This window comes from Streptomyces sp. NPDC029466, from assembly GCF_055574515.1.
The window spans coordinates 1-57671 of record NZ_JBVHZH010000043.1 but is presented as its reverse complement, the minus strand read 5'-3'; the positions used below and the strand labels follow the sequence as shown (position 1 = coordinate 57671).

The 57671-nt window shown below is 70.5% G+C and carries 47 protein-coding genes and 6 pseudogenes (1 of these 53 running past the window's edge); 36 read left to right on the top strand and 17 right to left on the bottom strand.

The genetic code is table 11. The features are described 5' to 3' along the window. On the bottom strand, positions 1–409 hold the beginning of the coding sequence (locus ACZ4XD_RS28515; protein ID WP_468046726.1) for an ADP-ribosylglycohydrolase family protein. It extends 755 nt beyond the left edge of the window; 409 of the gene's 1164 nt are visible here — the first part of the coding sequence; the start codon lies at positions 407–409; its stop codon lies beyond the left edge, outside the window. A 72-nt stretch (positions 410–481) separates the two neighbouring features. Beyond that, complete coding sequence (locus tag ACZ4XD_RS28510) at positions 482–1057, bottom strand: hypothetical protein (protein WP_468046724.1); 576 nt, start codon at positions 1055–1057, stop codon at positions 482–484. Between the two features lie 90 nt (positions 1058–1147). Between ACZ4XD_RS28510 and ACZ4XD_RS28505 the strand changes: the two are divergent. Continuing rightward, positions 1148–1240, top strand: a pseudogene (locus tag ACZ4XD_RS28505) (phosphorothioated DNA-binding restriction endonuclease); the annotation flags it as partial. Positions 1241–1335: 95 nt separating this feature from the next. On the opposite strand, the gene ACZ4XD_RS28500 reads toward ACZ4XD_RS28505, so the two are convergent. Further along, positions 1336–2391: a hypothetical protein gene (locus tag ACZ4XD_RS28500; RefSeq protein WP_468046789.1), complete on the bottom strand. Its 1056-nt coding sequence runs from the start codon at positions 2389–2391 to the stop codon at positions 1336–1338. Beyond that, positions 2388–2621 carry an ADP-ribosyltransferase gene (locus tag ACZ4XD_RS28495; protein WP_468046722.1) on the bottom strand — a complete coding sequence of 78 codons (234 nt, stop codon included), beginning with the start codon at positions 2619–2621 and terminating at the stop codon, positions 2388–2390. Before ACZ4XD_RS28495 ends, ACZ4XD_RS28500 begins: the two co-directional genes overlap by 4 nt. Before the next feature lie 252 nt (positions 2622–2873). On the opposite strand from ACZ4XD_RS28495, the gene ACZ4XD_RS28490 reads away from it, so the two are divergent. After that, positions 2874–3482, top strand: coding sequence for a DUF6924 domain-containing protein (locus tag ACZ4XD_RS28490; protein ID WP_468046720.1), 609 nt, complete (start codon positions 2874–2876; stop codon positions 3480–3482). 472 nt (positions 3483–3954) lie between these two features. On the opposite strand, the gene ACZ4XD_RS28485 is transcribed toward ACZ4XD_RS28490, so the two are convergent. Next, the gene (locus tag ACZ4XD_RS28485) at positions 3955–4332 is read right to left on the bottom strand and encodes a DUF6193 family natural product biosynthesis protein (RefSeq protein ID WP_468046718.1); all 378 of its coding nucleotides are present in this window, start codon (positions 4330–4332) and stop codon (positions 3955–3957) included. Positions 4333–4715: 383 nt separating this feature from the next. After that, the gene (locus ACZ4XD_RS28480) at positions 4716–5180 is read right to left on the bottom strand and encodes a transposase (protein WP_468046783.1); all 465 of its coding nucleotides are present in this window, start codon (positions 5178–5180) and stop codon (positions 4716–4718) included. Positions 5181–5265: 85 nt separating this feature from the next. Here ACZ4XD_RS28480 and ACZ4XD_RS28475 point away from each other — a divergent pair, with 85 nt between their 5' ends. Beyond that, positions 5266–5823 carry a hypothetical protein gene (locus ACZ4XD_RS28475; protein WP_468046716.1) on the top strand — a complete coding sequence of 186 codons (558 nt, stop codon included), beginning with the start codon at positions 5266–5268 and terminating at the stop codon, positions 5821–5823. Here the strand turns inward: ACZ4XD_RS28475 and ACZ4XD_RS28470 are convergent. The 5 genes and pseudogenes from ACZ4XD_RS28470 to ACZ4XD_RS28450 all read right to left on the bottom strand — a co-directional run bounded on the left by ACZ4XD_RS28470 (position 5799) and on the right by ACZ4XD_RS28450 (position 13302). Beyond that, entirely contained in the window at positions 5799–6455 is a 657-nt protein-coding gene (locus ACZ4XD_RS28470) for a hypothetical protein (protein ID WP_468046714.1), read from the bottom strand. The two genes, ACZ4XD_RS28475 and ACZ4XD_RS28470, sit on opposite strands and share 25 nt — an antisense overlap. Next, complete coding sequence (locus ACZ4XD_RS28465; protein WP_468046712.1) at positions 6452–10876, bottom strand: phage tail protein; 4425 nt, start codon at positions 10874–10876, stop codon at positions 6452–6454. Before ACZ4XD_RS28465 ends, ACZ4XD_RS28470 begins: the two co-directional genes overlap by 4 nt. A gap of 594 nt (positions 10877–11470) precedes the next feature. Then, positions 11471–12128, bottom strand: a pseudogene (locus ACZ4XD_RS28460) (IS6 family transposase). Positions 12129–12217: 89 nt separating this feature from the next. Continuing rightward, the gene (locus ACZ4XD_RS28455) at positions 12218–12952 is read right to left on the bottom strand and encodes an AfsR/SARP family transcriptional regulator (protein ID WP_468046710.1); all 735 of its coding nucleotides are present in this window, start codon (positions 12950–12952) and stop codon (positions 12218–12220) included. Between the two features lie 152 nt (positions 12953–13104). Beyond that, a complete protein-coding gene (locus ACZ4XD_RS28450) occupies positions 13105–13302 on the bottom strand; it encodes a hypothetical protein (protein ID WP_468046708.1) in 198 nt (65 codons plus the stop codon). Between the two features lie 184 nt (positions 13303–13486). Between ACZ4XD_RS28450 and ACZ4XD_RS28445 the strand changes: the two genes are divergently transcribed. Genes ACZ4XD_RS28445 through ACZ4XD_RS28350 form a run of 20 tightly spaced genes read left to right on the top strand, consistent with a single transcriptional unit; the run spans position 13487 to position 37592 of the window. After that, on the top strand, positions 13487–14065 hold the full coding sequence (locus ACZ4XD_RS28445; protein ID WP_468046707.1) for a Pvc16 family protein: 579 nt from the start codon (positions 13487–13489) through the stop codon (positions 14063–14065). Beyond that, entirely contained in the window at positions 14062–14784 is a 723-nt protein-coding gene (locus tag ACZ4XD_RS28440; RefSeq protein ID WP_468046705.1) for a carboxypeptidase regulatory-like domain-containing protein, read from the top strand. The genes ACZ4XD_RS28445 and ACZ4XD_RS28440 overlap by 4 nt, the downstream gene beginning before the upstream one ends. Positions 14785–14794: 10 nt before the next feature. Next, positions 14795–17059 carry a phage tail sheath family protein gene (locus ACZ4XD_RS28435; protein WP_468046703.1) on the top strand — a complete coding sequence of 755 codons (2265 nt, stop codon included), beginning with the start codon at positions 14795–14797 and terminating at the stop codon, positions 17057–17059. A gap of 30 nt (positions 17060–17089) precedes the next feature. Further along, positions 17090–17545 carry a phage tail protein gene (locus ACZ4XD_RS28430; protein WP_009720918.1) on the top strand — a complete coding sequence of 152 codons (456 nt, stop codon included), beginning with the start codon at positions 17090–17092 and terminating at the stop codon, positions 17543–17545. A 1-nt stretch (position 17546) separates the two neighbouring features. Continuing rightward, complete coding sequence (locus ACZ4XD_RS28425; RefSeq protein WP_468046701.1) at positions 17547–19040, top strand: phage tail sheath family protein; 1494 nt, start codon at positions 17547–17549, stop codon at positions 19038–19040. Next, entirely contained in the window at positions 19037–19555 is a 519-nt protein-coding gene (locus tag ACZ4XD_RS28420) for a phage tail protein (protein WP_398298326.1), read from the top strand. The genes ACZ4XD_RS28425 and ACZ4XD_RS28420 overlap by 4 nt, the downstream gene beginning before the upstream one ends. A 5-nt stretch (positions 19556–19560) precedes the next feature. After that, complete coding sequence (locus ACZ4XD_RS28415; protein ID WP_468046699.1) at positions 19561–19746, top strand: putative phage tail protein; 186 nt, start codon at positions 19561–19563, stop codon at positions 19744–19746. Then, positions 19743–20414: a CIS tube protein gene (locus ACZ4XD_RS28410; RefSeq protein WP_423671456.1), complete on the top strand. Its 672-nt coding sequence runs from the start codon at positions 19743–19745 to the stop codon at positions 20412–20414. Before ACZ4XD_RS28415 ends, ACZ4XD_RS28410 begins: the two co-directional genes overlap by 4 nt. Positions 20415–20424: 10 nt before the next feature. Further along, positions 20425–21606, top strand: a complete 1182-nt coding sequence (locus ACZ4XD_RS28405) for a phage late control D family protein (protein ID WP_468046696.1) — start codon at positions 20425–20427, stop codon at positions 21604–21606. 2 nt (positions 21607–21608) lie between these two features. Then, positions 21609–22304, top strand: coding sequence for a phage baseplate assembly protein V (locus ACZ4XD_RS28400; protein WP_423671452.1), 696 nt, complete (start codon positions 21609–21611; stop codon positions 22302–22304). After that, the gene (locus tag ACZ4XD_RS28395; RefSeq protein WP_468046694.1) at positions 22301–22723 is read left to right on the top strand and encodes a GPW/gp25 family protein; all 423 of its coding nucleotides are present in this window, start codon (positions 22301–22303) and stop codon (positions 22721–22723) included. Before ACZ4XD_RS28400 ends, ACZ4XD_RS28395 begins: the two co-directional genes overlap by 4 nt. After that, the gene (locus ACZ4XD_RS28390; protein ID WP_468046693.1) at positions 22720–24672 is read left to right on the top strand and encodes a putative baseplate assembly protein; all 1953 of its coding nucleotides are present in this window, start codon (positions 22720–22722) and stop codon (positions 24670–24672) included. Before ACZ4XD_RS28395 ends, ACZ4XD_RS28390 begins: the two co-directional genes overlap by 4 nt. Then, positions 24669–26726: a putative baseplate assembly protein gene (locus ACZ4XD_RS28385; RefSeq protein WP_468046691.1), complete on the top strand. Its 2058-nt coding sequence runs from the start codon at positions 24669–24671 to the stop codon at positions 26724–26726. The genes ACZ4XD_RS28390 and ACZ4XD_RS28385 overlap by 4 nt, the downstream gene beginning before the upstream one ends. Beyond that, positions 26723–28681, top strand: coding sequence for a phage tail protein (locus ACZ4XD_RS28380; RefSeq protein ID WP_468046689.1), 1959 nt, complete (start codon positions 26723–26725; stop codon positions 28679–28681). Before ACZ4XD_RS28385 ends, ACZ4XD_RS28380 begins: the two co-directional genes overlap by 4 nt. 12 nt (positions 28682–28693) lie before the next feature. Next, complete coding sequence (locus ACZ4XD_RS28375; RefSeq protein ID WP_468046687.1) at positions 28694–29959, top strand: hypothetical protein; 1266 nt, start codon at positions 28694–28696, stop codon at positions 29957–29959. A 2-nt stretch (positions 29960–29961) separates the two neighbouring features. Next, positions 29962–31995: a hypothetical protein gene (locus ACZ4XD_RS28370; protein ID WP_468046685.1), complete on the top strand. Its 2034-nt coding sequence runs from the start codon at positions 29962–29964 to the stop codon at positions 31993–31995. After that, a complete protein-coding gene (locus ACZ4XD_RS28365; protein ID WP_468046683.1) occupies positions 31992–33128 on the top strand; it encodes a hypothetical protein in 1137 nt (378 codons plus the stop codon). Before ACZ4XD_RS28370 ends, ACZ4XD_RS28365 begins: the two co-directional genes overlap by 4 nt. A 2-nt stretch (positions 33129–33130) precedes the next feature. Further along, positions 33131–33661: a hypothetical protein gene (locus tag ACZ4XD_RS28360; protein ID WP_468046681.1), complete on the top strand. Its 531-nt coding sequence runs from the start codon at positions 33131–33133 to the stop codon at positions 33659–33661. After that, positions 33658–35469, top strand: coding sequence for a hypothetical protein (locus ACZ4XD_RS28355; protein ID WP_468046679.1), 1812 nt, complete (start codon positions 33658–33660; stop codon positions 35467–35469). Before ACZ4XD_RS28360 ends, ACZ4XD_RS28355 begins: the two co-directional genes overlap by 4 nt. Before the next feature lie 8 nt (positions 35470–35477). After that, entirely contained in the window at positions 35478–37592 is a 2115-nt protein-coding gene (locus ACZ4XD_RS28350; RefSeq protein ID WP_468046677.1) for an ATP-binding protein, read from the top strand. 334 nt (positions 37593–37926) lie between these two features. Here the strand turns inward: ACZ4XD_RS28350 and ACZ4XD_RS28345 are convergent. Both ACZ4XD_RS28345 and ACZ4XD_RS28340 read right to left on the bottom strand, forming a co-directional pair. Continuing rightward, a pseudogene (locus ACZ4XD_RS28345) lies at positions 37927–38124 on the bottom strand (carbamoyltransferase N-terminal domain-containing protein); the annotation flags it as partial. A 161-nt stretch (positions 38125–38285) separates the two neighbouring features. Beyond that, entirely contained in the window at positions 38286–39488 is a 1203-nt protein-coding gene (locus tag ACZ4XD_RS28340; protein WP_468046675.1) for an alpha/beta hydrolase family protein, read from the bottom strand. A gap of 870 nt (positions 39489–40358) precedes the next feature. Between ACZ4XD_RS28340 and ACZ4XD_RS28335 the strand changes: the two genes are divergently transcribed. The 7 genes and pseudogenes from ACZ4XD_RS28335 to ACZ4XD_RS28305 form a co-directional block, all read left to right on the top strand. Continuing rightward, complete coding sequence (locus ACZ4XD_RS28335) at positions 40359–42683, top strand: HAMP domain-containing protein (RefSeq protein WP_468046673.1); 2325 nt, start codon at positions 40359–40361, stop codon at positions 42681–42683. 13 nt (positions 42684–42696) lie between these two features. After that, positions 42697–44034 carry a poly-gamma-glutamate synthase PgsB gene (gene pgsB / locus ACZ4XD_RS28330; RefSeq protein WP_468046671.1) on the top strand — a complete coding sequence of 446 codons (1338 nt, stop codon included), beginning with the start codon at positions 42697–42699 and terminating at the stop codon, positions 44032–44034. Next, positions 44031–44513: a poly-gamma-glutamate biosynthesis protein PgsC/CapC gene (locus ACZ4XD_RS28325; RefSeq protein WP_468046669.1), complete on the top strand. Its 483-nt coding sequence runs from the start codon at positions 44031–44033 to the stop codon at positions 44511–44513. The genes pgsB and ACZ4XD_RS28325 overlap by 4 nt, the downstream gene beginning before the upstream one ends. 50 nt (positions 44514–44563) lie before the next feature. Further along, a complete protein-coding gene (locus ACZ4XD_RS28320) occupies positions 44564–45604 on the top strand; it encodes an NlpC/P60 family protein (protein WP_468046667.1) in 1041 nt (346 codons plus the stop codon). 38 nt (positions 45605–45642) lie between these two features. After that, on the top strand, positions 45643–47556 hold the full coding sequence (locus ACZ4XD_RS28315) for an ArnT family glycosyltransferase (protein WP_468046665.1): 1914 nt from the start codon (positions 45643–45645) through the stop codon (positions 47554–47556). Between the two features lie 404 nt (positions 47557–47960). Beyond that, on the top strand, positions 47961–49481 hold the full coding sequence (gene glpK, locus ACZ4XD_RS28310; protein ID WP_468046663.1) for a glycerol kinase GlpK: 1521 nt from the start codon (positions 47961–47963) through the stop codon (positions 49479–49481). A gap of 7 nt (positions 49482–49488) precedes the next feature. Further along, a pseudogene (locus ACZ4XD_RS28305) lies at positions 49489–49940 on the top strand (FAD-dependent oxidoreductase); the annotation flags it as partial. A gap of 383 nt (positions 49941–50323) precedes the next feature. Here the strand turns inward: ACZ4XD_RS28305 and ACZ4XD_RS28300 are convergent. From ACZ4XD_RS28300 to ACZ4XD_RS28290, 3 genes and pseudogenes are all read right to left on the bottom strand, one after another. Next, positions 50324–50617 (bottom strand): annotated as a pseudogene (locus ACZ4XD_RS28300) (transposase); the annotation flags it as partial. Between the two features lie 826 nt (positions 50618–51443). Beyond that, positions 51444–51743, bottom strand: a complete 300-nt coding sequence (locus tag ACZ4XD_RS28295) for a DUF6342 family protein (RefSeq protein ID WP_468046660.1) — start codon at positions 51741–51743, stop codon at positions 51444–51446. Positions 51744–52251: 508 nt separating this feature from the next. Further along, positions 52252–53169, bottom strand: coding sequence for a LysR family transcriptional regulator (locus tag ACZ4XD_RS28290; protein ID WP_468046658.1), 918 nt, complete (start codon positions 53167–53169; stop codon positions 52252–52254). Positions 53170–53243: 74 nt separating this feature from the next. On the opposite strand from ACZ4XD_RS28290, the gene ACZ4XD_RS28285 reads away from it, so the two are divergent. The 5 genes from ACZ4XD_RS28285 (at position 53244) to ACZ4XD_RS28265 (ending at position 55771) form a co-directional block, all read left to right on the top strand. Then, a complete protein-coding gene (locus tag ACZ4XD_RS28285) occupies positions 53244–54209 on the top strand; it encodes a DMT family transporter (RefSeq protein WP_468046656.1) in 966 nt (321 codons plus the stop codon). 287 nt (positions 54210–54496) lie between these two features. After that, positions 54497–54808, top strand: coding sequence for a TetR/AcrR family transcriptional regulator (locus ACZ4XD_RS28280; protein ID WP_468046782.1), 312 nt, complete (start codon positions 54497–54499; stop codon positions 54806–54808). Then, a complete protein-coding gene (locus tag ACZ4XD_RS28275; protein WP_468046780.1) occupies positions 54778–54954 on the top strand; it encodes a TetR-like C-terminal domain-containing protein in 177 nt (58 codons plus the stop codon). Before ACZ4XD_RS28280 ends, ACZ4XD_RS28275 begins: the two co-directional genes overlap by 31 nt. Next, the gene (locus ACZ4XD_RS28270; RefSeq protein ID WP_468046654.1) at positions 54954–55253 is read left to right on the top strand and encodes a carotenoid oxygenase family protein; all 300 of its coding nucleotides are present in this window, start codon (positions 54954–54956) and stop codon (positions 55251–55253) included. Before ACZ4XD_RS28275 ends, ACZ4XD_RS28270 begins: the two co-directional genes overlap by 1 nt. Before the next feature lie 386 nt (positions 55254–55639). After that, a complete protein-coding gene (locus ACZ4XD_RS28265) occupies positions 55640–55771 on the top strand; it encodes a hypothetical protein (RefSeq protein WP_468046652.1) in 132 nt (43 codons plus the stop codon). 167 nt (positions 55772–55938) lie between these two features. Here the strand turns inward: ACZ4XD_RS28265 and ACZ4XD_RS28260 are convergent, their stop codons facing one another. Then, complete coding sequence (locus ACZ4XD_RS28260; RefSeq protein WP_468046650.1) at positions 55939–57099, bottom strand: hypothetical protein; 1161 nt, start codon at positions 57097–57099, stop codon at positions 55939–55941. A gap of 261 nt (positions 57100–57360) precedes the next feature. Between ACZ4XD_RS28260 and ACZ4XD_RS28255 the strand changes: the two are divergent. Beyond that, positions 57361–57583, top strand: a pseudogene (locus ACZ4XD_RS28255) (IS5/IS1182 family transposase); the annotation flags it as partial. Positions 57584–57671 lie beyond the last annotated feature (88 nt).

The following is a 57671-nucleotide window of genomic DNA, read 5'->3' as shown; positions in this document are numbered from 1 at the left end:
GCCAGGTCTGCTGGCGCAGCCAGCCGGTGCGGTTGTGGGCGAGTTCGGCCGGCGGCGGGGGCGCGGGGTGGTTCTGAGTGTCGAGCCAGCGCAGATAGGCGTTCCGCACGAGGACGGGCCCGGCGGAGCTGATGCCGTCGTCGGTGGCGGGGCCGTAGCGGGCGTAGGCGCGGATGAGGCCTTCCGCGGTGAAGAGGGTCATCTGGGTGTCATCGGAGACCTGGCCGAGAACGACGCCGCCGACCGGCAGGAAGCCGGTGACCCCGGACGGCCCGTAGCCGTTGCGGATCGAGGCCAGCGACTGGAACTCGATCGGGTATCCCAGGGCGTCGCCTATCGCCCCGCCCAGAAGACAGCCACGGACACGGGCACGGCGGGCGACGATGTCGCCCCACGACTGACTGTTCAAGCCGGTTCCCTCACTTGATGGTTGTGCTCATGGTCATTGCGTCGATCGGTCGCGTGGTCGGAGCCTTCCGGCTCAGAAGATCCAGGCCAGGTAGAGGCTGAGCGCCGCACCACCGGCGCCGCCCAGGACCAGCCGCTTCATCCAGGCACTCGCGCGGGTTCCGGCGATCAACCGGCCCACGGCCACGGCCTGTCCCCTGCTCGGCATGATGCCGGTCGCGGCGAACGGCATCCCCAGCGCGGCGACGATCCAGCCGAGGAAGAACAGCGCGCACCAGCGCCAGATCTCGCCGAAGCCGGTGGCGAGGTAGCCGCTCACGGTCTGCTGGACGGGGATGCGGTCGCCCCGTTCGCGGTCTGCCGTGATGGTCGCCTCGTGATCGACGGTCGTTCCGTCGTCTGCGCGGAAGGTGCCGGCGCACGCCGTCTTGTCGCTGTGGTGACGGCTTCCGTGGTCGATCCAGCAGCGCTCGACCGTGAGCGTGCCGTGACGACCGACGAGGCCCGCTGCGTGCGTCGAGTTGTACAGCGAGAAGCCGGCGCAGAGCAGCGCCAGAAAGAAGAAGAGGCCGCCGAAGAGACGCCCTTTCACACTCGGCGCGGGCATCGAGACGAACGGATCCGGCGTCCCCAGTCCTGGCTCCAGCATGGCGCTACCACCCCCCTCCACTCCGGCTGCTCCCGTGATCGCTCACCTTACTCAGCCGGTGCGTCGGCCCCACTGTCAGTGCCATGCCCTAGGTCAGGATTCGCCGAAGAAGTACTGCGCGCCTATGCCTTCGCGTGTGCGATGTGCGGGTGCGACGGGACACCGGGACGGAACCCGGTCGGGACGAACCGCCCTATCTCCCCCGCCGCCAGCCGGAGTTCATGCCCGCCCAAGCCGAATCGAATGATCACGTTCGATAAGCGGATAGCGTCTCAGGGTCAGCCGAAAGGGCTCACCACCACCTTGGAAGCCGCAATGTCGAGGCATGCCGCGCTCCCCTCGTCGATCTCGATGTCGAGATTGATCATGCGACCCGCCACCTCCGCGGCGTTCATCCAGCGGCAATGCTCCCCGCCCCGCGGTGCGTGGCGCGCTCCGGTGTACATCAGCAAGAATGGGCGCTCTCCGGGGCCGCGCTCCCAAAGGCGCGGCGTACTGCCGTCGTCCTCCACGGGGACCAGGACCTGAGCGGAGCGCAGCTCCTTCAGAAGTTCGTCCTCCGTAATGCGGCCGAGCAGCCTGAGCTGGACGGCCCGCTCCACCGTGTTCTCTGCCCGAAGCATTCCGACCGCCGTCGGGGTGGGGCGGTAGTGCCGGTTACGGACGAAGTCGCCGAACCCGCCGTCCTGGTCGATCTGCCAGTCCCCGACGATCCCTTCGCGGGGGACGGGGACGCCACTGAAGAGTGGGTACTCCGGATCGACGGCGATCATCCGCTTGCCCGGAGCGAGCACGGTCGACTTCCGCATGTCGTCGGTGATCTTCGGTACGAGTAGCCTTTGCCGTCCGTCCGATTCGACAATCCGCCTCGAATAGGCGTAAGTGCATAGATACGGCGGCTCCTTGGCCTCCGGCAGCGCCTTGATCTGGGCACGGAGTGTATCCAGGCTCTCCACCTCTCCGCCCGACCTGGGGAGCACTCGGCCCGGGAAAGGCATACCTCCCACCTGGGAGTCCAACAGCCAGTTCAGTGCCTGCTCTGGCGTCAAACCGCGCGCCTTCGCCTCCCGCATCCGCTCGATCCAGAAGACAAGCGCGTTGATGGCGCGATACCCCTGCTCGCGGCTCGGAATACAACCGGCGTTGTCAGAGCCGTCCGCCGCCATCCACAAGTAACCGATGGCGCCCGCGGGATTGCAGTACGCGATGTACCGAACGGGTCCGGCTGGACTCCTGCCGTATTCCTCGGGGCCGCCCACAAGCGTGAGGTGCACGTCCTCCGACAATGGGCCTTGGGGAGTCCCACCGTCTTTCGACGGGCGATCGCCACTCATGATATCTCTCCGTAGATGTGGCACTTACCCTTTTCATCCATAAACAATTGTTTGAAATGAATGTTGCGACCACGTCCGAGCACGATCTCGTTCTCGGTTCCGCCGAAGTAACTGACATCTTCGACGTATGCCGCCGGCGTCCCGTCGGGCGCACGCAGATGAAGCATTGCGGGCTGTTGGTCGAATGTCGCCTTCCCTACTGCGGTCGACATGAAGCCCTTCTCTTGCACTGACTTACCTGACCGGATTCGAACGCGGCTACCTCCGCGTCACCGTCGAAACCCATACCGAACCGCCTGCGCTGGACACGGCTCAATGGGACGCCGTCCTCGACACCTCAGCCGACTTCACCCGCGGACAAGCCTTCGCCTCCTGCTACGACAAGGCCCTCACCACCAACCTCGCCTTCGACGGGCCCGGGACCTACCGGATCCGCGTTCACGCCCGAGGCCGCTGCAACGTCGAGAACGCCGCCCTGCCCCGTGAGCCCCGCCCCACCAAGACCAGCCCTCCCCCTGAGACCTACCTCGTCCAGGTATGGAGGGCCCCCACCGCCCCCGAGCAAACCCACAAGAGCACCAACCACCCCTCCCTGCCCGCAGCCGACTACACCGGCCCCCACCGTCGCTCCCTACCAGTCGGCCGTCAACGCCCCCAAGATCCCTTCCCAGGGCGGCGGGATCATCGTCATCCGGACGTGCTTCACCAACCCCGGCGCCTGGCAAAGCCTCCAGGGCTTCCTCGACAAAGGCGCCGAAGACGGCGGAGGCATCAACGTCACCTCAATCGGCAACAGCGCCTACGGCGGCCTCACCGCGGATCAGCTACGCACCCTGGTAGACCGTGACGACGAGGGCTGGCCCCACCACCGCCTCTTGCTCATCGCGGACGACCAAGCCCTCGCCACGCCCGACTCCCCCCTGCTCGCCGTCGACAACCCGCCAGGAGAACCCGCACCATCCTTCCGCATCCACCGGGCGCATCTGGAGAGCTTCGTGGTCAACATGGACCTGGGAAACACCTTCTTCTCCGACTGGTCACGCGACGCAGACGAAGACGGCATCTACCGCGGGACCCCCGACGGCACGTAGCAACCGGCGGGCACCGGGACGGGATACAGGCGGCTTCGTCCTCCCTCTGACCCCGGGCTGCCACGCCACCGGCCGCCGACCCCATCCACCGACCCCTGGAGCAGCCCGCCGCCGTCCTGCCAGAAACCCCGCCCGAGCCGGCCCTTCTTGAGCGGCGCTGCTCGCCGTTCCCGGCCTCGCACGTCGTGCAGGGCGTTTGCGGGACTTCCACGGCGCCCACCGAGTCCCGCTCCCGGCACCTGCGAGCGGAGGGCCGCCGCCCTCGGCAACCAACGGGGACCGGACTCTCATCGTCCATCCCACGCTGTACGAGGTCACCGGACTTCAGGCTGCTCTGACAGTGGCCACCGACGCCCTCCACCTCACCGACCACCTGGCCGCTTCCTGACGCCATCCACCCCAACCGTTGAGGACTGCCCACGTCGGGGCAGCCCTCAGCTGGCTTATGAGGTCTTTGGAGTATCGGCCCTGACTACCCTGACTGTTCTTTTTCGGCCAGTTCCTCGGGCGTGCCGACGAAGGCGCGACCGCAGTCTGGCGGGAGTCGTTCGACCACCATCCCGATGGCCGCCTCCGCGGTCGGGGCGGGGCCCACGCTCTGGGACCGTGAGGGGCCGCCGACGAAGAAGCCGCCGCCCATCATCGGGGCGATGAACGGGATGTCCCAGGTCCAACGCGGCTCTGTGCACCGGCTGAAGTGCAGCTCGGCCATGCCGACCCAGGGGAACAGTTGCCGTAGTCGGGGCTCGGCGTAGGCGGCGCGTAGCAACTGGCCGTCCACGCGTTGGGTGGTAAGCAGCTTCTGCCATGCGGCTTCGATGATGTCTTCCTCTGTCGTGCCCTCCGTCATGCTCCGCATTCTGCTCGACGTCGAAAGATTTCGGCCAGCTCGCGGTGATAACTCTTGGCCCCGTGTCCCGGGCACTCCTCGCCTTCAGAGGGCGAACGTTTCGTGTCGCCCCGTGTGGGCCAGGCAAGCCGCCGACTACGAGACGGCCAGGCGGGTGTAGTACCGCTGGGCCCCACGGGAGGGGGCGGGCCCAGGCGTCAGCCGACTGGAGCGCTCTCTCCTGCACCAGCGGCGGCACGGGAACACACATTCCCCGCCCACGCCCCCGACACCTGGAACCAGCGGCAACAGACCGCCGGCCATCACCTCGCCGCCACCGACCTCCCAATCCGCCTCAACCCCCGGCCACCGCATCAGCCTGATCCTCCCCGCGGAGCCGGGATTTAAGGGGCAACGCCCATCGCCTGCTCCCCTCCACTGCCCGTGGAGCACGCGGATCGCAGCACCCCTTTGCGCTGCCTGGTCGGCGTGTGGGGCAAGCCGGCGAGAGCGCCATGCGACCACTGGCGCGGCGGATTTCCCAAACACTGGTCCCGATGCGGACGGTCAGCCGGCTTGAGCCACTTCGCGGGGCCCGATGCCATACCGGACCAGGTTGAACACTTTCCGGGCGGCGTAGCGTTTGAGGCAGCGGATGATCTCGCGCCGGGTTTTGCCCTCCGCGAGGCGCCGCTCGTAGTAGGTGCGGGTACGCGCATCGAACCGGAGCCGTGACTGCACATCCCATACAGGGCGGCATTGGCTCCTCGATCGCCGCCGCGGTTGAGGCGGTGGTGATGCTGGCGACCGGAGGAGTGCTCGACGGGGCTGACACCGCAAAGGGCCGCGAAAGACGCTTCGCTCCGCAGGCCGGTCTGGGTTGTCCCCCATTGTGATCAGTAAGGTGGCGGCACTATCCGGGCCGATCCCCACCGGGACAAGCAGCTACGGAAAGTGACGCTCCACCAACCCGGTCAGGTGCCGCTCCAGGTCACGAACCTGCCCAGTCAGCTGATCGATCCGCTGGACCAGCAGGCTCAGGGCGTTGCGGGTGGCTCGCCGGACGGCATCCTTCGCGTCAACGTCAGCCTCACGATCGCGGAATTGCGCGCATGTCCGGACCAAGGCCAGAGTCTTCAGCTGCCGGTCGGTCAGGTTCTCGGCGAACTGCAAAACCGTGACCAGGGACGGTACCGCCGGTGCTATCCCCGGGGCACCACGGACCCCGAAAGCGCCGGCGGCTCGTCGACGAAGACCTCCGCCAGACGGTCCCGCACCCGAATCGGCAGGCTCCCCTTGGGGAAAGCCGCCCGGGCCACCGCCGCGGTCTGCTCCGGGACCTCCGGCAGAACCTTCGGCCGCAACGACATCCGCATCATCTCCCCTGCGGCCGCACGGCAGGAAAGCGACCACGGGAACGATCATCTCGTCAATCCGCCACTCCCCGCAGCGAATTGCGCAGCAGAGTCACCCTGGCCCAAAGTCACTCAGGTGGTCCCGGCGTCTCCTTGACGCTCGGCCGCCTGCCGTTGCAGCTCTCGGACCCGCTCCAGAGCCTCGTATGCTTCTTCCACCTCCTCGTCGTCCACCGAACCGGCGCCCCAGTTAGAGGGATCGTTCTGCTCCTCCTTCAAACGGCGCACCGCCCTGAAGTGTTCGCCGTGCAGGACTTCCAGCATCGTCTCCCCACAGCGCTGCGCTTTCCTGGCAGGAGCCGACTGGGGGAGCCAGAAGGCTGTCGAGCGACCCTCTCGCAGCGCACTGAGCCGGTAGCACACGACCTGGTCGGGTGTGTCGAAAGCGACGGCAGGCATGCGGAAGAGCGGCATCAGGTCGGGGTCCTCGGAGAAGAGCCGCAGTTCGGTGTCGATCATGCTGGTGGGTACGGCCGCGGGACCGCCCCGGTCGGGGGGGATGGCCAGTTGCCAGGGCTGGTTGGTGAAACGGGCCCACAGTCGGAGCCGTCCCATCCCGCCGTCGACGATGACGAAGAGCTCATGGGGCAACACGACGCCGTAGCATTCGCGCAACACCTCGCGCGGGCCGAGGCCAGCCTCGTGCAGTGCCCGCGCCAGCCTGGTCATCGACGCATAGTCGTCGCGTGACGCCTCCGTCCGCAGTCGGTCGAGGGCCTCGGGGGTCATCGCCGCCCTCCTCGTCTCCGCGGCTTCGTGACATCGTCCAATGCCCTTTGGATACGGTGCCAGAGAGCGGTGAGCTCGGGAGCGGTCATCGCCGAGATGATCTCATTCGTCGTCTCGTGCGCCAGTTGGACGGCCCGCTGGTATCGCTCGCCCTGATCGGCGCCTTCATTGATCAGGGTTGCGACGTCCTTCTCGAGTTTCTTCAGGCGCGCTTGGATGACCGGGCTGTCGGCGGTCAGCCTAGGGTTGTCGGACATCAGCATGGCGACGTCCTCGACATGGACAAAGATCTTGTTCTGCAGTTCGACCCTGACGTCCTCACCCACGCGAATGGCCCGGGAGAACTCCCTGGCCAGGGTGTGAGCACTGGCATTCGACTGTGACTGGATGATGAGCGCGTACATCCGGTGGCTGACGCGAATGGCTTCCAACCACTTCTTACCGCGCATCCGCCCCTTAGCAGCCATGAGGACATCCCATGGCCTGACGGTGAGGCCCCGAGTCCGGTCTTTGGGCAGTGGACTCGTGCTGGTGCTCGCGTCTGGGGCGTACACCACGGAGAAGTCCGTACCGAAGGTCTTCATGAGCTTGTTCCGGAAGTTGCGTCCCTCGGCGCTGCCGACGTCGAAGAGCTTGCCTTGGCTGCGCGCGTTGTTCCCGGCTTCCAACAGGGCCTTGGTTCGCGCATTCTGGAAGATCCCATCCCCGTGGACCTTGTCCCATGCCTTGACGAGCATGTTCGGCTCGGTCGGATAAAGCATCTGCGGATACTGCTTGGCGATGGCCTCCCGGATGGCTCGGTCCAACTCGTTGGCGAGCAGGGTGAGCTGCTTCGCACGGTTGTCGGCGTGTCTGCCCCAGTCGAAGTGTTTGAAGTGGTAGCCGCCAATGGTGAGAAGGGGGTGGCGCTCCATCTCGGAGAGCACCTTCTCGTAAGCCCTCAGGACCCCCAGCCCGCTGATGGTGGCGACACCCGTGTCTGCGTCCTGGCTCACGATGTGGACCTGGTTGTTCACCTCTCTGAGGATCTCCATCGCCGTCCGCGTGTACTCGGAGCGGATCACCTCCTCACGGAAGAGGCCGTAGGGCAGCGCTTCCTTGTCGCGTAGGCCCTTCTCATTGGCCTCGGCACGCTTCTTGTGACGGCTGTTCAGCTTTTGGTACGCCGCACGCACCACCGCGATGTCGACCGCGTCGTTGCCCTTGACCCATCTCGGTGTCCAGACGAAGCCGAACACCGCCACGCGGAGCTCCGGCCGCCGGTCGACGCTGCCGATGGCGTCACGGACGGGGTCGCCTCCCTGCGGGTTGAGCCGTTCGAACGTGTTGATGCCGATGACGACTGCGGTTCTCGCCTCCGCCAGGTCCTGGGCATGTGTGGCTCCCGTGCCCGCCCAGGCGTGGTCGAGGTACCGGAGCGCCACCTTCGGGTTCTTCCGAATCTCGTCGGGGATGGCCGCCATATTGACGACGAAGCCGATCCAGCGGTCGTTGCCCTTGATGGGCTGCGTGATCGGGTGCAGTTGCACAGCCGCGTACGGGTGCCTCCTGATGTCGATGGACTTCTTCGCCCTGCCGATCTTGTAGGGGAAGAGATCCCGGTACGATGTGCGCTTCTTGGGGTTGATCGCCACCGTGACGAAGTACGTTCCGGGGGCCGCCTGCTCCAGCTGGATCTGAGTGAGACGGTGCCGCTGCTTGATGGCCGGCAGCCCCTTCCGCACGCTCTCCTCCGTCGCCCCTTCCGCATCGAGCAGACGCGTCGCCTCACGGACAGCGGCGTCGAGGGCGCGCAGCATGTCATTCTTGGGTCGCTTGTCGGGACGCTTCTTCTTCGGGTCGCGCCTCCGCTTCGGCCTGCCCAGGTCGGGACGGCGGCGCTGAGTCGGACGGCGCCTGCGCTGTTTGGCTGGTCGCTTCCGGTCCGGCCGGTGCTTCGGCTTCGGCTGGGGCTTCTTCTTCTCGAACTTGGACTTGATCTTGGCCCACAGCTTCTTCACCAGGCCGACGATCTTGTCGATCACCCAGTCGATCGCCCGATTCACCGGCTTGGACATCGCGTGGACGATCTGCTTGACCTTGGCAGCGATGCCGCCGACCCCCAGAATCGCGGCCAGGACGCCCAGCAGGACCGGGATGGAGCGGGCCAGGGCGCGTTCGATGAGGCCCGGGACGCCGCCGCTGCCGCCCCTGGCGATCGCGATGACCGCGTCGAGCACGGCGTTCACGAACTCGAAGATCTGGCGCGCCTGGGTGACGATGAAGCGCACGATGTCGATGATCAGCTTCACCGCACGCACGAAGGCGGATGCCGGGTTGAGCAGTGAGAGCACCCACATGATCCCGGCCTGGATGATCGTGGGCGTCACATACGCGATGACCTTGTCGAGAAGGTCTTTCTTCAGGTCGCCCACGCGCGTCTTGAGGTCGTCCCACATGCCCGCGACGCCCCGCTTGCGGACCTCCGAGACCAGCGGGATCGCGGTTTCGGCCGCCGCGACGGCTGGTTCCATCTTGGGGACCTTGCGGACGATCCGGGAGCGGATGTTCTGCCAGGTCAGCCCGAGCAGGGAGGCGAGCATCTTCAGGACGCCCTGGGCGTCGAACTTCGACGGCAGCTCGATGCCCGCCTCAGCCGTCTTGCCGAGCAGCCAGGACATGATGCCCTGTTGCAGGTGGCGGCCGATGTTCGCCAGGAACTGCTTGAGACCGGCGCCGACAGCCGAGACCAGGTTGCGGAGGAAGCCGATCGGGTCCTTGAGGATCAGCATGATTGCCGACGCGGCCTTGGCCAGGACCGACAGCAGCAGCCGCTTCAGCTCCATGATGGTGTTGATGACGGACTTGACCGCGTCCACGGCCTTGGCCACGAGGCCCTTGTTCTTCACCTTCTCCGCGGCGATCTCGTCGTCGACGGACTTGAGCGCGTCGGTGTACTTAGTGGCCAGCGTGTCGACGAGCTGGGTGCCCTTGTCGTCTACGGACTGGGTGAGTTCGTCGAACTTGTCGGTGAACTCGGCAGCCGCCTGCTGTCCGATGGACCGCAGGTCGGCCGGGAGTTTGCGTACCGCGGCCTGCAATTCGGTCCGGCCCTGGGCGATGCGGCGCTTCGCCCGGTTCAGCTCGCCGCCGATGGTGTCGGCGACGTCGGAGATCACTTGCCGCATCCGGCGGACGTAGTTGTCGCGGGCCTCCTCGAAGATCTTGTCGGCTTCGGCGGGCAGCCCGGCGAACAGGTCCCGGACCCAGCGCGCCTTGCCTGTCCAGCCCGAGTACCGCCGGTCCTTGTACTCGTCCATCTTCCGCTTGTGCTCGGCGGTGAACGCGTCCCGCGCCGCCTTCTCTTCCTTGCCGAACTGGTCGTCGACCAGCTTGTCGAGGCCGTCGAGGATCGTCTCGACGTCCTTCTTCATCGTGTCGAAGACGCCCTGCAGGATGGCCGTGACCTGGGCCCGCTTCTCCTCGTCCCGCCCCTTGGCGCCGGTCTTGCCCGCGCCGACCTGCTGCCCGGTCCGCACCCGCTGGGCGCCGATCGCGCTCATGGCAGCGGCGCCGAGCCGCTGGGCCTGTGCGGTGGCGGCACGCAGTTCCTTCTTCTCGTGCCCGCGCATCCGGCCGGGGGCCACTTCGGAGTGCCGTTCGGCAGCCTTCTTCTCGCCCAGGGCGTTCTTGAACGTGGGCTCGTTGGACTTCTTCAACTGCGTCTCGGTGACCTGCGCGTCCGCCATCTGCCGGTCGACCCGTGCGGGACCGGCGGACAAGTCGGTGGCCGACGCCGGCAGCTTGTCCGGTACGGCGTTCGCCGGATTCGGCGTGCCCGGGGTACCGGGCGGCCGGTCCGGGGTCATGGGGACGACCTTCTTGGGCACGGCCGCCGAAGTGTCGGGGGGAGCGGCGGTCGTCGTGGCGATCTGCTCGGCCGAGTCCGTCTTTCCCTCGCCGACCTTGCCGTGCACCTCGGCACGCACCTCGTCGGCCTTGCCGGAGTCGGCGAACTTGTCCGCCTCGTCGAGGTTCTTCGGTGCCTTCTCGGCGATCGCCTTCTCGACCGCCCTGATGAACGCGTCCTTGTCGAAGTCCTTCGGCTTGGCCTCGTTCATCTTCTCGGCGTTGGCGGTCTTGCCCTGCGCCTCTTCGTCGTCCTTGGGCGGCCGGGCCGCGTCCTGCGCCGCCGCCGATTCGGTCCTCGGAGGCGGGTGCGAAGCTGCCACCGAGCGCTTCTTGTGCCGCACGTCCTTCTTCAGCGTCGCGAACTTCGGATCCGCGTCCGGGCCGGGACGTGCCGTCACCTCCGGCGCGCCACCGGACGCCGCGGCAGCGTCCGCCGGTACAGGTTCGGCCGGTGCCGGTTCGGCAGCGGGCGGCTGCGGAGGGCCCGGCTGCGTACGGCTGGCCGCCGCGACCGCACCATTGCCGAGCATGTCCTGCCCCGCAGGCGGCAACCGGGCTGATAAGGGTGGAAGCGGCGCCGGTCCGCGTCCGCCGGCCAAAGCGGCCGTTACCGCCGCGTTGGACGCGGGGAACTCGGGTCGTGCGGGGTGACGTGCCTCTGGCCGTTCGTGTGTCGGCACAGGTCCCGTCTTCGACACCCCGGGCCGCAGCGCGAGAGCTTTCGGCGGTGGCATCGGACGGAATCCCTCCCACGGCACGTCGGTGCCGACAGGAACGCGGTGTCCTGCTGACACTCCCTGTCAAAAGGTGGCAGCACGGGCGTGACCAGGGCGTCACCCCTCTGTTTCCGAAGCGTCTACCAGCACTCCGGGGCCGGCCGGGAGCCCGAACATGGTGGCTTCACGTAGAAGAACGATCCGTGCCCATACGGCTTTCCGGAGTTGTCGGTCTCGCAGTAGCCCCATTGGTTTGTGAGGGCGTCCACGATGTGTAGCGCCCACCCGTTCTCCGCGAGAGGGTCCGGAGGGCCTTTGATCATCCTCAGATGGCGCTGTTAAGTTGCCTGCGAGAGAGGCGAGTTGAGGCACGCTGATGTTGGTCGGGTGTCGTGAGTGGCACGGCGTTCAGCCGTGCGCGGGCGCCCCGGTGACGGTCTTCCAGATGCGGAATCGTTCGGCCATTTCGGTGCGGTAGTCACTTGCTGTGATCAGATGTCGTCGTGGGCGGAAGTGCGAGGAGATCCTGGAGAAGGCGGCGAGGAATCTCTGGGCCGCGCCGGTCGAACGGAAGTTCTTCATAGCCCTCTCGCGTTGCCGTGTCGGCTGGTGGCTATTCTCGGCCCGGTTGTTCAGGTACTTCGAACTGCGGTGCTCGACCGAGGGCATGACCTCGCGGTGAGCGGCGCCGTAGCTGCGGAGCTTGTCGGTGACGATCACGCGGGGCACGTACTCGAGGTCCTTGAGCAGCTTGCGGAAGAACCGCTTCGCGGCCCGGGCATCGCGCTTGGTCTGCACCAGGATGTCCAGGACGCGGCCGTCCTGGTCCACGGCCCGCCAGAGGTAGCGCATCTGCCCGTTGACCTTGATGAACACCTCGTCCAAGTACCACTTGTCGCCCGGCCGGGGCTGCCGCCGGCGCAGCTGCCTGGCGTAGGCGGGGCCGAAGGTCGCGCACCAGGCCCGGATCGACTCGTACGTCACGGTGATGCCCCGCTCGAAGCCCCTCGACCTCGCGGTAGGAGAGCGGGAAACGGTGGTACAGCCACACAGCGTGACTGATCACCTCAGCCGGGAATCGCTACCCCTTGTACGACACCAACGCCTCAGCCTGCACCGCGAGCCCCTCACATGGCGACCTACATCAAGATCATCTCACGCCTTACCCAGACAACTTGATAGCGACGGCACGAGGTTTCTCAGCGTCTGGGAGGGCTCAAGGCCCAGTTCCTCGAGGAGGATGCGGCGGCATTGTTCGTATTGCCGCAGTGCCGCGCCTCTGTTGCCGGCGGCGAGATGGGCCTTCACAAGGACACGATGGGCGCTTTCCCGCAAGGGCTCCGCGCGTACGGCGGCGAGCCCGGCGGCGACGGCCTCACCGTGGCGGCCCGCCGCGGTCAGCCGTTCGGTCATCGCCTCCAGGGCATACAGCCGGAGTTCATGGTATTGCTCCTGCTCGATCAGCACCCACTCGTTCTCCGACCACTCGGGCAACAGGTCGGCCGAGAGCTCCGCCCGCGTCTGCGCGGTGAGGATGTCGTCGCACGAGCGGGACATGTCGAGCAGCTGGTGAGCGCGCGTCGCCGCCTCGCGTATGTCCACGCCGATGTGCTTGGAGATCGCCAGTTCCCGCGTGGACGCGTCGATCACCTGATGCCCCGTTCGCGTGGCGCGCCATAAGGACGACCTGAGGTTGGCGTTGGCACGGGGTGTCGTGACATCCGGCCACAGCGTTCCGGCCACATAGGTTCGGGTTCGCGGCATATCTTGCAGGGCGAGGAACGCGAGGAGGCGTTGGGCGCTCGAAGAAAGGGGAACGCGTTTGTGATCGACCGATAGCGCGAAGCTTTTGAGCAGCCTCAACGTGATGACATGGCCTTCTGCGCTCATCGGCCCCCCGGGCGATATTGGCTTCGGTGAAAGATCCCATACCGGTAATCGGGATGCTGCCCAGCCATGTTACGAGCAATTCATGATCGTGCGCCCTGTCTTCGGATGCAGAACGCTATATGGCAGGGCATCACCGGGACGTCGCGGAAACGTCACCCATCGGGTTCGAGTAACTGATCGAGCCAGGCGCGCACACTGGCGAGCACGTCGTCGACCGCACTCACCGCGGTCGGCGGCGCCTGGTGCCGGCCGCCCGTCCGCACAATGCGCGCCCGGAAGCCGTCCGGGCTTTCCTCTTCCACCCACACTCGGAGGATCAGGACGCCGGCCTGCTCTGAGTGGATTTCCATGGACGGAAAATATGCCTTATCCGTGTCACCCCGGCGTTGTCGGCGCGTGACCGCCGACGTCATCGTCGTGCGGCGGAGACGGGTTGGTGACGCTCGTGTGATGGGTGAATCGCGATGGGGTCACGCGGGGCCCGGCATCCTCATCGCGGCACGCTTTCGGGTGCGGAGCGCGGGGAGGATTCGCATGGGTGACTTCGGCGTCATCGCCGACGTCTCGACGGTCATCGTGGAGGCCCTGACCCAGTCCTTGCGCGGGCTCAGCCAGGTGGAACCGCCGATCGCGGAACTCAACGATCTTTCCGAGACGGTGCAGACACCGCCGCCGAAACTCACCGTGTTCCTTTACGAAATCGCCGAGGACCCGACGTCGCGCAACCGGCCACCGGTGCGCTCCCAGCCACCCGACCCGCCGGTCACCCGCAAGCCGCCGATGGCTCTGCTGCTGCGCTATCTGGTCACCCCATGGGGCGGTGACCAGGAGACCCAGCACCGGATGCTCGGCCGGGCGATGCAGACGTTCTACGACGACGCGATCCTGGACGGCACGCAGCTGTCCGGCAGCCTGGCGGCGAGCACCGACTCGCTGCACCTCAGCCTCACCCCGCTCACCCTCGACCAGAAGTCCTGGGTCTGGTACGCGATCCAGAAGCCGTACCGGCTTTCGCTGAACTACGAGGTCCGCGTGGTCAACCTGGACTCCGCCACCGAGACGGCGGTCCGCCCGGTGCACAGCCGGGTCATCAGCGGGGCGGCGACGCCATGAGCCGTTTCCTGCCGCTGGCACGCTCGACCCTCCACAGCCCCGCCTGGTTCATCCCGTTCGACGACTATGCCCGGCGGGTGCGCAGTGCCGGGGTGACGGTCCAGCTGGACCGGTTCGAGGACGGCGCCTGGCTGCCGCTGGACGACGCGGCGGTGCGCACGCCCAGCGCCGCCTTCGCCTATCCGGGTCTTGGCCGGTGCGCCGAGCCGTGGGCGGCGCCGCCGCGGCGCCACCGGGCCCGGTTCGCGGCCGCCGGCTACCAGCCGCTGTACCCGGCCGACGGGCAGCCGTTCTCGGCCGGTCTGGTGGGCGTCGAGTTCCTGGTGCACCCGTACGACGACACCCACCCGCCGGCGGCGGCGGAACCGCGGCTGGTCCGGCTACTGCCGGGTGTCTCCTTCCCCTATCCGCCGGGTGTGCGCACGGTGCACGGCGCCGTGGTCGACGCGGCCACCGCCCAGCCGATCGCCAATGTGCTGGTGGAGGCCGAGGGACGGACCAGCCGGGACCTGACGCCATGGCACGAGCGCACCCTGTCCGACGCCACAGGCGCCTTCCGGCTGGCCCTGCGGTGGGAGGGCGAGAAGACCGGTGAGCACGCCGTCGAGGAGACCTTCCACCTGCGGGCCACCGAGCGGCCGTGCAGATCCGGATCGCTGGTCGTGCGGCTGCCGCAGGACATCGAGCGCCGGCACGTCATAGAGATCCGCGAGAGTTAAGGAGCCGTCCATGGCGGAGTATCTGAGCCCCGGGGTCTACATCGAGGAGGTCGATGCGGGCCCACGGCCGATCGCGGGGGTGAGCACCAGTACGGCCGGCATGGCCGGGGTCACCGTACGCGGCCCGTACACCGGCAAGCCCAAGCTCGTCACCAACTTCCTCGAGTTCCAGAGCACGTTCGGCGGGTTCGTCCCCGAGCCGGACGCCCTGATCCGGGACACCTGGGCGGGCGATCCGGCCGAAGGCGGCCGCTGGTGGCTCTTCCCGCTGGCGGTCAAGGGCTTCTTCGACAACGGCGGCCAGCACCTGTACATCAAGCGGGTCGCCGCCAAGCAGGCGACACCGGCCTCGGGCGTCCTGGGCCACGGCCTGGTGAGCCCGATCGCCGGTGACGCCGCCAAGGGCGCCACCCGCCTGGAACTCGGCCACCTGATCGGGTTCACCGGCGTGGGGCAGCAGATCCAGATCTTCCGCGGCGACGACCAGCAGTCGATCCACACCGCCGGTGTCGCCGCCTACGACGCGACCGCCCACCGGATCGAACTGGACGCCGAGCTGCCCGCGGAGGTCAGGACGGCCCGCGGCGACTACGTGCAGATCGGCACCCGCAGCACGGAGGAAACACTGGAGTTCACCGCCGTCAGCCCCGGCTCGTGGGGCGGCGGCGTCCAGGTGCGGATCCAGCCGATGGCCGGGGCCGCGCTGCCGGTGCTGCCGGATCCGCAGGAGGGCGCGCTGTTCATCACGCAGCTGGCCGCGGACGCCGCCGGGGACAGCGAGACGGTCGAGGTCGCCGCGAGGACCGGACTCGACCCCGACGACCTGCCCGCCGACGTCTGGGTGCAGATCGGCGCCGGCCGGTTCAAGGTTCAGCTCAGCCAGCCCGCGGACGGGAAGGTGACGCTGACCCTGCCTTCGGGTACGTCCCATGAGGCATGGCGCAAGGGGCTGCTGGTGCGCCGCGTGCGCCGGGGCAACACCTCAGCGGGACCCGCGCTGCGGGTCGGCGGGGCGAGCCGGCTGTACGACGGCGCCGTCGTCCAGCTCGACGACGGCACCAGCCTGACCATCCGCACCGTCCAGTCGGTCGCCGCGGACGTCGTCACCTTCGACGGAAACGTGCCCGGAACGCTCTTCGAAACCGACCGGCTGCACCTGGTCGAGGCGCAGGTCGACGCCCGGTTCACCGACCCTTCGGGGACGGTGGTGACGGAGTCGTACCGCAACCTGCGGCTCACCGGCGACGCGCCGTCGAACCTGGCGACCACCCTGGCCGGCCGCTCGCAGCTGGTGCGGGCGACCGCGCTGGCCGGCCTGTCCACCGACCCGGCGAAGTTCCCCGTGCCCGCGGTCGGCTCCTGGCTGACCCTGGCGGACGGGGACGACGCCTACGGAAGCCTGAGCGTCGCGGACTTCGTCGGCGAGGACGGCGGCAGCGGCAAGCGCACCGGCATCGCCGCGCTGGAGGACATCGACGAGGTGGCCGTCTGCGCGGTGCCGGGGGTGTGGTCCGGGACCGTCGAATCGGCCCTGATCACCCACTGCGAACTGCTCCGCGACCGGTTCGCGATCCTCGATCCGCAGGACGGTCTGGGCATCGAGGGCATCCAGGCGTTCCGTGAGCCGTTCGACACCAAGTACGCGGCGCTCTACCACCCGTGGCTGGTCACCCGCGACCCGTCGACGGGCCGCGACACCGAGGTGCCGCCGTCGGGCCACATGGCCGGGATCTACGCCCGTACGGACGTGGAGCGCGGGGTGCACAAGGCACCGGCGAACGCGGTCATCCGCGGCATCCGGCTGACCGACGGCATCGCCCAGGACGTCACCAAGCGCCATCAGGACCTGCTCAACCCCAAGGGCATCAACGCGCTGCGGTTCTTCCCCGGGATGGGCCACCGGGTGTGGGGCGCGCGCACGCTCTCCTCGGACAGCTCATGGAAGTACATCAACGTCCGGCGGCTGTTCCTCTACCTGGAGGAGTCGATCGACGAGGGCACCCAGTGGGTGGTGTTCGAGCCGAACGACGAGGCGCTGTGGGCCCTGGTCCGCCAGACGGTCACCAACTTCCTCACCACCGTCTGGCGCAGTGGCGCGCTCGCCGGGACGACCGCCGACGAGGCGTTCTTCGTCGCCTGCGACCGCACCACGATGACGGAGGACGACCTGGCCAACGGCCGCCTCATTTGCGTCATCGGCGTCGCGCCGGTCTTCCCGGCGGAGTTCGTGATCTTCCGGATCCAGCAGAAGACCCGCGAGAGCCAGCTCGCCTGAGTGCCCGACGAGGACTGAAGAGAGGCCACCATGCCGCCCGTTACCAGGGACGATCCGTACGCGTCCTACAACTTCCAGATCATCGTCACCAACGTCAGCGACGACGGGGTCGCGGTGAGCGGGTCCTTCACCGAGGTGAGCGGGCTGGAGCTGGAGGTTCCGCCGATCGAGTACCGCACCGGGAGCGAGGACATCACCGTCCGCAAGATCCCGGGGCTGAAGAAGTTCACCAACCTCACCTTCAAGCGCGGCATCACCGGCCACGTCGGCTTCTGGAACTGGGTCGTCGAAGCCCTCAACGGCAAGGTGCGGCGCACCTCCGGGTCGATCGTGCTGCTGGACGAGAACCGCCAGGAGGCCATGCGCTGGAACTTCGACCGCGGCTGGCCGACCAAGTACACCGGCCCGACGCTCAGCGCCACCAAGAACGAGATCGCCATGGAGACCCTCGTCCTGGCGGTCGAGAAGCTGGAGATCGACGCCTGACATGGCCGGCGAAGCGCTTCCCGGCGTATCCCTGACGTCCGCGACCCGTGACCCCGACACGGAGCCGCTGCGCACCGACGTGGCGGCGTTCCTGGGCCGGCTCCGCCGCGGCCCGGTCGGCACTCCCGTGCGCGTGGAGAGCTGGAACGACGTCGTGGCCGCCTTCGGACCGCCGAACGGCGCCTTCGCCACCCCGTACGCACTGCGCGGCTTCTTCGAGAACGGTGGCCGCACCGCCTGGGTGCTCCGCGTGTCCGGGCCGGCCACCACGGCCCGGACCCGGTGGCCGGCCGGTCCTCTGAGCGGGCTGGCCGCCACGGGCTTCCGGGTGGTCGCCGCCAGCCCCGGCGCCTGGGCCAACGGCGCCCGCGTCGCCATCCGCTACCAGTCCAGCACGGTCGCCGGCCCCCCCACCGTGGGCGTACGGGTCCTGCTGCCCGGCGAGCCGCCCGAGACCTTCCCCGGGCTGCCGCTCACCGACGTGGCTGACCGGCTGACCGCGTCCCGCTACATCCGGCTGATCCCGGACGGGCCGCCACCACCGCCGGGACCACCCGGCCCCATCACGATGTCCTGGGACCTCGCCCTCGCGGGCGGCACCGACGCGGCGCCCACCCGCGACGCGTACGCGGACGCCGTCACCACCCAGGCCGAACTGCCGGAACCGGCGCTGGTGGCGCTGCCGGACCTCGGCACGGATCTGTCCGGCACCACCCACACCGACCTGGTGCTGGAACTGCTGCGCAGCATCGAGCCGTCGCACGACCGGCTCGCCGTCCTGGACGTACCGCCCCGGCTGTCCTCCGTGGACGAGGCGGCCGGCTGGGCGGAGTCCCTGGCGGCCACCGGCGATGCCGGGCTGCTCGGCTGCGCCGCCGTCTACCACCCGCCGCTGTGCGTCCCCGACGGGCACGACCTGCGCGTCGTCCCGGCGTCCGGGCACGTCCTGGGCGTCATCGCCCGCCTCGACGGCGAGCGCGGCGCCCACCACACGCCCGCGAACGCCGTGATCCTGGAGGCGGTCGACCTCGCTGCCGAGTACCCCGAACCGCAGCAGGTCCGGCTGTTCGACGCAGGCGTCAACCTGCTCCGGTGCACCCGCGGGCAGGGGCTGATGGTGTGGGGCGGGCGCACCCTGTCCGCCGACCCGCGCACCCGCTACATCGCGCATCGCAGGCTGGTGCACCTGCTGGTGCGGGCCATCCGGCGGGCGGCGAGCCCGCTGGTGTTCGACGTCAACTCGCCCGAACTGCGGCTGACCCTGGTGCGGGCGCTGACCTCCGTACTCCTGTCGGCCTTCCGCGCCGGGGCGCTCGCCGGTGACCGGCCCGAGCAGGCGTTCCGGGTGGTGTGCGACGACACCAACAACCCGCCCGAGCAGGACCCGGGGCAGCTGGTCTGCGAGTTCGAGGTCGCCCCGGCCGTCCCCATGGAGTTCATCCGGCTCCGTCTCGTACTCGGCCAGGACCGAGACCTGGAGGTAATCGAGGCATGACCCTGGATCCCCTGCCCAAATACCGCTTCCTGGTCACCCTCGACCCCGGCGACGCCTATCTGCCGCCCGCGCAGGCACTGTTGCTGCCCCTGGCCGCGTCCGGCGCGTTCCAGGAGGTCACCGGGCTCGGCGCGCAGCTGGAGGTGACGAGCTACCCGGAGGGCGGCCGCAACGACTCGGTCCACCAGCTGCCGCTGCGCCACTCCTGGAACCGGATCACGCTCAAGCGCGGCGTGGTGCGCGACCCGGGGCTGTGGTCCTGGTACCAGGCCGGGCTCGCCGACTCACTGGGCGCCCGCCGCGACGGCGCCGTGATCGTGCTCGGCCCGGACGGGGTGCCCGGCGCGGCGTGGGCCTTCCACGGCGGACTGGCCGCCAAGTGGAGCGGCCCGGACCTGCACGCGGAGCAGAACGCGATCGCCATCGAGTCGCTGGAGATCGCGCACGAGGGGTTGACGAAGGTCCTGCAGGACGCCGCGGCGGACGCTCTGTCGCGCCTGGGCCGAGGGAGGTGACCGGTGTGTCGAAGGTGACCATTCACCAGCTGGAGGTCCGGTTCCAGGTGGACGGCGACGACGGCGCCGTGTTCACGGAGCTGTTCAACAAGCACATCCAGGCCTGGGCGAAGCTGTACGAGGACCAGTGCGCCCGAGCCCAACGCACCCAGACGGAACGCAGCTTCGGGGACGGGGAGGGCCAACAATGAGCGTGACCCCCGTGTCCTTCGCCCGCCAGGGCGCCGCCCGGGCCCGCCTGGAGATCGTCCGCCCGGTGATCGCCGACGAACGGCAGCGGCGGATCCCGCTGCGGTTCAACCCCACCGACTACAAGCTGAGCAAGAGCAACACGTTCGCCGAGATCACCATCCCCGGCCTGGAAACCCCGCCCCTGCAGTACATCCGCGGCGGCACGGAAACCCTCACGGTCCAGGCGCTGGTGGACACCTCCGACACCCTGGAGAACGTACGGACCGCCTACGTCAACGCACTGCGCAACCTGCTGCGGCCCGACAGCCGCGAACACGCGCCACCGGTCGTCCGCTTCGTCTGGGACGAGGAGGTCTTCACCGGCGTCGTGGAGAAGCTGGACGTCAACTACCAGCTGTTCCGGCCGGACGGGGTGCCGCTGCGCGCCATGCTGGACCTCTCGCTCAAGGAGTTCCGTACGGCCGCCGTGCAGGTCGCCGAGACACCGCGCTCCTCGCCCACGGTGGAGAAGAGCTATGTCGTGCGCCGCGGCGACACGCTCAGCTCCATCTCCGCCGCGCTGTACCGGCGGCCCGACGCCTGGCGGGAGCTGGCGCGCGCCAACGGCATCAGCGATCCGCGCGACCTGCGGCCGGGCCGGGTGCTGACCGTGCCCCGGCTGCCGTGAGGAGGGCGCGATGAGCACCCCCGCACCCGAGGTGGCCCCGCCCGACCGGTACGCGCCGGAGTTCGAGGTGCGCATCGAGGGCCTGGAGATGGACCCGTCCACCAAGAACGACATCATCGACATCAAGGTGAACCGGGACATCGACGAGATGTCCGGCTTCGATCTCACCCTGAACAACTGGGACGACGCGCACCTGCGGTTCAAGCACAGCGATTCGGCGAACTTCCGGCTCGGCGGCCGGGTCACGGTGCGGCTCGGCTACGCCGACAAGCTGCTCACTGTCGCCACCGGGACCATCTCCACGCTCAGCCCGAAGTTCACCGACGGCGCCTCGCCCACCGTCCAGGTCAGCGGCGTGGACGGGCTGCTGCGGCTCAAGGACCGCAAACCCACCGAGAACGAGACCAAGATCTACCGCAATGTGCCCGACTGGCGCATCGCCGAGCAGATCGCCCAGCGCAACCACCTGCGCATCGAGGTCACCAGGGAAGGGCCCACCCACGATGTGGTGGTGCAGAAAAACCAGGACGACGCCACGTTCCTGCTGGAGCGGGCCAAGCGGCTGGACTTCGACTGCTACATCCTGCCGGACGCGAAGACCGGCGAGGACACGCTGTACTTCATCAAGCCGACCGACGGCCGCGACGGCCGCCCGATCCGCGTGTACCGGCTGGCGTACGCGCCGGGGCTGACCACCGGCCCCACCGGCCAGCCCGCGGGGCTGATCCCCAACCTGATCGAGTTCACCCCGACGCTGACGGTGTCCCAGCAGGTCAGCAAGGTCACCGTGCGCGGCTGGGACTCGCGTACGAAACAGCCCATCGCATTCACCGCGACCGCCGAGAACCTTCCCGCCGGGCAGAACACGGCCGACGGGCAGAGCGGGCCGCAGGCCGCCGAGTCCACGCTGCAGGGCCGCCAGGAGGTCATGGTCGACGCGCCGGTCGGCAGTGACCAGGAGGCCCGCGAACTGGCGATCAGCCTGCTGCGCGAGCGGGCGTACGAGTTCATCACCGCCACCGGCAAGGTGGCGGGCCTGCCCGAGTTGCGGCCCGGCGACAACCTCGAGATCTACGGGCTCGGCCGCCGCTTCTCCGGCACCTACTTCGTCAAACGGGTCGAGCACACCCTCAACACCAGCGGTTTCTTCACCCAGTTCACCGCACGGCGGATCCATCAGGGGGACCAGTGACCATGAGGGGCACGCCACGCGCCCGTTCCACCGACAAGCGCTACTACGGCGTGGTCGAAGCGCTCGTCGTGGAGAACGAGGGCAACGACGAGGGCCAGGTCAAGCTGAAGTTCCCCTGGTTCGACGACACCACCGTCACCGACTGGATCCGGGTCGGCCAGCTGTACGCGGGAAACGGCTACGGCTCGGTGTTCGTGCCCGAGAAGGGCGACGAGGTGCTCGTCGCCTTCGTGCACGGCGACATGCGGTACCCGATCGTCCTGGGCGGCCTCTACAACGGCGAGGACAAACCGCCGACCGCCCGCACCGACGGCCGCGACCAGAAGATGATCCGGACCAAGCACGGCCATGAAGTGCTCCTGGACGACACCGAGTCCAAGGCCGCGGTACGGATCACCTCCGCCGCCGGACACGTGGTGGAGCTGGACGACCAGGGCAAGGCGATCCGGATCACCGCGGCCGAGGGCGGCAGCGTCACCGTGACCGCCCAGGGCGACATCACCCTCAGGGCGCCGAAGGTGACCCTCGATTCGCCCTCCATCGACCTCGGCGGCGGCGCCACCGAACCCCTCGTCCTCGGCAACGCGCTGCTCCAGGCTTTCAACACCCACACCCACCCCTCCGCCACCGGGCCGACCGGCCCGCCGGCCCCGCCGCTCACCCCGGCCGTGCTGGCCAAGAAGGCGAGGACGGCATGAGCGAGGAGTTCCTCGGGACCGGCTGGCGGTTTCCGATCCTGCCCGACGCGTCCGGGCGGCTCGGCTACGCCGTCGGCGAGGAGAGCATCGAGCACTGTCTGCGGGCGCTGCTGCTCACCGGCACCGGCGAGCGCGTCATGCAACCCGAACTGGGCACCCGCGCCCATGAGTTGCTGTTCGCTCCCGGCAGCGTGCAGAACCTGCGCGACCTGGAGCACTCGATCGCCGCCGCCGTCCGCGACCACGAGCCGCGCGTGGAACTGGAGGAGGTCCGCGCGGAGGCCGACCCGGCCGACGAGTCGCGGATCACCGTCTCGATCGTCTACCGCATCCGGCGCAGCAACACCAAGGCGAACCTGGTGTTCCCCTTCTACACCGGGCTCACGGGCCTCACGGGATCCGTTGGGGGGACGCCATGACGTTGCCCGCGCCCAAGCTGGACGACCTCACCTGGTCCGACATGATGGCGGCCATCCGCCGCCGCATCCCCGCCGAGTCGGACGGCACCTGGACACTGCACGCGCCCGTCGACCCCGGTGTCACCCTCCTCGAACTCTTCGCCTACCTCCTCGAACAGCGGCTGTACTGGCTCGACCAGGTGCCGGACGCGCTCGTGGTCGCCATACTGCGGCTGCTCGACATCGACCCGCCGCGCCCCGCCCACCCTGCCGCCACCGTGCTGCGCCTTGCCGCACAGCAGGAGGACACCGCCGTACCCCTCGTCCCCGCGGGGACGGCGCTGACCCGGGACCCCACGGGCCGGATCGTGTTCACCCTCGACGACGACGTGGCCGTCCTCCCGCTCGCCGAGGGCGGTGAGATCACCGTGTGGACCGACCGCGACCGCACGGCGGACCTGCGGGCCCGCCGTGGCATCGCCCTGCTGGCGAGCGACGGCGACCCGGCCGAGGCCCGCTTCACCTTGCCACTCACCGGAGAGCACCCGGCGCCCGGCCCGATCTGCCTGCTCGTGGAACTGGACGCGCCCGCCGTGTGCGTACCGTCGTGGCTGCCCGGGGCGATCGAGGATGTGCCGCCGCCCGCCGAGCTGACCTGGTCCTGGTTCCGCCCGGGCACGGGCATCTCCGGCGAGTTCGAAAAGATCGAGGACGGCACGGCCGGCCTCCGCCGGTCCGGAATCGTCCGGCTCCACCCTCCCGCCGACTGGACCACCCAGGACACCGGGCTCCTGGTGTCGACCCCGGCCGCCACCTACGCGGCCCCGCCCCGCCTCCTCCAGCTCGCCGTCAACGTGTCCGCCGCACACCACCGCACGTACCGCACGGTGGACGGCGCCGACCTCCAGGAGCAGATCGAGGCCTGGCTCAGGCTGCCCGGACAGCACCTCGTCCTGCCGGACGCCGCCGACCGCCTCCTGGAGGTCATCACCGTGCGCCTGGCGGGCGATGAGTGGACGCGTGTGCCGGACTTCACCTTCGGCGCACCGGCGGACCGCATCTTCGTACTCGACCGGGCCGAGGGCGCGCTGGTGTTCGGCGACGGACTCACCGGACGCATCCCCCACTCGGACCCGGACGTGCACGTGGCCTACGTGACCGGCGGCGGCAGGGACGGCAACGGCGGCATGACCGCCAACTGGCTCCCGGCCACCGACGATCCGGCCGGGATCGGCGCGGTCTCGGCCGCCAACCTCGTACGGGCCGAAGGCGGCGCGGACCCGGAGACGGTTCCCGAGGCGCGGCAGCGCGCGGCCGCGTCGCTCGGCGAGGTGACCCGCGCGGTCACCGCCGACGACTTCGTCACCCTGGCCCGTACGACCCCGGGCGTCGCCGTGGCCCGCGCCTACCCGGCCCTCGGCGAGCACCCCGGCTTCCCGTGCGCCACGGTGCCCGGCGCGGTGACCGTGCACATCGTCCCCGCCGCACCCCGGGACGACCTCACCCGCGAGGACTTCGTCGCCGCGCCGCTGCCCGACCCGGGCATGCTGCGCGAGGTCGCCGCCCGCCTCGAAAAGGCGCGGCTGCTCACCTCCGAGGTCTTCGTCCGCGGGCCCCGCTACCGCGATGTCGCCCTGCGCATCGACCTCTCCGGTGACCCGGCCGACCGCACCCGCGTGGCCACCGCGGTGACCGCGGCGCTGCGCCGCTTCCTCGACCCGCTGGTGGGCGGCGACGACCAGGACGGCTGGCCGTTCGGGCAGCCGCTGCGGCCCTCGGCCCTGCTGCGGGCCGCGCAACGGGCGCTGGGGGACCTCGCGGACATCGCCGCCATCGGCGTCGGCCTCGACGGAGCCGACGCGGACGAGACGTGCGACGAGGTGCCGCTCGCGGCCGGGGAGCTTCCCGTGCTGCGCACGGTCCGCACCCGGATCGTGCCCGCTGTCGAACCGGGGGAAGGGCTGACATGACCGGCGACGTGTGGTGGGAGCGGGACGCCCGGGAACAGGAGCGGGCGGACGGCCGGACCGTGCCAGGACCGGGGCCCAGCGGCGTCCAGCCCGAACTCGTCGACGCCACCCGCGAGGCGGTCCGCACCGCCGTCCGCGGTCGCATCGCGGGCTACGCCCCGGACTGGACCGACCCCGACCGCCAGGATGCCGGTGTCGCGCTCGTCCGCCTCTTCGGCACCCTCGCCGAACCCGTGCTCGGCCGTGTCAACCGGCTCCCGGAGAAGGCGCTCGCCGAACACCTGGCGACGGCGGGCGTGCGGCGGCGCCCGGCCGGAGCGGCGGCCGCGCTCCTCGAGTTCACCGTCAATCCGCCCGACGGCTCCTCCGTCCTCGTCCCCGCCGGGTTCCAGAGCGCGGCCTCCACCCCGGCGGGGCAGGTCGTCTACGAGACGGACCAGGACCTGTACGCCACACCGGCCACCCTCGGCGCCCTCGCCGTCCAGGAGGCCGGACGGCTGGAGTCCCTGCCGCTGGGGCCGTCCGGGCCCAGCCGCCCCTTCACGCCCTTCGGCCGCGACCCGCAGCCCGGCAACGGGCTGTGGATCGGACTCGCCGGACCGGCCGGCCCCTACCCGCGGCTGTCGCTGGGCTTCGTGGTCGTCGCCGCGCCCCCCGCGCCCGCGGCCTCCGGCGGACTGACGCCCCTGCCGCTGCCGCCCGCGCCGCTGCTGCGCTGGGACGTGCTGGACGGCACCCGGCTCGTCCCCGCCGAGGTGCTGCGGGACTCCACGGCCGGGCTCAGCGCCAACGGGACCGTCGAGCTGCGGGTGCCGCGCTCGTGGCAGCCGGGCAGCCCGCCCGGCGCCCGGCCCCGGCCGCTGCTGCGCTGGCTGCGCCTGCGGATCGCGCACGGCGCCTTCCCCGGCCCGGCGCCGATCCTGTCCGGACTGCGGCTGAACGTGGTCACCGCCACCGCCGCCCGCACCATCCGCGACGAGCCGCTCCAGCCCGTCCAGGACGGTACGGCGACCGCGCGGCGGCGCATGAAGCTCAGCCAGGTGCCCATCCTCGCCGGATCGGTGGTCATCGAGGTCGACGACGACACGGGCGGCGACGTGTTCGGCACCACCGCCGGAGCCTCCACCCGGTGGCGCGAGGTGGAGAGCCTGGCCGGGTACGGCGCCGACGACCGCGTGTTCACCGTGGACCACGAGAGCGGGGAAGTGACCTTCGGGGACGGCGTCAACGGCATGGCCGTCCCGCCCGGCTTCCGCAACGTCCGCGCCGTGCGCTACCGCGTGGGCGGCGGCAGCGCCGGCGCCGTACGGGCGGGGGCCGTGAGCGGAGTGGTGACCGCGCTGCCGTTCGTCACCGGCGTGGGCAACCCCTTCCCGGCCTCCGGCGGTTCGGACGCTGAGCCCGACGCCGACGCCATGCGCCGCGGCGTCGGCGAACTGCGGGCCCGCGGCCGGGCCGTGGCCCCCGCCGACTACGGTCAGCTCGCCCTCCGCGCACCCGGCGCCTCGGTGGCCCGCGCCCGGGGCGTGCCCGGCCTGCACCCCGACTTCGCCGGAAAGCCGATCCCCGGCGTCGTGGGCGTCCTCGTCGTACCCTCCGTACCGCCGGGCGACGACGCCGCCGAACCGCCCGTCCCCACCGCCGCCACCCTGCGGGCCGTCGCCGACTTCCTGTCGCGCGACGCCGCACCCGCCGGGGTCACGGTGGTCGCCGCCCCCGCCCCCTACCGCCGCGTCGGCGTGGAGTCCTGGGTCACGCTCGACCCGGACCTCGACCGGGCCGCGGTCCTGGCCCGGGCGGGCGACACGGTGCGCACCTACCTGGATCCGCTGCGCGGCGGGGAGGACGGCGCGGGCTGGCCGTTCGGCGGCGCGCTGCGGCACACCGCGCTGGTCCGGCGGCTCCTGGCGGTCGACGGGGTGCTGGCCGTCACCCGGCTCTCGCTCACCGTCGACGGCATGCGCCTGCCGCCCTGCACCGACCACGCCCTCCCGCCCCACACCCTCGTCTGGCCGGAGCGCCCGCTGCTGATCCCGGTAGGAGACCAGCCATGACGTGCACCCCGCACCCCGCGACCTTCCGTCTGCTCGACGCCTACGTCGGCTGGGACGAGCAGGAGGCCCAGGACATCGTCGGTTTCGGCGATCCGTCCGGCCTCCGCCTCGCCCACCCCGGCAGCGCACCCGAAGGCCCCACCAGGGGACAGCTGCTGCCGTGGTTCCCCGACCCCCGCCTCGCGCCCGGGTGCGGGCCGTGCGCCTGGTACCTGCTCATCCCCGGAGAGCGGCGGCTGCTGCGCCGCGACTCCTGCGGCGCCTTCACTCCGGTCTGGCCGCCCGGCTGCGACCCCGGCCTGCTGCGCGAGCCGGTCTCGGTCGCCGCGCGCGGACACCGGCTGGCCGTCGTGGACTCCGGCCGTGTCCTGGTGTGGCACCGCGAGGGCGCGCAACTCGCCGGGGTGATCCGGGCCGAGCGGCCCCGCTGGGCCGTCCCCGCCCCCGGCGACGAGATCCTGGTGGCCTGCCAGGGCAGCACGGACGTGAGGCGGTATGACCAGACGGGCCGCTTGCGGGGCGTGCTCCGCACCGGCGCCCGCGGCGAGGTCATCGGCCTGCGCACCGGACGGGAGCGGACCGTGTGGCTGCTCACCGACGACGGCGGACGGCTCACGATCCACCGGGGCGGCCACCGCCGCCCCTTCGACACCGTCGCCATGGACGAGCTGGCCGCCGCCCTTCCGCCATCCGCCCTCACCTCGGCCGACGACGACGGGTTCTGCCTGAACGAGAAGGGCCCCGACGGCCCCCAGACCACCTGTTACACCTGGCAGGGCCGGCCCAAGGACCCCGCACCGCCCGCCACTGACGCGTACGTGACCAGCGGGTCGTACGTCACCACCCTGATCGACAGCGGCATTTCGCGCTGCCGCTGGCACCGCGTCCGCGTGGACGCCGACGTGCCCGACGGGACGGCCGTCACCGTACAGATCGTGGTGACCGAGGACAGCCACTACGACGACAGCGACTGGCAGGTGTCGGCCCCGGGAACCACGGACTTCCTCGTGGACCAGCCGCCCGGCCGCTTCCTGCGGCTGCGACTGGGGCTCTCCGGCGACGGCGCCGCGACCCCGGTCGTCCGCCGGATCCGGCTGGACTTCCCCCGGGTCACCAGCGCCGATCTGCTGCCGCCCGCCTTCCGCGAGGACCCCGCGGCCGACGACTTCACCGAACGCTTCCTGTCGCTGTTCGACGCCACGCTCGCCCAGCTCGACCGGGTCATCGAGCGGTATCCGGCACTCCTGGACCCGGCCGGCGTCCCCGACCTGGTGCTGCCGTGGCTCGCCGGGCTGCTGGGCCTGTCGTACGAGGCGGGCTGGGACGCCCGCACCCGGCGCAGGTTGCTGGCCGCCGCCCCGGAGCTGTACCGGCGCCGGGGTACGCCGTGGGCGCTGCGGGAGGCGGTGCGCATCGTGTTCGGGGTGACCCCGGTCGTCGACGAACTGGCGACGGACCGCCGCTGGGCACACCTGCACGCGTCCGTCGGCGGCTCCGGCGTGGAGCCGGGACGGGACCAAGGGCTGGGCGCCATAAGGCTGTTCGGCCGGTCGGCGAGCCGGTTCCGGGTCGGCGGCTCGGCGCTGGGTGCGGCGCCGCTGCGGGCGTTCGGCGCCCCCGACAGCGACCCGTTCACCGCGCACGCGCACCGGTTCCGGCTGGCCTTGCCCGCCGGGTCGGCGGACGGGACGGCGCTCGCGCGGCTGGTGGAGCGGCAGGCGCCCGCGCACACGGTGGGGTCGGTACGGACCGGTGGTGCGGGTTTCGTGGTCGGTTCGCGGTCCACGGTCGGCGTGGACACCGCGTTCGTCCCGCTTCCGCGGCCCGTACTGGACGGCGCGCAACCCCTGCGGCTGAACCGCGACGGGGTGCTGAGGCCGGGGCCAAGAGGATTGCGCCGAGGGGTGGGCGTGGGAGTCGTCTCCGCCGTCGGTGTGCACACACAGGTGTCGTGAGAGGACGTGGCGATGACGGAGACAGAGACATCGAGGTCATGCACGGAGGAGTTCGACGCGCCACCGCTGCGCCGGCTGCGGTACTTCCACGGCCAGATGCTGGGCGCGCGGGACTTCCAGCGTGAACAGGACTACCACCGCGAGAAGCTGAAGCTGCGCATGCGCTGTCTGCTCGGCTACGGCGTGGTGTGCGGCCTGTACGTGGAACCGGCACCGGGTGACGAGGACGACTGCCCGCCGGACACCGGCGAGGAAACGCCATCCGCCGAACAGAGCGAGGGCGACGCCGAACAGCGGCACACCCGGCGCAGGGCCAACGTGACGATCAGCCCCGGCCTGGCCGTGGACTGCGACGGCAACGAGGTCGTGGTGCGCGGCGGCTGCGCGATCGACCTGTGGAAGGCGCTGCCACCGCACGAACGGGACACCGACACCGTCTGGATCGGCATCGAGTACGCCGAACGGCCCGTCGAGCCCACCCGCGCCGTCTACAACGACGCCTGCGCGGACACTGCCGACTGCGAGTTCGGCTGGACGGAGGAGTGCTACACGGTACGGGTCACCGGGTGCGAGCCGCCCGCGGACGAGCGCTGCGACACCTGCTGCTCGGCATGCGAGCACAAGGTGCTGTGGCTGGCCAGGATCGACTGCGTGGACTGGTACGAGCCGGTGCGCCGCCACCAGATCCACATGAACGTACGCCGCCCCTTCGGCCGCCACGTGCCCACCGTGATCACCGGCATCAACTGGATCCACGGACACACCTACACCATCGACGAGGCCAAGGCCCTCCTCGGCACCCAGGACGAGGACGGCGGCCTCGTGGTGCGGTTCTCCTCCGGCGTACGGACCGACACGCTGCGGCCCGGTGTGGTGGAACTCCAGGTGATCGAGGGCGGCAGCGGACGCAACGCCTCCACGTGGTACATGGGCGGCAGGTTCGCCGCACCCGACACCGAACCGGATCCCGAAACAGACGGCGAATGCGACGAGTTCACCGAGCAGTTCCGCTACCGCCAGACCACCCGCGAGACGCTGCAGGACGGCGACCGCCTCCTGATCACCGTCCGCGCCGCGTTCCTCCTCGACCGCTGCTGCCGCCCGGTCGACGGCACCCACGTCGGCGGACGCGTACCGACCATCGACGACCACAACACCCGGTCCGACGCCGCGCACGGCGGCTGCGGCCTCCCGCCCTCGGGCATCGGCCCCTGGACGTCCGGCACCGGTGCGGGCGGGGACGTCTTCGAGAGCTGGTTCTTTGTGAAGGAGCGCTGATCATGCGAACAGACTGCGGATGCGGCTGCGGTGGCGACGCCACCCGGACCTCCGCCTTCGTACGTCCTCGCTTCTTCGCAGGGCAACTGCTGACCGAGGACGACCTCAGCCTGCTGGTCGAGTACACGACGGCGAAGCGCAGACTCCACAACCGCTCCCTGTACGGGCCCGGCGTCATCTGCGGCCTCGGCGTCACCTGTGACCCGTGCGGCGGCGGAACCGTGGCCGTCCACCCCGGGCACGCCCTCGACTGCGCCGGGAACGACATCGTCGTCGCCTGCACCGAACGCGTCGACGTCACCGCACTGGTGCAGGAGCGGCGCGTGCAAGCCCTCGGCGTGGAATGTGGGGAAAACTGCGGCAGCGACGCCGACGAGGGCGGCCGCCGCTACGGGCTCTACGTGCAGTACCAGGAGCTTCCCGTCGAACCGGTGGCACCGTACGCCACGGAAGAGCCCTGCCCCTCACCGGGATGCGTGCCGTCCAGGGTCCAGGAGGGGTACCGCTTCGTCGTCAAGTGCGACGACTTCGAGGACCACCGCCACAACCCCGGCACCCGGCTCCTCGCGAGCATCGGCGGCCTCCCACGGGCCGACCAGGCCCGCACCCGCGACCGGCGGCTCGCGTTCTACGCCGACGCCCTGACCGCCGCGTCGACCGGCACCGGCCGGACCTTCCGCTTCGACGCCGCCGACGCGCAGCGGTACGCCACCGCGCTGAAGTGGCTGCGCGACAACGCGGGGGGAGAGGGGACGCCGTCCCCGCCGACGGTCCGCGAGATGACCGAGCACGTACGCGGGCTCGCCGCCGCCGTCGCCCGGTTCGACACCTACGACGCGGCCGGTCAGGACCAGCTCCGGCAGAACTACCCGGACCTCGCCACCGTGCGGGAGGCCCGCGGCGCCCTGGGCACGGCGTGCGAACGGCTCCGCGGCGCGGACATGGAAGCCGCGTGGCCCGACCCGCTGCGCCGTACGATCGCCCGCGCCGTCGTCACCGAGACCGCCGCCCGGGTCGTACCGGAGCGGGGCGACCCGGACGCGCCACTGGAAGTGCGCATGCTCGCCCAGGGCCTCCCGCTCGGCCACGCCCTGCGGGTGGAGTTCCGCGCGGACCTCGGCCTGATCCGCGAATGGCTGCTGTGCCGCCTTGACCTGTCCGCCGACGTCGTCGACTGCACGCTGCGCCACGACATCGCCACCGCCGACGTCCCGCCGCTGCTCCCGGCCCCGCCGCCGGACAGCACCGAGAAGGCCACTGTCGCCGAGGTGCAGCAGATCGCGGAAGCGGCCACGATGCTGGCCACCGCGCTGCGCCGGTTCCTGACCGACGCGGCGTGCGCCACGCTGAACCCGCCGTGCGGCGACTGCACCGACACCGACGTCCTGCTCGCCCATGTGGAGCTGGAGGGCTGCGATGTCGTACGGGTCTGCTCCGCCACCCGGGAACAGGTGCTGCCGGGCGGTTCGGCCTACGGCGAATGGCTGCCCAAGCTCTACCGGCTGCGCGAACTCGCCGAGCGCGTGTGCTGCCGGCCCCTGCCCGTGTACCGGACGCTGCCGCTCCCGACCGAGGGCCCAGTCGCTCGCCCATACGCCGACGGTCTGCTCGGCGACTGGCCGCGCACCGGGGACCTGGAGGAGATGCTGTCCCTGCTGCTGACCCCCGCACCCGGCGAGACACCGCCCAAGGCGCTGCACGAACAGGTCTACACGACCCCCAGCGAAGTCACCGACAGCATGCAGGAACTCGCCAGGCTCAGGACACAGGTCGCCGATCTCACCGCCGCCGTGGAGGGCCTGCGCGCCCACATGGGCAGCGCGCAGACGCAGGTCACGCACCTACAGGAACGCCTCGCCGATCGCGAGGGCACACCGGACCCCGCACCGGACTCCTCACCGGACCAGCCCCCGGACGCAGGCGCGGGCGCGGGAGCGGACCAGGCGGTCGACGGCGCCGCCGAGCCGCCCAAGCCCCCGGTCAAACGCACCCGGTCGCCCCGCTCCCGTAACCCGAAGTCCGGTGAGACGCCATGACGGGCCCGCTGCGCCCCGCCTTCCACGAGGGGCAGGTACTGGCCGCCGCCGACCTGTCGGCCACGGTCGAGTACGCGCGCGGACCGGCCGCCCGGCACGCCCGGCACCTGCACGAATGGGGCATCGCCGAAGGGCTCGGCCTCGTCACCCAGCCCCGTACCGACCCGGCCACGGGCGTCCGTTACGTCGAGGTGAGCGTGTCGCCGGGGGTCGCCGTCGACGGGACCGGCCGCGAGGTGGTCGTCACCGATCCTGTGGTGCTGCGCGAGAGCGACTTCGACGAGGTCAACGGCGCGGATCAGCTCACGATCGAGCCCTACCCGGTCTTCCTCACCGCCGCCGACCGCGAACCGGGCGGGTCCGCCGCTCCGGTCTCCTGCTCCGGCGGCGCCACGAAGACCCGGGTGGAGGAGTCGTACCAGCTCCTCTTCGGCCGCCTCGGCGACGAGCGGCTGGTCGCGGAGCAGCAGCCGCCCGCGATCGGCACCCCGCTGGCCGATCCGCCCGTCCGCTGGCTCATCCTGCTGGGCTACGTCCAGTGGACGGACGGCCACTTCAGCGGCGTCGTGACCGAGGCGCGCGGCGTCGCGGCGCGGTTCGTGGGCGTGCGCGCGGACAGCGTCTCGGCCGCGTCAGGCGAACTGACCCTGCGCACGGCCCCGGCGGCCCAGGAGGGCAAACCGGCGCTCGTCCTGTCCGGCGGCGACACGCCGAACCTGGTCTTCGGCCTGTACCAGGGCGGCGGCACCGTCGCCCCGCTGATGACCGTGGCGGCCAACGGCAACCTCACGATCGAGGGCAGCTTCAGCGGCGGGCCGCAGGCCGGCAGCACGCTGGTCGTGTCCGGGACCGCCACCGACGGGATGCTGCTGCCGCTGCCGTCCGGCGTCACCCCGGACCAGGTCGCCGACGGACGGGTCGTGCTCCACGTCCATCTGACCCCGCGCACACCGCCCCTGGCCGACACGGCGCTGTACAGCCCGGTGGAGACCGCCGTGGACGGCGATCGGCGGGTCCGGTGCCGGGTGCGCGTGTACGACCCCGTCGCCGCGCCGGGGGAGGTCGTCGACCAGCCCGGGGCGGCCGACTTCCTGGTGGTGGCGACGGTCGCGGCAACGAACGGCGGTGGCTGACGATGACTCTTCACGTGGTGTACGCGCTCGGCACCGGTCACGTCCTGGGCTCCCTGGCCCAGACTGGCGCCGACGACCCGGCCGACGCGGCCGCACTCGTCGGGCGCGCGCTGCCGTTGCGCGTCTCCCTGAGCGACGGCAGCGTCACGACCCTGCCGCTCAGCGCCGGAAAGCTCGGCGTGGCGGCCGTGGACGACGAACCCGGAGCCCTCACCGATCCGTTGGCCTTCGGCGTCGAGCTGGCGTCCGAGGACAAACCCAAACCTGAGCTGGTGCGCCTGGCTGCGTGGGACGACGATGTCGCGCTGGCCAAGGACGGGATAACGATCAAGGTGCAGGTCCCGGCCAACCGCATCACTCCCGTGGTGGCCCTGATCTCCGACGAGCAGGACACCCATGTGCTGACCGGGGAGATCCCGGCCCAGCAGACCCAGGTGAAGCTGCCGGTGACCCTCACCGCGGGCAGCGAGCACGGTGTTCTGGTGCTCGCGGCGGGCTGGTCGGGTCACTTGGGAAGGGAGAAGGTGACATGAGCGCCCCCACCGCGCCGGCCATCGGCGGGACTGGCGAGACCGGCGACATCACGGTGCACCGCTGCACCGTGACGGTCGTCCGGCGCGGTGGGTGGAGCTGGGGCCCCGATCCACGCGGCTTGGTCCGCCGCGTGGTGGATTCCCTCCCGGAGCTGCTGGCGGACCACTTCGCCGAGCGGCTGGCGGCCGACGGGCCGGATGTGGAGATCACCGAACCGCTGATCGTCACCGTCAGGCCGGGCCGTAACGGAACGCTTCACCAGGCCACGAACGGTGGGCCACCCGTCGAGGTCCACTTCGCACCGGTGCCGATGGTGGAGATACCCGCCGACGCCGACGCCAGGGCCGACACCGACGCCCTATCGCTCGAGGACTCCTTCGCGGCGCCGCCCGAACCGTGGACCGCCCCCGGCGCCGCCGCGCTCTTCGCCGAACTCGCCGAGCGCGGCGAACTGGACGCGCTGCTCGCGCTGCTGCCGGACGAGTCCGTACGGGCGTATCTGCCCGCCCTGCTCGGCGCCGACGACACGACGGCTGCCCGGCTGCTCTCCGAACTCGTCGGGCGAGCACTGGCCACCGGGCCCGCCGAGGCGCTGCCCGAGCCGTTGCGTACCGCGGTCGCGGGCACCGACGCCGCCGACCTGCCCCGGGCACTCGCCGCTTACGTAGCGTCCGCGGACCCCGAGGAGACTGTCCGACTCGCCCGGACCCTGACCGACCCGCCCGGCCCGTCCGCCCAGGAACCGCCCGCCATCGCCACGGCGCCGCCGCCTCTGGCCCCGGGCGCCACCGCGATGGCGCCTCGCACCACCGGCGAGGTACGGGTGTGGTCCGCGCTGCCCTTCCTCCTCGCCGGGCCCCTGGCACGCATCGGCTACCTCGACACCATCGGGCCCGCCCTGGCAGGTCTCGAGCTCGCCGAGGACGCACCGCTGTTCGCGGTGGCCCTCGCGTACAAGGTGCTGGGCTCCACCGCGCGGGGCTGGCGCCGCACCGAAAGGGACACCGAGGCCGCGGCCGCCTTCGCGGGCCTCCACCCACCCGTCGCCGAGGAGCAGCTGACCGCCTTCGCCCGCCAGGTGCGCCCGGCGCTCCCGGTCCTCGACGGCGTCCTCGCGCTCTCGGTGTGCCGCGGCCACGACCCCGCCGACCCGCTCCTGATCACCGGCGCGGACGACGCGCTGCTCCTCGTCGACGCCCAGGGCATGTTCCCCATCGCCTGGGCCGCGGACGCCGCCGGGCTGCTGCCGTACTGGCAGGCGTGCGGGCGGCCGACCGTACTGCTCTGTGACGGCCCCCTGCCGCCCGGCACGCTGCGCGACCTCGCCTCGGCTGGGGTTCCGTTCCTCACCGGCGTACGCCCTCTGCGCGGCGACCCGGCGACGCGGCTGCCCTGGCGCACACCCCTGTGGGCCGCCACGGGGACAACCCCGGACCCGCGCTCGGCCGCCGAACTCCCCACCCACGCCGAACAATTCGCGGCCATGGTCACAGCCCTGGTCGCCGAGCGCCGGGCGGTACCGCTCGCGCCGGACGGCGGCCTGGAGCACACCGTCACCCTGGCCGCGGCGCTCGGCCTGTCCACGGTCGCCTGGACGCTCTGGCGCGACCGCGAGACACCGGATCCGCTCCTGGCCCTGCACCGGTTCGCCGACCTGGAGGCCACGGTGCGGTTCGAGCCCGCGGCCGTCCGGGTCCGCGTACCGATGGGACGGCGCCACGCGGACCTCCTGCGCGGCGGCCTGCTCGCCGACGTGCCCGACGTGGTCTGGCTGGGCGGCCGGACCCTGACCTTCTCGGCCGGGTGAGGAGACACATGGGCGAACCAGCGGTGGAGCACCTGCGGATCCGGCTGGCCGACACCCACCGGGCCCTGCGCGCCGCCGTCGAACGGCAGGCACGGCTCGCGGCCCGGCTCACCAGGCCGGACCTCACCCCGTACTGCGTCACCGACGAACAGGTCGACGTACTCCTCGGAGAGGTGCACGCCTTCACCGACACCATGGCCGAACCGTACGTCCCCCGGCAGCCGGAGCCGAACGCCGAACGCGACCTGCGGCGCCGCGCGTCCGCCGAGGGCACGACCCTGCCCCTGGACGCCCTCGCCACCCGGTTCGGCCTGACCCGCGCGGAACAGGACGCGCTGCTGCTGGTCGCCGCGCCCGAACTGGACCGCGGCTACGAGCGGATCTACGCCTACATCGTGGACAACCTGAACCGCCGCCTCCCCAGCGTCGAACTGCTCGTGACCGTGGGCGCGGGCCCCGGCGTGGACAGCGCACCGGCCCGCCTCACCCTCCGCCGCGCTCTCGGCCCGGCCGCGCCGCTGCGCCGCTACGGCCTGCTGCACGCGCACGGCGAGTGTGCGGTCGAACTGGCCCAGGAACTGATCCTCGGCCCCGGGGTGCTGGACTTCCTGCTGGGCTGGGGCGGCGACGTCGGACTGCTCGGCCACGACCCCGGCGAGGTCGCCCCGCCGGAACCGCGCGTGCTCTCCCCGTACCTCTCGTCGGACGAACTCACCCGGCTCGGCCGCGCCCTCGCCGCGGGCGACATCGACCTGGCCGGACTGTGGGGCTGCCCGCCCGACGGCCAGCTCGACGCCGTTCAGGCGCTGGCCCAAGCCGCGGGAGCACCGCTGCGGACCCTCACCGCCGACCCCGAGGCCGACCTGCGCACGGCCGCCGCGCTGGGCGCGGTGCTGTGGATCCCCACCGACGACCTGCACGGCGAGCAGCGGCGGCCACACGCCGACGCGATCTCCACCGCGCTGCTGCGCTCCCGCGTACCGGTGTGCCTGACCGGCCTGAAACCCTGGCGCCCGGCCGGCCTGCTCGCGGCCCGCGCCTACGCCGAACTCACCGTCCCCGTACCAGGCTTCACCGACCGCCGCGCCATGTGGTCGGCCGCCCTCCCGGAGCTGAACGGCACCCTCCTCGAAGACCTCGCCGTCCGCTACCGGATGAGCGCGGGCGAACTGCGCGCCGTGGCCTCGGTCGCGGACGCCGGGGCCCGCCTGGCCGGCAACGGACGCCCGGAGCCGGTCGCCGACCACGTCGAACCCGCCATCGCCACCGTCACCCGCGGCCGCAGCGGCAGCGCCGTCCACTCCATCGCGCCCCGCCGCACCGTCGACGACCTGGTCCTGCCCGACGTCCAGTTCCGCCAGATCCTCGAAATCGCCTCGGCCTTCCGCGCCTGGCCCCGGATCGCCGAGAGCTGGGGCTTCGCCCGCCGCTCCGGGCACGGCGGGGTCAAGGCCCTCTTCACCGGAGAGCCCGGAACCGGCAAGACCATGTCCGCCGAGATCGTCACCGGCATGCTGGGCCTGGAACTGCTCAAGGTGGACCTCGCCCAGGTCGTCTCCAAATGGGTGGGGGAGACGGAGAAGAACATGGAGACCGCGTTCCGGCAGGCCGAGGAGAGCCACGCGGTCCTCCTCTTCGACGAGGCCGACGCCCTGTTCGGCAAGCGCGGCGAGGTGAAACACGGCACCGACCGGTACGCCAACCTCGAAGTCGGCTACCTCCTCCAACGCCTGGAAGCCAGCGACGGCCTGGTGATCCTCACCAGCAACCTCAAGGACAACATCGACCCCGCCTTCACCCGCCGCTTCCACTTCGTCGTCCACTTCCCCCGCCCGTCCGCCCCCGAACGCCGCCGACTGTGGCGCGTAGCCTTCCCCGAAGAGGCCCCCCTCGCCCCCGACGTGGACCTGGACGCCCTGGCCCGCCTCGACATGACCGGCGCGGGCATCACCGCGGCGGCCCGCACGGCCGCCCTCTCCGCCGCGGACGCCGACAGCGCTACGATCGGTATGCGCCACATCGTCCGCGGCGTGGCCCGCCAGTTCCAGCGCGAGGCCCGCCTCCTCCGCCCGACCGAACTCGGCCCGCACGCCCACCTGCTCGACGACGGAACCTCGGGGTGACCCAGATGCTGCCCACCGAACCCCCGCTCTCCCTGCACCGCCTGATAGCTCCGGTCCCCCCGGCCCGAACCCCGGAGACCGCGACGGCCACCCGCCAGGTGCCGGCTCCCGCCCCCGCGAAGCCGCATACCCCCTTCGAACGCCTCCTCGTGGCGGGGCAGGAGCAGGTGGGCAACGCGGCGGTGGCGGGCGCGGTGGCTCAGGCGAGGCCTATCGTGCCTCCGGTACCCGACTCCGTTGCTCAATTGCCTGCGGGTGGAGTTTCGTTGAGGGCATGGACTCTGCTGCGCAATTCGCTGCGAGGGTAGGGCGGGTCCGCGAGGATCGTTCCTGAGGTCGCTTCTCTGTCGTACTGAAACGTGAAGTGACGCAAGTCCAGTCGGAACGAGCCGTCCGGCTTGAGGTCGATCAGCCGCTCCCGGATGAGTGGCGCGTAGCGCGGCGTGCCGTAGGGCGCCAGGCCCATCAGCTTGTACTCGCCCGAGTCGACCTTGAAGCCGCAGAAGTACGTGAACGCCGAGTACTCGGCGCCGGAGGGGGCCCTGAGCACCGTGTGCAGGGTGTCGGCAAGGGCTGCCTCGGCCAGCGCAGCCGCCTCCCGAGGCGTGTAGGGCGGGGTGAGCGTGCGGTGCGGGTGTACGGCCGGGACATACTGTCGCGCCGGGCAGCGGCCGACGGTGACGTCCGATCGGTTCAGCGAATGAAGTCGACCTCTGGGTAGTGGCGCGAGGGGCCGTCGAGCAGGTGGCTGTTCCGATGGCGCAGGTGCTTGTCGAAGAAGGCGGCGACATAGGTGCGTTGGACCTCGATGGAGCGGTTGGGGTCGATCGTGCCGAGCGCCTGCTGCATTACTTCCGGGGTCATCCCGAATGCGACCGGCGCCTGGGGGAACAGGACCTGGTTGTCGACGAAGGAGTTGTGCCCGGAGCCGTGCAGCTTCAGGTCGAGCCGCTCTCCGTGCAGGTTTTCCCAGAGCCGCGCCCAGCTCCCGTCGGTGTTGCGGTTGTGGTGCTCGGAACTGAACAGCATGTAGGGGCGGTCGAGCCGCTGGTGTTCCGACGAGCCGAAGAGCTGGCCGTCCAGGTTTGCGCCGGCGTCGATCCTGGAGTCCGCGTGCATGGCAGCGGCCACCGATCCTCCGCCGAGGGAAGCGCCGAACATCCCGACGTGTTTCGTGCTCGCGGCCTGGGTCAGCCCGTGGGGAAGCGGCTTGTGTTCCACATCCGGGTTGTGGCCGCGGGCGATCTCGGCCAGCTGGTCGATGACGAAGTGGGTGTCCGCAGCCCGGACGTCGATCAAGTCGCGCGATTTGGTGCCTGGCGGCAGCATGCTCGCCTCATGTCGCCCGCCAGGGAACACCACATCGCCGGTGTCGTGGGTGTGGTCGATGGTGACGACCAAGTAGCCGCGACTGGCCAGGTCCTGAACCAGTGTCGTGCCCGTCGCACGGTTCCCACGGCCGCCGGGCGAGTACAGCAGCACCGGCAGCTTGCCGGCCTTGCGGTCGACCGGGGCGCCGGTGTGCCCGGCAGTGGTGGGCAGGGTCACCCCGCCCGGCAGCACCTGCTGGCTGTTGGGGAGAAGTGCGGCGGGATAACGGGAGGTGTGTGTGGCCGGGTACCACAGCGAGACCATCAACTCGCGCTGCTGCCCGGGCACCCACGGATCCATGCGTTTTGCATCGCGCAGGTGGAGGTCGACAGTTCCGACGCCATGGCGCCCGGTCGGGGCGGGGAGAGTCAGCTGCCCCGGGGCCGGTGTCGCGTCCAAGGCTGCGGCCTGGCCCGGGGGTTGTGCCGCGTCCAAGGCCGCCGCCCGGTCCGGGGCCGGCGCCGCGTCCAAGGCCGCCTGGCCCGGGGCTTGCGCCGGGTCATCCAAGGCAGCTGGCGCAGTCATGGGTGTACCAGCGCTCTTCCCGGCGGCGACAGCCGGCGCGACTCCGGCGCCCAGGATGACGGCCAGCGCCCCAGTGGTGCCGGCGACCCGGGCTCGTAACGGGCTGTGACGCCTTCGTGCGTGTTTCATGGGCAGTCCTTCTCCATGAGGGCGAACACCGTGTGACCGGCGGTCGGTTGGCGCTCATCGTAATAGGTGATTTGCCATTGCCAAGCCAAGATCCCTTGTTTATGCGGAGAGTTCTTATTACCGCACAGTTGGTGATGCGGCGCCGTCGGTGCTTTTTGAAGTTACGCGGCGTCGCTCTCGTGCCCTGCGCCGTCGTCGGCCGTACGGCCGGCCTTTCCCGTGGATCCGTATGCACGTGGACCGACCTTCGACACGCGGAATGTGTCGCGGAGTTGAGCATGCCGAGTGCCAATGCGGGATACGTGCGGGAACCCGCCCTGGCGTGCGGATGCTAGTGGTCAGCGCCCTGCGCTCGGCATCCTCGTGACAGTTACAGCGGCACGGAATGCGACGTCGGAGCGAGCATCAGGAACCGGCGATTAGCTCTGGAGGAACGTCTCGACGCGGCGAGCGCGCCGGCATTCGGGCTCGCCGAGTTTCGACCCGGGCGTCGGCTAATTCGCCGCCACCGGGATGACGCGGAGGTCTAGAAGTGGCCATTTCCTCGGTCGATTTGAGTGCAGAGGTTCCGTATGTTCCGTGTACAGGGAAGCGCCGCGAGCAAACTTGTGATTATCGTGTGAACGCAGTTCGATACCGGTCGAGTTGCCACCCGTTCATCCCCCCACGTGCCGAGAGGAGGCTGCCCTGCACCCGGTTGCCCACGCGCCGCGTCGACACCGTGCGCGACGCCGCGCCGACATGCCTCTGCTCGGAGGTGTCCGCCCGCCGATCGCCGCACTGCTCTGCGCGCTGCTGACAGTTGCCGTCTTTCCCACACTCGGCGTCGGCGCCATTCATGAGCAGGAGGTCCCCCAGGCGGTACGCGACGCGGAACGCCGGATCGCCGAGGATGCCGCGGACTCGTTCAAAACGTCCGTCGATGTCAGGGCCAGGGCAGTGCGTCGTTCCGCCGCGTCGGTCAGAGCCCCCGCGAGCGGTACTCCGAAGGCGACGCTGCGGTCCCTCCTTCCGGCCGGTCCTCAGGTCCGGGGCGGTGTGCTGCTCGCCCCGCACACCGGCAAGCCGCTCGCGGGCGGCGGTGAAGCGGTGCCGCTGACCGGGGTGGACACGGCCTCCCTGACGCGGTCCCGTGCCGTCAACATCTCGCCCCAGCTGATCACTTCGCGCCGCACCGGACCGCGACTCTTGTTCTTCGCCCGGGTGGCTGTCCCTGCTCCGGACCCGAACCAGGACGACAAGCCGGGCCAAGCACGGGACCTCGCGGGGGAACAGGGCGACGGTGCACGCGAATTCCTGCTGGTCGTCTCGGAAAAGGTCCCGGCCCTCGCGGTCCACGGAGACGGGCGCACCGCTCAACTGGTGGGGCGGAACGGAAAGGTGCTTGCCACCACCGCCGCCACTGGTAAGCCCCTGACACTCGACGCCAAGGACCGCGCCCTTCCCTCCGCTGCCACGGACGCCGGTCTGCACACCGGTGACGCCTCCGGCAGCATGCTCGGCCGCGGTCACGACGGGCTGCGCAGGGTCGCGGGTTGGTCATCGGTCGCCGCGGTGGACGGCAAGGACGACACCTTCGGGGCGGGACTGACGATTCTCACGCTCAGGGATGTGACTCCGGCGAAGGGCGGAGCCGACCACACAGGGTTCGCCATCGTGGCCGCGGGCGCGTTGGTGGTGATCGCCGTGCTGGTCACTCTGGTGCTGTGGGTCACCGTGCAGCGTCCGCTGCTGCGGCTGCACCTGTCCGCTGCCCGCCTGGCCAAGGGCGCCGGAGAAATGCCCGGAGTACGCGCGGAGTTGGCGCGGCCGGTGGCAGCCGGCGCGTTCGCCGAGCCCGGCAGGGTCGGCCGGGCGCTGGAGTCGATACGCCGCCAACTGCTCGGCCAGACGGGACCGGAGCCTGTGCGACCGGTGCGGCGCCGCCCCGGAGTCCGGGCTCTGGTCCTCATCTGCACACTCGTGATCGCCGCGTGGGGAGTGCCGCTGCTGTTCCTGCTCAATCGCGTACCGGCCGCCCAGGCCGTACCGGCAGCCGCCGTCGCCGACCAGCAGGCCCGCACCGAAGCCACCGCTGAGCGGGTGCGGCAGTCCCTCGGCCGGAGCCACGCCGACCTCACGGCGACGGCATCAGCCATCGCCGGTGCGCCACGGGAGCGGGCGGCGCAGGTTCTGCGACGTGAACACGCCGACCATCCCACGTACCGATCGCTGTACATGCTGGACCACACCGGTGCCGTCGTGCTGCGAGCGGGCAAGGAGCCGCTGCGCACCTTCGTCCCTCCCCCCGGCGACGGAATCACCCAGGTCAATACGTCAGGCAAGATCCCCGCGATCGCCGCCTACGTCCCGATCCCGACGGCCAAGAACGCCAAGAATGCCGGCAGAGGCGGGGACGCCGCCTCGGCCGTAGTCGTCGCAGAGATCGGCGTTAACGCGCTGAACGACCTGGTTGCCCGGCCGGGGCTCGGCAGAGTGTGGCTGACCGACGAGCACCACAAAGTGCTCGCGGCAAGCGTCGGCTTTCAAGCCTTCCAACCGCTTCCCAGCCGCGCCCTCACCCGTCTGGTGGCCAAGACCGACGCGGCACCCGGCGGCGCGGGCAGCCCGGCATCGGCCGTCCTCCACGCGGGGACCGCGCCGGGTGCGGGCCCCTCGGTCGCGGCCGCCGCGCCACTGGCACAGACGGGACCGGCCGCCGGCCTCGGCTGGCGGGTGGTCTCCGCCGAACCCGCCGCAGCGCTCAAACTGGCGGCATATCAGGTCCAGTCACGCACCATGCTGGCCGGGCTGCTCGCCCTGGCCGCGGGAGGCGCCTGCCTGAGCTGGCTGCACATCGTGGTGGTCAGACCGCTGCGCACCCTCACCAGATGCGCGGAGCGGCTGGCCGACGGTGACCGCCGCACCGTGCTGTACCCGGTCCACCACGACGAGTGCGGTTCGGTCACTCGCAGTCTGGAACTGCTCCGGCAGGCGCTGGTGGAGCGGGACCGCGATGGCGGGCGAGCTTACGTTGCCTCTGTCCCCGCCCCATCGTTCCAGCGCGGCAGCGCACCATTGCAGTGAAGGATCAACCGACGTGCTTTTCCTCTATGTTGTCCTGCTGCTGAGCTGTGCCGTGCTGCTGATCGCCGGCGTGCTGGAGCAGCGGCGCCACTACGCCGCGCTGACGCAGATCCCCACTCGGGTGCTGGTCAACGGCATTCGCGGCAAGAGCTCGATCACCCGGCTGTGCGCGGGGGCGCTGCGCGGCGGCGGCCTGGTCACCGTGGCCAAGACCACCGGCACCGCCGCCCGGTTCATCCACCCGGATGCCACAGAGGAGCCGGTGTACCGGAAGTTCGGCATCGCAAACGTCGTCGAGCAGATCGGCATCGTCCGTCGCTCGGCGGCCTACCGGCCGGACGCTCTGGTGATCGAGTGCATGGCGGTGATGCCCGCACTTCAAGAGGTCAACCAGGAGAAGCTGATCCGCTCCACCATCGGTGTGCTGTGCAACGTCCGCGAGGACCACCTCGCCGAAATGGGCCCGACGCTGGACGATGTGGCCCGCTCGCTGTCCCGGTCGATGCCGGTCGGCGGGGTCTGTGTCACCGCCGAGCAGGAGCGGCTGCACCTCCTCAAGGAGGAGGCGGACAAGCGGAGGTGCCGCCTGATCGCGGTCGATCCGGAATCGGTCTCCGACGAGGAGCTGCGCGAGTTCAGCTGGTTCACCTTCAAGGAGAACGTCGCCATCGCGCTGGCCGTGGCCGAACTGCTCGGCGTGGAGCGGGCCACCGCCCTGCGCGGGATGTGGGACGCGCCACCGGACCCCGGCGTGCTCTCCGTCGAGCGCTACCGCACACCGGACGGCAAACGGCTGCGCTTCGCCAATGTCTTCGCCGCGAACGACCCCGATTCGACGTTGATGAACGTCCGTCAGCTGGAGGAGCTCGGTGCGATCCGCCGCCCGCTGAACGTGGTCATCAACTGCCGCCCGGACCGGGTCGAACGCAATGGGCAGATGGGAGCGATCGTCCCCGACCTGGCCCCGGACACGGTCTTTCTCATCGGTCATCCGACCAAGAGCGCCCGCGACGGTATTCCGTCGGGCTGGTCGTCGGCCCGGGTGGTGGACCTGGGCGGCGACCGGCGCGACGCGCAGGAGCTGACCCGCGCCGTTCTCGCCGAACTGGCCCCGGATTCCTCGCTGGTGGCCGTCGGCAACATCCACGGCCAGGGCGAACTGTTCCTGGAGCACCTCAGCAGGCTGCCCTCTGACGACGCCGACGAGCCGCTTCCGGTCGCGCACCCGCCCGAGCCGGAGCCGTACAGCTGGGTCGCCTCGCTGAACGACCCGACGTCCGGGCCGCCTCTCCCTGGCCCCTCCGCTGCCCATGCCGACGCGCTGCACCAGCCGACAAGGAACCCGCTGTGATCCCCGTCAACGTCACCCCGCAGACCATCGCGCTGGGGATAGCCCTCGGCCTGGTCTTCTCGCTGGTCTGCTATCTGACCACCAATCTCTCTCCCGGCGGCATGATCACCCCCGGCTGGCTCGCGCTGACCCTCGTCACCGATGTGGTCCGGGCCGCGATGGTGATCGGCGTCACGGCGCTCACCTTCGTCGCGACCAAGATCCTTCAGCGTCATGCAATCCTTTACGGGAAGCGGCTCTTCGCCGCCGTGGTGCTGTCCGCAGTGCTGCTCCAGACCACGGTGCTGCTCGCGCTCCAGCACGAGTTCCCGCTCCTTTACACCGCCCAGACGCTGGGCTTCATCGTGCCCGGCCTCATCGCCTATCAGTTGGTCCGCCAACCACTGGCCGCCACCGTGATCTCCACCACCGCGGTGACCCTCGGCACGTATGTGGTGCTCGTTGCCGGGCTACTGCTGGGGGCCCTGCCCATCGGCTGAACGAGCCGCACGCGTCCGCCGTACCCATCCGCACGCAAGAGGAGGTCGCCATGGGCACCGACCCCACCCCGCCCGGCAGCCCCAGTCGCCGTCAGATCCTGGCCTGCGCCGCCGGTCTGGCCTCCGCCGGTGCGGTCACCGGATACGCATGGCACCGCTTTCGGAACGGCGTACCGGACGGTGACTTCTCGGTCCCGGCCGGCGGCTACCGCTTCGAGCGCCGCGCCGCGCCTGCCCGTACGGTGGTTCGCGCCGCCGACGGCCGCGTGCTGGCCACCTTCACCGACGGTGCCCGCACCGCGCTGCTGACCGGCCCGGCCCGTACCTGGAGCGAGCCGCGCACCACCGGCGCGGTGGTGCGCAGCAACGCCTGGGTACGGCTGATGGGCGGTGCATGGAGTCAGGGCAAGGAGCGAACTCGCTGGTTCCGGGAGTGGTTCTCCAAGGCCCTGGCCGACCGCAGTCCGGACGTCCTCGCCGTGGCCTTCCAGTACGGCGACGGGGCGCACGATCTGCGCAACGCATCGGGTCTGCGCTACGCCGGCAAGGCTCACTTCGGGCCGCTCGTTCCCGGACAGTCGCCGACATCATTCGACTACCGCGATGAGAAGTCCGACTTCTACGACTACCTCGGCACTCCCTGGACCTTCCCTGACGGCATCCGCAAGCACCCGGAGAAGGAGCGCTACGGGGACGTGGACTGCTCCGGCTTCATGCGCCTGGTCTGGGGCTACCGCATGGGCTACCCCATGCACGCCACCAACGGCCCGGGGGCCGGCCTGCCCCGCCGCGCCTACGCCATCGCCTCCCGGGCCCCCGGCGTGCTGCTGATCCCGAACACCGGCCGGCCACCTGCCGACATCAGCCTGCTGCTCCCCGGCGACCTCGTCTTCTTCGCCATCGACATCGGCAGACCGCACGACATCGACCACGTCGGCATGTACCTGGGTCCGGACACGGACGGGCGCCCACGCTTCTACTCCAGCCGCTCGCGGGCCAACGGGCCCACCATGGGCGACCTGGCCGGCCGCGCGACGCTCGACGGCCATGGCTTCTACGCCCAAGGGTTCCGCACGGCCCGCCGCCTGTGAAGCCGACGTACCCAGCCCGCCCCAGGAGAGACCACGCCATGGCCACCACCCCCCTCACCCGGGACACCACCGACCGGCACCCCTCGCAGGGCATCAGACGCGCCCACGCCAAGCGCCGTCAGCGGACCGCCGTCAGCCGGGAGTCCTACGCCCTGCTGCTGATCCTGGCAGCTGCCGCGGTGCTCTACACCTGGGCCATCGACCGTGCCGCGGTGCACCCGTACTACTCCGCGGCCGTGCGGTCGATGGCCGCGAACTGGCACGCTTTCGTCTTCGGCGGGCTCGACCCGAGCGGCTCAGTCACTCTGGACAAGATCCCCGGTGCGCTGTGGCCCCAGGCCCTTTCCGTCAGGCTCCTCGGACCGTACAACTGGGCGGCGGTACTGCCGCAGGTGCTGGAGGGCGTACTCGCCGTCTGGGCGTTGCACCGGATCGTCCGTGCCTGGGCCGGCCCCTTGGCAGGGCTGCTCGCCGCGCTGGTACTCACCCTCACTCCGGTCACCGTCGCGCTCAACCGGCACAATATCCCCGACACCCTGCTCGTCCTGCTGCTGGTCCTCGCGGCAGGATCGCTGCAGAAGGCCGTCCGCACCGGGAGGCTGCTGCCGCTGCTCATCTGCGGGAGCTGGGTGGGTCTGGCCTTCCAGGCCAAGATGCTCCAGGCGTGGCTCGTCCTGCCGGTCTTCGCCGCGGTGTACCAACTGGCAGCACCTGGTTCCCGATGGGACCGGGCCCGGCGGCTGCTGCTCGCCGGGATCACCGCACTCGTCGTCTCCTGCTCCTGGCTGCTGCTGGTATGGGTCACCCCCGCCGCGAACCGTCCCTACATCGACGGGACCAGCAACAACAACCCCTTCACCCTGGTCTTCGGCTACAACGGGCTGAGCCGCTTCGGCGACGACCCGCATGCGCTGGGCGCCGTCGCCGGCACCGCCGCCAGCCGCACCACCGGTAACACGGGTTGGACCATGGTGGTCAACCAGAGCGTGGGCCCGCAGATCGCCTGGCTCCTGCCGCTCGCCGTACTGGTCTTGGCGCTGGGCGTGTGGTGGCGCGCCGGACAGCCGCGCACCGACGGGCCGCGGACAGGGTTCCTGCTCTGGGGCGGCTGGCTGGCGGTGCACATCGTGGTCTTCAGCAACTCCAACGGCAACCACGGCTACTACATGACCGTACTGGCTCCGGCCCTCGCCGCGCTGACCGGTGGCGGAAGCGCCCTCCTCTGGGCCGAGTACCTCGCCGGTGGCCGGCGTCGCGCGGCGCTGCCCGTCGCCGTCGGGCTCACGGCACTGTGGGCCACGGCAATTGACGGCCCGCACAGCGAATTCGCGCCCTGGCTGCTGCCGGTGGTGTTGATGCTCGGCCTGTGCGGGACCGTCGGCCTGTGGACCAGCGGGCCACACACCACACGACGGGCGAGGCACAGCGTCCTGGCAGCGTCCCTGACGGCCGTACTGCTCGCCCCGGCCGTCTGGGCCGCCTCCTGTCTGAACCCGCGCTACCCCGGCTCACCGATAGAACCACTGGCCGGACCGGTCGGCCCCGGCTACCAAGATGCGCACCACCACCGGGCCAAGGTCCGGCGAAACCCCTTGAACGAACCGTCCGGGCGGGACCGCGCACTGCTGAACTACCTCTCCGCGCACCGTTCCGGGGAGAAGTACCTGCTCGCCACCCAAGCCGCCTACGGCGCCTCGCCCCTGCTGCGCGCCACCCCCCAACCCGTGCTGGTCATGGGCGGCTTCACCGGACTGACCCCCTATCCGACCGCACCACGGCTCAGGGACCTGGTCTCCGCCCACCAACTGCGCTACGCCCTCCTCACCACGCGCCGCCCGTCCACACCGGCGTCGGTCTGGGTGAAGAAGAGCTGCACCCCCGTCTCCCCGAGCGCCTACGGTCAGATCTCGGACGGAAGCTTCACCCTCTACGACTGCGCTGAAGGCAAATGACCTCCTGACACGGCGAGTTCCGCGGCCCACACACTCACGGATCGCGACGGCTTCCGTATGCAGGCGGCTGCACCGCCAGGGCGCGGCTGCCATACGGGGTTGCCCCCTCGCGCGCCGCGCGATCTCGGCCACGACAGGCTCTGGATCACTGCTCAAGGATCTTCGGAACTTTAAGTTACCGGGCGGCAACCCCTTGACGTCAACCTCAGGGCGGGCAAAACTGCCGTCCTGCGGTCGACATTGTCGAACAGTGGATGACATCGGGGCAGAGTCGCTCCGATTGGCCTCCGCTGGAGTGCATCGACGAGCTGAATCGGCGCCGCCCCGACCCAGCTGGCTTCCACGTCGATCGAGCCCAGCCGCCCCCACCCCCGCACCGTATTGAGCCGCTCCAGGAGCACACCGTGACCCACGCGCGAACCGCCGGCCCGTTCATCGCCGCGATCGACCAGGGCACCACGTCGAGCCGATGCATCATCTTCGACCGGGACAGCCGGATCGTCTCCATCGACCAGAAGGAGCACAAGCAGATCTTCCCCAGGCCGGGCTGGGTGGAGCACGACGCCAGCGAGATCTGGACCAACGTCGAGGAGGTCGTCGCCGGCGCCCTCGACAAAGCCGGGATCACCCGCGGCCTCAGAGCGATCGGCGTCACCAACCAGCGCGAGACCACCGTCCTCTGGGACAAGAAGACCGGCGAGCCGGTGCACAACGCCATCGTCTGGCAGGACACCCGCACCGACGCGCTGTGCCAGGAGCTCGGCGGCGACGTCGGCCAGGACCGCTTCCGCCACGCGACCGGCCTGCCGCTGACCTCCTACTTCTCCGGCCCCAAGATCCGCTGGCTGCTGGACAACGTCGCCGGCCTGCGCGAGCGCGCCGAGCGCGGCGAGATCCTCTTCGGGACCATGGACTCCTGGGTCATCTGGAACCTCACCGGCGGCCCTTCCTGCGGCGTCCACGTCACCGACGTCACCAACGCCTCGCGCACCATGCTCATGAACCTGCACACCCTGGAGTGGGACGAGCGCCTCCTCGCCGCCATGGATATCCCGGCCGCCGTCCTGCCGCGGATCCGCTCCTCCGCCGAGGTGTACGGCATGGCCGGCGGAGCCCTCTACGGCGTGCCGGTCGCCTCCGCGCTCGGCGACCAGCAGGCGGCGCTGTTCGGCCAGACCTGCTTCTCCGAAAGCGAGGCCAAGGCCACGTACGGCACCGGCACCTTCCTGCTGATGAACACCGGCCGCCGGCCCGTCCACTCCCACAGCGGGCTGCTGACCACGGTCGGCCACCGGATCGGCCAGCGGGCGCCGGTCTACGCGCTGGAGGGCTCCATCGCGGTCACCGGCTCGCTGGTCCAGTGGATGCGCGACCAGCTGGGCCTGATCGGCACCGCCGCGGAGATCGAGACCCTGGCGAGCTCGGTGGGGGACAACGGCGGCTGCTACATCGTCCCTGCCTTCTCCGGCCTGTTCGCCCCGTACTGGCGCTCCGACGCCCGCGGCGTGATCACGGGCCTGACCCGCTACGTCACCAAGCAGCACCTCGCCCGCGCCGTGCTCGAGGCCACCGCTTGGCAGACCCGCGAGATCGTCAACGCGATGCACAAGGACTCCGGCGTTGCCCTGACCTCACTGAACGTCGATGGCGGCATGACCTCCAACAACCTGCTGATGCAGACCATCTCGGACATCCTGGACGCCCCTGTGGTGCGCCCGATGGTCGCCGAGACCACCTGCCTCGGCGCTGCCTACGCGGCCGGACTGGCCGTCGGCTTCTGGCCGGACACCGACGCACTGCGCGCCAACTGGCGCCGCGCCGCCGAGTGGACGCCCCGGATGGACGCGGCCGAACGTGACCACGCATACGAACTCTGGCTCAAGGCGGTCGAGCGGACCACGGGCTGGACCGAAGAGGAGCACTGAGAAAGGTATGAGCACCCTGCAGAACGATCATCCCCTGGGCGCGCATCCGGGCCCCGGCCGAGCCGGGACCCGTGAACGACTGTCCAAGGCGGCGTACGACCTCCTGGTGATCGGTGCGGCATCCTGGGCACCTCGGTGGCCTGGCACTCCGCGCGGCCCGGGCTGCGGGTGGCGACGGTGCGCGCGGCGGTCCGGTCCGGCGCGGCCGTCATCAACCACGCCGAGGTCACCGGCCTGCGCTTCACCCACGGCCGGGTGACCGGCGTGGGCGTGCAAGGCCGCCTGGACGACATCGAGTTCGGCACCGACGCCCGCCTGGTCATCAACGCCACCGGCCCGTGGGTGGGCCACCTGCGCCGCATGGAGGACAAGGGCGCGGCCCCCAGCATCCGCCTCTCCAAGGGCACCCACGTCGTCCTCAAGCGCAATGCTCCGTGGGGATCCATCTTTGTGCGGCCGGCCTCAGCGTAAGGAAGGAAGACGGCGTCAGGAAAACAACGCCGTCGCGACGGGAGAAGGGTCTCCCCCAGGCACCACGCGCACGTCGGCCCCTCCGCGACTGTCCCCCGGGACAGCAAGGACGCGCCCCCGCCGGCACATCGGCACCGGCGCCGCTTCTGCTGCTCCTGAACCAGGATGCCGGCACGCCGTGATCGCCCTGCCCGCCGAGACGAGCCACGTGCGCACCGTGCGCCGTTCGTCCTGGCTCACCTGAACCGCTGGGGTGTGACCGAAGAAGACCGGGACCGCATCGACGCCGGCGTGTGGCGGGTCGGGTGTAGGAGGGCCGGGTGACCCGGCCCTCCTACCCGGCTATTACGACCAGCCCTGCCGGCCATCGGGTTGGCGCCGTATCCGGTGTCCGCGACCAGCACGGCGGGCCTCAGGCCGGTGCCGGCGAGCTCATCGAGCATCTCCAGGGCAAGCTGCCACTTGGGGCGGTGGTGTTCGTCGTCGGGGACGCGGCAGCGTTTCCTGCGGCCGGTCACCTCCGGCGCATCCCAGCTCTCGGGCAGGAACAACCGCCAGGACAGAGGGCATGAGGCGGTGTCGGAGGCGGCATGGACACTGACGCCGATCTGGCAGTTGCCGACCTTGCCCAGCGTGCCGGAGTGTTGCCGGGCCACACCGGCCGAGGACACCTCCCCAGCAAACTCCTCCAACCGGCCCCGAGACGCAGCAAGTTCCCCAGCCCTCATACAACCAGCGAACTACCACACACCCACCGGCCGGCTTTTCCTGACCCCACCCGTCTTTCGCCGCCATCCAGGCAGAAGCGGAGGACCATCTCAGAGTCATCTGTGACGCCTGCAAAAACCCTGTCGCAGAAGTGTATCCGGCCCTGAAGTCACCGGACCGGGGCCACACCGGGTGAGCGGGGACGTGAACACCTTCAACGACCGAACCAGGTTCGGGGCAACGGGCAGCGTGAGCGCCTGGCTGTCTGAGGGCCTGCTGTGCGCAGCGCCGTGCCTCCAGTTCGGCGCGTCGGCGGGAGCGGCTCGATCTGCTCGCCGCGGCGGCCCGCGCTGATCTCGCTGTGGCGGAGTCGACGGTATGACCGGCGAGGCCGCCGTCGTCGCCCTGCCGTGCACCGCCTGACGGGCGCACCGTGGAGAGATGGCTTCCCTGGACGTTCCGGAGGAGGGCCGAACGCTGCGGCCGGTGGGCCTGGCCGAGGCACTGCAGCTGACCGATCAGCTGCGCGAGGCGGTCGGTGAGGCCAGGCGGTCCGCTGTGGTTCTGGCGCAGCGGGTGCGTGCCGCGCAAACCGGGCGCAGGTGTGGGTGCCGCTAGGATACGGCGGGTGGGGCGAATACGCGCAGACGGGGCGGTGTCAGAGTCAGAGTCTGCCGCCGCCCCGCTGGTTCATCAGCCGGGCTTGAACGTCTGGATGCTGTTCAAGCCCCTCTGGAACTGGCCCACGCTGTTGCCCGAGGGAGAGTGGGCCGTCGTGGCCGTCTAGTAGGACAGGTCTTTCTGATCCGTGATCAGGCGGCCGGCGATGTGCAGGTTGCCGTCGGAGTCGAGTACCGCGATGACCTTCTTCGTGGATCCGTGGTGGGTCGTGAAGTAGATCTTGTCCGCCTCCTGCGAGGTGGAGTGGTTCGTGTTCACGGACAGCTCGATGCTCACCGGCGAGCTGATGAGCACGTCCTTCTTGGGTGAGGTCGGGTAGATCTGGTTCTGCCTCAGCTTGATGCGGCCGTGGGTGTCGCCCTCGTCCCAGTCCGTCGCCAGTCCAAGATCGATCTCCGGCATGTGGCTTCCCCTCCAGTTCAGGCGGACCGCCACTCCTCTCGCAGGTCTCCAGCCACGACGCTCCATGTCTGCAGCCCTGGCAAGGACGCGCCCCGGTCCCCCAGTGAAAGAACTTTCCAGCCCAGGCGCGTTGCAACACGTCCCGAACCAGTTCGAGAACCTACACGGCCCGTTCACCTGATGGGAGCAAACAGCATAGATAGCCATACAAAGTCCAAAAACATCGTCAGATGTCTTAATTGCGTATCGAGGGCCAACCGGAGGCGAGGCTCCGGCCCGGTGACTCACGCCCCGGGAGACGATGGCGGCTGGACCGGAGAGGCGCTGTTGCGTCGGCAACTGCACCGCCGTGAGGCGGACTTCTTCGCGGAAGCGGCGGGTGAGGGTGCGTACGCTCATAGCCGCGTGCACGGGAAGTTCGCCGAGCGTGAGCGGCTGGTCAAGGCGCTTCAGAGTTCGCTGTCCAGGCTTTGCCGCCGGGCCGCCGGGCTGCCGGCACCGACTTCCCTCATTCCTCCGGACGGTCCTGGTCGGTGGCCTGCCGGTGGGCTTCCACCGCGGCGACGCAGGCGCGTACCGGGGGGCTTTCGGCGCGGGTGAGCCAGGCGGCCCGGATGTCGCGGCGCAGGGCGGGACGGGTGGCCAGGAACCGTACGCCGGGCGGGGCGTGCCGGCTGGACATCGCGGGGACGAGGGCCGCGGTGAGGTTCCGGGCGACCAGGGCGAGTTGGGTGGTGTGCTCGGCGAGGAGATAGCGGATGTCGGGTTCGACGCCACGACTGCGCAGGGCCTGGACGAGGGCTTCGTGGGGTGCGGTGCCCGGGGGACAGCAGGCCCACGGTGTGCCTGCCAGGTCGGCCAGGTCGACGGCCCCGCGGTCGCTGAGCGGATGGCGCTCGGACAGGGCGACCTGGACGTCTTCTGTGACCAGGGTGCGCAGGGTCACGCCGGCGGGGGCGGGGACGGGGCGATCGGCCCAGCTCTCGATCAGCAGCAGGTCGAGTTCTGAGTGGAGCAGCCGGGGCAGCAGGTCGACGGCTTCCCCGTCGACCACGGTCGGGGTGAGCCGGGGGTGGGCGCAGGTGAGGTCAGCCAGCGCGTCGGGCAGCAGGGTGCGGACGGCGCTGCCCACACCGCCGATCCGCAGCGGGCCCAGCACCTCCTCTCCGAGGTCGGCCAAGTCGCTTTGCGCGGCGGAGAGTTGGGCCAGGACCCGGTCGGCGTGGTCGGCCAGGACCCGGCCGGCGTGGGTGAGGCGGACGCTGCGCCCGTACGGCTCCAGGAGGGTGTGCCCGGCCTCGCGCTCCAGCTTGGCGAGTTGCTGTGACACCCCTGATGCGGTCATGTGCAGCGCGGGGGCGGCCTGGGCGATCGAACCATGGGCGGCCACCGCTGCCAGGGCACGGAGCCTGTCTATTCCGAACACCTCATGGATACTACCGAGTTCTGCCATCGAATCGACGCTTTTTCTTATGAGTCCGGCCGGGCACAGTGGAATTCATGATGCTTCAGGACAAGCGGTCCTCCCTACGCCCGGACGGGAGCGGCGCGTGGCGGGCGGGCGGGGCCACGGCCCGCCCGGTGATGGCGGTCATCGCGGGATCGGCCTGCATCTCGGCCTCGGCGGTGTTCATGAAGCTGTCGGGGACGAACGCGGGGACGGCGGCGTTTTTGCGCTGCGCGCTCGCCCTGGTCGTCCTGGTGCCGCTCGCCGCACGGGAAGGGCGCAGGGTGGGCACCCGGCCGCTGCGCTACCTGGCGATGGACCTCGGGGCGGGGATGCTGCTCGGCGTCGACATGGTGTTCTGGGCGGCCGCCGTCCGCACCGTCGGCGCCTCGGTCGCCACAGTTCTGCTGAACCTTCAGATCGTGGTCTTTCCGCTGCTCGCCCGGCTGGTGTCGGGCACCAAGCTCTCCGGGCGCTTTGTGCTGATGGCCCCGCTGATGCTGGTGGGTGTGGCGCTGGCGAGCGGCGCGATCGGGCATCCGGCGCCGGGCAGCGATCCGGTCGCCGGTATGGCCTTCGGGACGGCGGCGGGCGTGACCTATGCGGGATATCTGTTCCTGATGCGGCTCGGCGGCGGCCGGGAGCACACCGTCTTGCCGGTGTGTGTGTCGACCGCGGCGGCCGCCGTCGCGGCGGCGGTGCTGGGCGGTGTGTGGACCGGTATCGACCTCAACCCGAACTGGCCCGCCTGGGGTTGGCTGAGCGCCCTGGCCCTGGTGGGCCAAGTCCTGGCCTGGCTGCTGATCACCACCGCCCTGCCCCGGCTGGCACCCCATACCGGCGCGGCACTGTTGCTGGTGCAGCCGGTCCTGGCATTCGCACTGGGCGTCGCCATCGGCGAGCGCCCGACCCCGACCCAGGCCGGCGGCTGCGCCCTGGTGATCGCCGCCGTCTGGCACCACAGCCGCGCCCCCGAGAACGGGCCCAGGGCAGGTCTTCGCGCTGTCCGACGGACTTGAGGGTTTTCTGCGAGGCTGACGGGGTCCGTGGGCGCCATTCCCACGTTGGAGCTCAAGGCCCGGGGTTGTCTTCGGGCGTACCACGGTCCGCCCGCCTCTCCCCCTCCGGCCGAAAGCGGGGGGCCTTCACCGCCCACACCCGGGTAACACCGTTACCAACGAGGTACGTCGTTACCCATGAGCACGCTCTGCCAGGATGCCCAGCGCGCCTGCCAGGAGGCCGTGCGCACCGCGATCCTCGATCGCGCCATCGGCCTGCTGGTCGCCGAGGGGCCGTCGCGGTGGCCATGCGGCGGATCGCCACCGAGGTCGGCGCATCGACCAAGGTTCTCTACACCATGTTCGGAGGCAAGGAGGGGCTCGTCGACGCCCTGTACCGGGAAGGGTTCACCCGGCTGCGCCGGGCGCAGGTGCGCGTTCCGCCAAGGGTGACCCGATGGCACCGGCTGCGCGCGCTGGGCAGGGCCTACCGGGAACACGCATTGGCCGAACCCGCCTACTACCGCGTGATGTTCGAACAGCCGTGCCCGGCTACCGGCCGAGCACTGAGGCGCTGGCCGTGGCCGAGATGGCCTTCGAGGCCTCGGCCACCACCGTGACCGACTGCATCGCCTCCGGTCCCTTCCGGCCAGGCGACGCCCAGGACATCGCGAAGCTCCTCTGGGCCGCGTCACACGGCGCGGTGAGCCTGGAGATCGCCGGTCATTCCCCTCGGAGGCCGCCGCCCGTCACTACGAAACGCTGATGACGGCCGTGGCACGGTCCTTCAGCACCCAGCCCACCACCACCGGTTCCGCTTCCCACCTCCAAAAGAACTGTCCCCTGACCAGCAACCGCTATCTGTCGGGACCGATCGCTCCGGTCACCGAGGAGATCACCGCCCACCACTTACCCGTCACCGGCCGGACACCGGCCCATCTCCATGGCCACTACCTGCGCAACGGCCCCAATCCGCTGGGCGTTGACGACGCCGCCACCCACCTCTGGACACTCGGCGCGGGAATGGTGCACGGGGTGCGAATCCGCGAAGGCCGTGCCGAGTAGTACCCCAACCGCTGGGTCCGCTCCACCACCGTCACCGACCGGCTCGGCGAGCCACGACGCGGCACCCCGCTCGACGAGCTGATGGACATCTCCCCCAACGTGCAGGCCGTCGGTCTCGCGCGCCGCACCTTCGCGCTCACCGAGGGCGGGATACGCCCGGATACGCCCCTACGAACTCACCTACGACCTGGACACAGTCGGCCCCTGCGACCTCGGGGCAACGCCTCAGAGCTACAGCACCAACACCCATCCCTCTTCGACCCCCGCACCCGTGAGCCGCACTCCCCGCCCTTCCGCTACGGCTGCGACCAGGTCCAGCACATCGCGATGAACGAGACCGGCACCGTGCTGCGGACCACGACCGTCGAGGCGCCGGGCAACCCCCTATGCACGACTTTGCCCTGACCAAGCACCACGCGCTCCTCTTCGACTCCCCCGTCGTGTTCAGTGCCGCCCACCTGCCCACCGGCATTCCGTTCGTCTGGAACGGGAACCGCCCGGCGCAAGGGTGGGTGTGATACCCCGCGCGGGAGGTGCGGTGCACTTCCGGCGGAAGCGCATCATGAACTACCCAGGCTGTCGACGTTGAGACCCGGCTCGCCGGCTGGGGTCCGATCTCGATGGTCGACAGCCGGACGAAAGAAGCCGGCTGTCGAGAAGGCTCCTCGCACATAGCCCTGTGGTTCTATCCACGGCGGGCGGAGCCCTGAACGGGCGTGGTGGCGTCGGCGAGCTCCGCGCGGCCCACCGCGGCCCGCAGCGTCCAAGCAGCCGCGGACCCCGCCACCAGGCCCCAGGTCAAAGCGGCCGGGACACCCTCGCCGATACTGGCGGACAGGTGCAGCAGGTCCCAGCGCAGGCTGGAGTTCGCACCGTCCACCACCACCCTCAGCAGCTGGCTTGCCAGCAGCCCGAGGACGGTCGCGCAGACCGCGCCGGCCGCCATCGCGGGGACAGTGGCCCGGGTGAGCAGTCCAGGAAGCCGCCGCAGCACACACCACACCACGGCGAGCAGCAGCACATCGCCGGCGCGATACAGGAGCCAGGCACCGAGCGGCGCACCCCCCGGGCCCGCCCAGGCACCGAGCAGCAGCCACTGGCGAAGAAGGTCACCCGGTTCGGCGAACAGCCCGATGCCCGGGGAAACTTGCTGCAGGGCAGCGGCTGCCGGCTGGTACGACAGGACCACCAGGGACAGCGCGATCACGGCGGTGGCGACGGTTGCGGCCAGGCGGGCGGCGCGCGCCGGGACCGCTTCGCGCGGCAGCGGACCGGTCCCCTTGGCGGCCAGGCGCGCGATGAACACCGTCAACGCCGCCGCGACCAGCGCGGCCGGCACCAAAACCTGCCGCCCGGAGGAGATGACACCCGCCAGCCGGGGCAGGAAACGGTAACTGCCGTGCCCTGACGAGGCGATCAGCCACGGCGCGGAGACGGTCACCGCCAGGGTCCCGGCCACCACACCCCAGGCCCACAGGGCGAGCAGAGCGGCCGGCATCCGGCCCCGCACCGGCGGCAGCCTGCGCACCAGGAGCAGCGCCCCGGCGACGAAGAAAGCGAAGACCGCGCCGAACCGGATCTGCAACGCGGTGGTGTACAACTCAAAATAGTCAGTGCCGGTGGCCCCGGCCCCGCCGGGCACCTCGGTGCCGAACTGGGCCGAGGCCGCAGGGGCGTACGACCACGGGGCAAGCCAGCGCTCCAGCTCGGCGGCGCCCTGGCCGCCCAGCATGCCGATGGCACCCGGCAGGTGCAGTGCATGCGCACTTGCCCCCGCCCACCACAAAAAGGCCGCGAGCAGCAGCCCTCCAGCCACCGCCGGCATCACCACACGCCGATATGTCATGACACTCCCCCGCCGTTGCCATGTATGTCTCTGAATCCCCTACTCGGGGGAGATTACGGGGTGTTGATTACCTACAGGTCACGGCACAACAGCAACACATCCTCGGTAGCGCACGATCAGCACCAAGCCGTCGCGCATTCCCGATCGCGGCTGCCTGCCAAGAGCCGTGCGAGGGGTCGCGCTTGCGGAGATACCCACGTGTGACCAAGGCCCACTGATGGGGAGAGTTGCAGTGCCGGGTCAGCCCGCGGGTGAACGACCTACAGTTCCCGTCGCAACCGGCGATATCTGCGCCGTCGGAGATCAAGCACACCATCCCCGAGCCGACCCATCAGCGGGCGAACCGACAACGCCGGGGAGCTCGGGCGGCCGGCCCACTGGTTTCGACAAGGAGATCTCTCGCCGATGCGATGAGGCGGAGCGAAGCATGAACGCGGTCAAAGGCTTGCGGGCCGTGGCCACCCGCTACGAGAAGCGGGCCTAGGAGTTGTCTTCAAATGTCACGCCCACATCAGGAGCGATGCGAGGGTGACGGCGGCTTGGTAGGACTCGACGGTCTTGTCGTAGCGGGT

Excerpts from the sequence above, each read along its gene's own strand:
- ACZ4XD_RS28510 (WP_468046724.1), bottom strand. The coding sequence starts at position 1,057 with ATGCTGGAGCCAGGACTGGGGACGCCGGATCCGTTCGTCTCGATGCCC.
- ACZ4XD_RS28500 (WP_468046789.1), bottom strand. The coding sequence starts at position 2,391 with ATGAGTGGCGATCGCCCGTCGAAAGACGGTGGGACTCCCCAAGGCCCA.
- ACZ4XD_RS28485 (WP_468046718.1), bottom strand. The coding sequence starts at position 4,332 with ATGACGGAGGGCACGACAGAGGAAGACATCATCGAAGCCGCATGGCAG.
- ACZ4XD_RS28470 (WP_468046714.1), bottom strand. The coding sequence starts at position 6,455 with ATGACCCCCGAGGCCCTCGACCGACTGCGGACGGAGGCGTCACGCGAC.
- ACZ4XD_RS28465 (WP_468046712.1), bottom strand. The coding sequence starts at position 10,876 with ATGCTCGGCAATGGTGCGGTCGCGGCGGCCAGCCGTACGCAGCCGGGC.
- ACZ4XD_RS28455 (WP_468046710.1), bottom strand. The coding sequence starts at position 12,952 with ATGAGCGCAGAAGGCCATGTCATCACGTTGAGGCTGCTCAAAAGCTTC.
- ACZ4XD_RS28450 (WP_468046708.1), bottom strand. The coding sequence starts at position 13,302 with ATGGAAATCCACTCAGAGCAGGCCGGCGTCCTGATCCTCCGAGTGTGG.
- ACZ4XD_RS28445 (WP_468046707.1), top strand. The coding sequence starts at position 13,487 with ATGGGTGACTTCGGCGTCATCGCCGACGTCTCGACGGTCATCGTGGAG.
- ACZ4XD_RS28440 (WP_468046705.1), top strand. The coding sequence starts at position 14,062 with ATGAGCCGTTTCCTGCCGCTGGCACGCTCGACCCTCCACAGCCCCGCC.
- ACZ4XD_RS28435 (WP_468046703.1), top strand. The coding sequence starts at position 14,795 with ATGGCGGAGTATCTGAGCCCCGGGGTCTACATCGAGGAGGTCGATGCG.
- ACZ4XD_RS28430 (WP_009720918.1), top strand. The coding sequence starts at position 17,090 with ATGCCGCCCGTTACCAGGGACGATCCGTACGCGTCCTACAACTTCCAG.
- ACZ4XD_RS28425 (WP_468046701.1), top strand. The coding sequence starts at position 17,547 with ATGGCCGGCGAAGCGCTTCCCGGCGTATCCCTGACGTCCGCGACCCGT.
- ACZ4XD_RS28420 (WP_398298326.1), top strand. The coding sequence starts at position 19,037 with ATGACCCTGGATCCCCTGCCCAAATACCGCTTCCTGGTCACCCTCGAC.
- ACZ4XD_RS28410 (WP_423671456.1), top strand. The coding sequence starts at position 19,743 with ATGAGCGTGACCCCCGTGTCCTTCGCCCGCCAGGGCGCCGCCCGGGCC.
- ACZ4XD_RS28405 (WP_468046696.1), top strand. The coding sequence starts at position 20,425 with ATGAGCACCCCCGCACCCGAGGTGGCCCCGCCCGACCGGTACGCGCCG.
- ACZ4XD_RS28400 (WP_423671452.1), top strand. The coding sequence starts at position 21,609 with ATGAGGGGCACGCCACGCGCCCGTTCCACCGACAAGCGCTACTACGGC.
- ACZ4XD_RS28395 (WP_468046694.1), top strand. The coding sequence starts at position 22,301 with ATGAGCGAGGAGTTCCTCGGGACCGGCTGGCGGTTTCCGATCCTGCCC.
- ACZ4XD_RS28390 (WP_468046693.1), top strand. The coding sequence starts at position 22,720 with ATGACGTTGCCCGCGCCCAAGCTGGACGACCTCACCTGGTCCGACATG.
- ACZ4XD_RS28385 (WP_468046691.1), top strand. The coding sequence starts at position 24,669 with ATGACCGGCGACGTGTGGTGGGAGCGGGACGCCCGGGAACAGGAGCGG.
- ACZ4XD_RS28380 (WP_468046689.1), top strand. The coding sequence starts at position 26,723 with ATGACGTGCACCCCGCACCCCGCGACCTTCCGTCTGCTCGACGCCTAC.
- ACZ4XD_RS28375 (WP_468046687.1), top strand. The coding sequence starts at position 28,694 with ATGACGGAGACAGAGACATCGAGGTCATGCACGGAGGAGTTCGACGCG.
- ACZ4XD_RS28370 (WP_468046685.1), top strand. The coding sequence starts at position 29,962 with ATGCGAACAGACTGCGGATGCGGCTGCGGTGGCGACGCCACCCGGACC.
- ACZ4XD_RS28365 (WP_468046683.1), top strand. The coding sequence starts at position 31,992 with ATGACGGGCCCGCTGCGCCCCGCCTTCCACGAGGGGCAGGTACTGGCC.
- ACZ4XD_RS28360 (WP_468046681.1), top strand. The coding sequence starts at position 33,131 with ATGACTCTTCACGTGGTGTACGCGCTCGGCACCGGTCACGTCCTGGGC.
- ACZ4XD_RS28355 (WP_468046679.1), top strand. The coding sequence starts at position 33,658 with ATGAGCGCCCCCACCGCGCCGGCCATCGGCGGGACTGGCGAGACCGGC.
- ACZ4XD_RS28350 (WP_468046677.1), top strand. The coding sequence starts at position 35,478 with ATGGGCGAACCAGCGGTGGAGCACCTGCGGATCCGGCTGGCCGACACC.
- ACZ4XD_RS28340 (WP_468046675.1), bottom strand. The coding sequence starts at position 39,488 with ATGACTGCGCCAGCTGCCTTGGATGACCCGGCGCAAGCCCCGGGCCAG.
- ACZ4XD_RS28335 (WP_468046673.1), top strand. The coding sequence starts at position 40,359 with ATGCCTCTGCTCGGAGGTGTCCGCCCGCCGATCGCCGCACTGCTCTGC.
- ACZ4XD_RS28320 (WP_468046667.1), top strand. The coding sequence starts at position 44,564 with ATGGGCACCGACCCCACCCCGCCCGGCAGCCCCAGTCGCCGTCAGATC.
- ACZ4XD_RS28315 (WP_468046665.1), top strand. The coding sequence starts at position 45,643 with ATGGCCACCACCCCCCTCACCCGGGACACCACCGACCGGCACCCCTCG.
- ACZ4XD_RS28295 (WP_468046660.1), bottom strand. The coding sequence starts at position 51,743 with ATGCCGGAGATCGATCTTGGACTGGCGACGGACTGGGACGAGGGCGAC.
- ACZ4XD_RS28285 (WP_468046656.1), top strand. The coding sequence starts at position 53,244 with ATGATGCTTCAGGACAAGCGGTCCTCCCTACGCCCGGACGGGAGCGGC.
- ACZ4XD_RS28280 (WP_468046782.1), top strand. The coding sequence starts at position 54,497 with ATGCGGCGGATCGCCACCGAGGTCGGCGCATCGACCAAGGTTCTCTAC.
- ACZ4XD_RS28275 (WP_468046780.1), top strand. The coding sequence starts at position 54,778 with ATGGCCTTCGAGGCCTCGGCCACCACCGTGACCGACTGCATCGCCTCC.
- ACZ4XD_RS28270 (WP_468046654.1), top strand. The coding sequence starts at position 54,954 with ATGACGGCCGTGGCACGGTCCTTCAGCACCCAGCCCACCACCACCGGT.
- ACZ4XD_RS28265 (WP_468046652.1), top strand. The coding sequence starts at position 55,640 with ATGCACGACTTTGCCCTGACCAAGCACCACGCGCTCCTCTTCGACTCC.
- ACZ4XD_RS28260 (WP_468046650.1), bottom strand. The coding sequence starts at position 57,099 with ATGACATATCGGCGTGTGGTGATGCCGGCGGTGGCTGGAGGGCTGCTG.